Source organism: Pseudomonas paracarnis (genome assembly GCF_904063055.1).
GTDB lineage: Bacteria > Pseudomonadota > Gammaproteobacteria > Pseudomonadales > Pseudomonadaceae > Aquipseudomonas > Aquipseudomonas paracarnis.
The window spans coordinates 1-56,680 of sequence record NZ_CAJFCN010000014.1 but is presented as its reverse complement, the minus strand read 5'-3'; the positions used below and the strand labels follow the sequence as shown (position 1 = coordinate 56,680).

Sequence of the window (56,680 nt, the reverse complement as noted above, 5' to 3'; positions counted from 1 at the left end):
CAATTTGCTCTAAAGGCCCTACAGTTATTCCGGTCATCCCTTTCTATACTGCGACTTGAGGTCGCACATCTATCCAGACCTTTCAGGCCATTTGGCCCGTGGGCGCTCCGATGGGGGGCGATGGTAATAACGACAGGAGTGACTGGCATGATCCATCACGTCGTGGGGCTGTTTACCCATCCCGACCAGGAATGGCGGGAAATCCGTGGCGATAAAGAAGAAAGCATCAGCCACATGTACCTCACTCATACCCTGATTCTCGCGGCGATCCCCGCCATTTCCGCCTTTATTGGCACCACTCAGGTCGGCTGGGTCATCGGCAACCGCGCCCCGGTGATGCTGACCCAGGAAAGCGCGCTGTGGATGACCCTCATGTCCTACGCGGCCATGCTGTGCGGCGTGGCGGTGATGGGTGCATTCATTCATTGGATGGCCCGCACCTACGACGCCAGCCCAAGCATGGCCCGCTGCGTGGCGTTTGCCACTTATACCGCCACACCCTTGTTTATCGGCGGGCTGGCGGCGCTCTACCCGCATATGTGGCTGGGCATGGTCGTGGGCACGGCGGCGATCTGCTACACGGTGTACCTGCTGTATGTGGGGCTGCCGACCTTCATGAGTATCGACCCGGATGAAGGCTTCCTGTTTTCCAGCTCGGTATTGGCCGTCGGCCTGGTGGTGCTGGTGGCGATCATGGCCTTTACCGTGATCGTCTGGGGCCTGGGCGTCGGGCCGATCTACACCAGTTGAACGAAAAAACCCGCAGGCACGGCCACCGCAAGGTGGCTTTGTGCGTTCTGCATGACCATTCGGCGCCTGACAGATTCGGAAACACCCAGCTTTGCGGCATACTGGGCGTCTCTGGAGATATGTACAGCATGCCCGAGCAACTCAATACCCGCGTCGAAGATTGTTTCCTGCAAGCCGAATCCTTTTTCAAACGAAGCTTCAAACGCCCCCAGGTCAGCCTCAAGCTGCGGGGCCAGAAGGCCGGTGTCGCGCATTTGCACGAGAACCTGCTGCGCTTCAACCCTCAGTTGTACCGTGAAAACAGCCAACACTTTCTCAAGCAAACCGTGGCCCATGAAGTGGCGCACCTGATTGCCCACCAATTGTTTGGCGAGCGTATCCAGCCCCATGGCGAGGAATGGCAGTTGATCATGCGCGGGGTTTACGAGCTGCCGCCCGACCGTTGCCACACCTACGAGGTCAAGCGTCGGCAAGTGACTCGCTATATTTACCGCTGCCCGTGTGCGGACAGTGATTTTCCGTTTTCACCGCAGCGCCATGGGCTGGTGAACCAGGGGCGGCGGTATTTGTGTCGGCGGTGTCGGCAGACTCTGGTGTTCACTGGAGAAACTCGGGTGGAATGAGGGCCTCTTCGCAGGCAAGCCAGCTCCCACATTTTGATTGCGTTCACAGATCCAGATGTGGGAGCTGGCTTGCCTGCGAAAGCGCCCGCTCAGTCAACCTACAACCTTGGCCTGCCGCAATTGCTCTATCCGCTCAATACCGAACCCCAACTCCGCCAGCACCTCATCACTGTGCGCCCCCACCGCCACCCCAATATGCCTAGGCGCCGGCAACCCCTCGGAGAATTTCAGCGGGCAGGCCAATTGCGCTTGTGTCGAGCCGTCACCCCGGGGCACCTGGCTGACTAGCTCCCGCGCCTTCAACTGGGGATGCTCCGCCGCTTCGCTCAAACTCAACACTGGCTCAACACAGGCATCCACCCCGGCAAACAACTCACACAACTGGTCAAAACTGCGCTTCTCGAACTCCACCTGCAACGCCTGTTTGAGCACGGCCTGGCGTTCGGGCGTCACGCTGTGTGCCGCCAGTTCCGGGCGCCCCAAGGCCGCGCACAGCTGCTGCATAAACCCCGGTTCCAAACTGCCCACCGACATCCAGCGCCCATCGCGTGTACGGTAGTAGTCATAGAAACTCCCGCCATTGAGCACATGGTTCTCCCACCCAGGCTCGACCCCACAAGCCAGGTAGCCGGCCCCCGCCATGGCATTCAGACTGAACGAGCAATCGGTCATGCTCACATCCAGGTATTGCCCCACCCCGCTTTGCTGCCTGGCAATCACCGCCGCCAGCAAGCCCACCACGGCATGCAGTGAACCGCCCGCCACATCCGCCAGCTGTACGCCCAGGGGCAACGGGCCGGTGTCCTGGCGCCCGGTATGGCTGGCCACGCCGGCCAACGCCAGGTAGTTGATATCGTGCCCGGCGCGGTCCTTATAGGGGCCGGTCTGGCCGTAACCGGTGATCGACACATAGATCAGCCGCGGGTTGATCGCCTTCAGCGCATCATAGCCCAGGCCCAGGCGCTCCATGACACCGGGGCGGAACTGCTCGAGCAGGATGTCATGGCCCTTGACCAACTCACGCACAATCTCCAGCGCCTCGGCCTGCTTGAGGTCCAGGGCCAGGCTGCGCTTGTTGCGATTGAGGTAGGCGTGGCTGGCCGAGGTACCACGATCATGGGGCGGCAATACACGCAACAGGTCCATCCGTGTGGGCGATTCGATACGCAGCACCTCGGCGCCCATGTCCGCCAGCATCAGGGAGGCAAACGGGCCGGGCAGCAAGGTGGAAAAATCCAACACTTTAAGGGACGCCAAGGGACCTGACATGGGGACTCCAGTTGGGTTGCGAATACTCACAGACTAGGCAGCCGGGCAGCTGCCGGCAATCGTCAGAACGATCAACCACAGTGACCGTTTTGATCACGGCGGGCTTTTTCGCGGCGGCGGCTTTATCATTGGCCGACGTTTGTTGGCAGAGTCTTCCATGAAGTTCGCGATTGCACTGTATAGCGCCGCCCACGCGCCCTCCTCGCGCCGCGCCCTGTTGTTCGCCCAGGCGGCGCTGGCCGGCGGGCATGAGATCGTGCGGCTGTTTTTCTACCAGGACGGCGTGTACAGCGCGTCCAATAACATCGTCGCGCCCCAGGATGAGCAAGACATTGCGCGCCAATGGCGCGAGTTTGTCAGCCAGCACCAACTCGACGGCGTGGTGTGCATCGCCGCAGCCCTGCGCCGGGGTGTGCTTAATGCCGAGGAAGCTGCGCGTTACCAACGCAGCGCGGTCAACCTGGAAGCACCCTGGGCGTTGTCGGGCCTGGGGCAATTGCATGACGCGATCCAGGACGCCGACCGCCTGATCTGTTTTGGAGGGCCGTGACATGTCCAGATCCTTATTGGTGATCAGCCGCCAGGCACCATGGTCCGGGCCGAGTGCGCGGGAAGCACTGGATATCGTGCTGGCCGGCGGCGCGTTCGATCTGCCCATTGGCCTGCTGTTCCTGGATGACGGTGTGTTCCAACTGGCGCCGAACCAAGCGGCCAAGGCCGTGCAACAGAAAGACCTGAGTGCCAACCTGCAGGCCCTGGGCCTGTTCGGCATTGATGACGTGTTCGCGTGCAGCCATAGCCTGACCGCACGCGGGTTGCCGCCGCCTGCCCACGCGCAGGCGCTCGACAGCCAAGCCATTTCCCAGCTGATTGACCGTTACGACCAGGTGATTACCCTCTGATGTCGACTCTACATGTGGTGTCTCATTCCCCGTTTACCGACAGCCGCCTCGACAGCTGCCTGCGCATCTGTGGCACCGAGGACGCTATCCTCCTATGTGGTGACGGAGCCTACGGCCTGCACACGCCCGCCCTGCAAACCAAAGGCGTAAAGGTGTTTGTGCTGGCCGAAGACATGCAGGCGCGCAACCTGCCGCTGCCCGACTGGGCCGACAGCGTCGATTACCCAGGCTTCGTGCAACTGTCGATCGACTACGACAAGGTCAACACCTGGCTATGAACACCCTGACCGTCGGCGCACGCACCCTGGAACTGGATAAGGACGGCTACCTCGTCGACCTCAACGACTGGTCCGATGAAGTGGCGAATGCCCTGGCCGCTGCCGAAGCCTTGGAGCTGACGCCGGCACACTGGGAAATCCTCACCCTGCTGCGCCAGTTCTACACCGAATTCCAGCTATCCCCCGCCACGCGCCCGCTGATCAAGTACACCGCCTTGAAGCTGGGCCCGGAAAAGGGCAACAGCCTGCACCTCAACAAACTGTTCAACGGCACTCCCGCCAAACTCGCCGCCAAGCTGGCGGGCCTGCCCAGGCCGACGAATTGCTTATGACCGACTTTGCCCCCCTGACTCTCGTAACGCCCCAAGAGCATCCCTTTGCGCAGTTCGTGCGCATCCTCGGCAAAGGCAAGCGTGGCGCGCGCAACCTCACCCGCGAGGAAGCGCGGGAAGCCATGGGCATGCTGCTCGACGAAAAGGTCGAGGACACCCAGCTCGGCGCCTTCCTGATGCTGCTGCGCCACAAGGAAGAAAGCCCGGAAGAACTCGCCGGTTTCACCGAAGCCGTACGTGAGCGCCTGCACGCGCCAGCGCTGAACGTCGATATCGACTGGCCGACCTACGCCGGTAAAAAGCGCCACCTGCCGTGGTTCCTGCTGGCAGCCAAATGCCTGGCGCAGAACGGCGTGCGCATCCTGATGCACGGCGGCGGCGCCCACACTGCGGGGCGCTTGTACACCGAGCAATTGCTGGACGGCTTGCAGATCCCGCTGTGCCGCGACTGGCAACAGGTCCAGAGCACCTTCGCCCACGGCAACCTGGCATTTATCCCGCTGGGTGATTGGGCCCCACAGCTGCAACGCATGATCGACCTGCGCAACACCCTGGGCCTGCGCTCGCCTATCCACTCTCTGGCGCGCCTGCTCAACCCGCTGAATGCGCGTTGTGGCCTGCAAAGCATTTTCCACCCCGGTTACCAGGGCGTGCATCGCGATGCCAGTGGCTTGCTGGGTGACAACGTGATTGTGGTCAAGGGCGACGGCGGCGAGATCGAGATCAACCCCGACACCCTCAGTCACCTGTACGGCACCACCGGCGGCCAGAGCTGGGACGAAGAGTGGCCCGCCCTCTCAGACCAGCGCCACGTCAAGCCAGCAACGCTTGAGCCCGAGCACCTCAAAGCGCTGTGGCGCGGCGATGTTGAAGACAGCTACCCGCAACTGGCGTTGATCGCCACCATGGCGTTGGCCCTGCGCGGCCTTGGCCACCCACGGCAACAGGCGTTCGAGTTGGCCCAGCAGTACTGGGACGCACGGGATAAATCGATTTAATCGATCATTCACGCCGGTTCTTTGCGCTTTTAGTTCGAACTCATCCCTTTAGACTGGGCTCCAACGCTTATCAGCCAAGGAGCCAGTCATGGGTTTATTGATCGACGGACAGTGGAAAGACCAGTGGTACGAAAGTAGCGCCGATGGCGCTTTCCAACGGGAGCAGGCACAACGCCGCAACTGGGTGACCGCCGATGGCGCGCCAGGCCCGAATGGTGAAGGCGGCTTCAAGGCCGAGGCCGGTCGCTATCACCTCTATGTATCCCTCGCCTGCCCGTGGGCGCACCGCACCTTGATTCTGCGCAAGCTCAAGGGCCTGGAAAGCCTGATCGACGTCTCGGTGGTCAGTTGGCTGATGCTGGAAAACGGCTGGACCTTCGACAAGGCCCACGGCTCCAGCGGCGACAACCTCGACGGTTTCAACTTCATGCACCAACGCTACACCGCCGATACCGCCGACTATACCGGGCGCGTGACCGTGCCGGTGCTGTGGGACAAAAAGCTCAAGCGCATCGTCAGCAATGAATCGGCGGAGATCATCCGCATGTTCAACAGTGCGTTCAATGCGCTGACCGGCAATACCCGGGATTTCTACCCCCAAGCCCTACGCCCGACCATCGACGCCCTCAACGAACGCATCTACCCCGCCGTCAACAACGGCGTGTACCGCGCAGGCTTCGCCACCTCACAACAGGCGTATGAAAGCGCGTTTGATGATGTGTTTGCCGAATTGGATCATCTGGAACAGCACCTGGGCAGCCATCGTTATTTGGCCGGCGAGTACCTGACCGAAGCCGATGTGCGGCTGTTCACCACGCTGATTCGTTTTGATGCGGTGTATTACAGCCACTTCAAATGCAACCTGCGGCGAATTGCCGACTATGGGAATTTGTCGAACTGGCTGCGGGAGATGTATCAGTGGCCGGGGGTGGCCGAGACGGTGGATTTCGAGCATATCAAGGGGCATTACTATGCCAGCCATCGCACGATCAACCCGACGGGGATTGTGCCGAAGGGGCCGTTGCAGAGGTTTGATACGGAGCATGATCGGGTGCGGCTGCCGGGTAAAGGTGTCTTTGGCTGATCCGGATCATCGGTTGTAATGAGATGGCCTCATCGGGGGCAAGCCCCCTCCCACACTTGGAATGCATTCCAATGTGGGAGGGGGCTTGCCCCCGATGCTTTTGAGGTCAGACTTGGGACTGGGCGCCCTCGAACCACTTGAGCTTTTCACGCAGTACCACCACCTCACCCACGATCACCAGTGTCGGCGCATGCACTTCATGCTCCGCCACCATGCGCGGCAGGTCGGCCAGGGTGCCGGTGAACACGCGCTGGTTGGACGTGGTGCCCTGCTGGATCAGCGCCGCTGGGGTATCTGCGGAGCGCCCGTGCTTGATCAACTGCTCGCAAATGATCGGCAAGCCAATCAAGCCCATGTAGAACACCAGGGTCTGTGAGGGGCCGACCAGGTCTTGCCAAGGCAAGTCCGAGGTACCGTTCTTCAAGTGCCCGGTAATAAACCGTACCGACTGGGCATAATCGCGGTGAGTCAGCGGAATCCCGGCATAAGCCGCACAACCACTGGCTGCCGTGATACCCGGCACCACCTGGAAGGGGATGCCATGGGCCGCCAATTCCTCGATCTCTTCGCCACCACGACCAAAGATGAACGGGTCACCCCCTTTAAGGCGCAGCACGCGCTTGCCTTGCTTGGCCAGGTCGACCAGTTGCTGGTTGATCTGGTCCTGAGGCACCGCGTGATCGGCACGACGCTTGCCGACGTACACGCGCTCGGCATCACGACGGCACAGTTCCAAAATCGCCGGCGCAACCAAACGGTCGTACAGCACCACGTCGGCTTGCTGCATCAGGCGCAATGCGCGGAAGGTCAGCAAATCCGGGTCACCTGGGCCTGCACCCACCAGGTACACCTCACCGGGCGCGTAAGGCGGCGCGCCATTGACCTTTTCGATCAACAGGCGCTCGGCCTCCTCGCCCTGTCCGGCCAACTGGCGGTCGGCAATCGGGCCCTGGAACACTTCTTCCCAGAACGCCCGGCGCTGCTGCACATCCGGGTACAAACCTTTGACCTGAGCCCGAAAACGCGCGGCCAGCCCAGCCAATTGCCCGTAGGTGGAGGGAATCCAGGTTTCCAGCTTGGCGCGGATCAGCCGTGCCAATACCGGCGCGTCACCGCCGCTGGAGACGGCAATCACCAAGGGTGAACGGTCGACAATCGCCGGGAAGATCACGCTGCACAACGCTGGCGCGTCCACCACATTGACCGGCACGCAGCGACGCTTGGCATCACTGGACACTTGCGCATTCAGTGGCTCATCGTCGGTGGCCGCGATAATCAGGGTGCAACCGTCCAGGTCGGCCTCCTGATAACCGCGCAACATCAGTTCCCCGCCACTGCCCAGCACCAGCTCACGCAGCTGGCTTTCGATCTGGGGAGCAACCACCCGCAACACCGCGCCGGCATCGGCCAGCAGCCGGGATTTGCGCAAGGCAATCTCCCCACCACCGACGACCAACACACGACTGCCGCGCAGGTTATGAAACAGCGGCAGAAATTCCATTTAGCGGATGACCTCAACGCCCGCCATGTAAGGCTTGAGCACCTCAGGTACACGGATCGAACCGTCCGCCTGCTGGTAGTTTTCCAGCACGGCCACCAGGGTACGGCCTACGGCCAGGCCCGAACCGTTGAGGGTATGCACCAGTTCCGGCTTGCCGGTTTCCGGGTTGCGGAAACGCGCCTGCATGCGACGGGCCTGGAAGTCACCGCAGTTGGAGCACGACGAAATCTCGCGGTATTTGTCCTGGCTCGGCACCCACACTTCCAGGTCGTAGGTTTTCACGGCGCTGAAGCCCATGTCGCCCGTGCACAGGGCCAGTACGCGGTACGGCAGCTCCAGCAGCTGCAACACGCGCTCGGCGTTGGCAGTCAGGCCTTCCAGGGCTTGCATGGAGGTCGACGGTTCTACTACCTGGACCATTTCAACCTTGTCGAACTGATGCTGGCGGATCATGCCGCGGGTATCGCGACCCGATGCGCCGGCTTCGCTACGGAAGCACGGGCTGTGGGCAACCAGCTTCAACGGCAGTTGCTTGGCGTCGAGGATTTCGCCGGCGACGATATTGGTCAGCGACACTTCGGCCGTCGGGATCAGGTACAGGTCGGCTTCGCCGTCGCGGCTGATCTTGAACAGGTCTTCTTCGAATTTCGGCAGTTGGCTGGTGCCCATCAACGCCGGCGCCTGAACCAGGTACGGGGTGTAGGCCTCTTCGTAACCGTGTTCGCCGGTGTGCAGGTTGATCATGAACTGCGCCAGTGCACGGTGCATGCGCGCAATCGGGCCGCGCAGCAAGGCAAAGCGTGCGCCGGACATTTTTGCCGCGGTTTCAAAATCCAGGCCACCGGTCAATTCGCCCAGGGCGACGTGGTCCTTGATCTCGAAATCGAAGGCTTTCGGCGTGCCCCAGCGGCGCACTTCGACGTTGCCGTCTTCATCTTCGCCGACCGGTACGGATTCGTGGGGCAGGTTCGGAATGCCCAGCAGGATCGAATCCAACTGGGTCTGAATGCCTTCCAGCTCGATTTTGCCGTCGGACAGCTCAGTGCCCATGCGCTCGACATCCGCCATCAACGGCGCGATATCTTCGCCGCGCTGCTTGGCCTGGCCGATGGACTTGGAGCGCGCATTACGTTCAGCCTGCAGTGCTTCGGTGCGGGTCTGGACGGTCTTGCGCTGTTCTTCCAGCGCTTCGATGCGCGCAACATCCAAGGCAAAGCCACGGGATGCCAGGCGGTCCGCTACGTCCTGAAGGTTGCTACGTAACAGTTTGGAATCGAGCATGTCGGTCTCTCGTTATCAAAGTTTGGTCAAGGACAGGCCAGCCCAGGTGGCGAGCAGCCCGCCGAATACGCTGATGGCCGCATAGCCAATCGCCAGCGGCACTTGCCCGCTTTCCAGCAGGCGCACGGTATCCAGTGAAAAGGATGAAAAAGTCGTCAGGCCGCCAAGAAAGCCAACCATCAGGCCGGCACGTACCTCGACAGGCACTTCCGGGCGTAACAAAAACAGGCCGTATAACACGCCGATCAACAGGCAGCCCACGATATTAACGGCGAGCGTCGCCGTATAGAAGTGTTTCGGCCAATTGGCGTTGATCCAATTGCCGGTGGCGAAGCGCAACAGCGTCCCGGCAATCCCCCCCACCGAGACGGCGACCACCAAAGGAATCATGATTTTCTCCGCTGCCGGGGGCTCAGACGGTCGAGGGTGGCCAGGTGATTGAGCTTCTCACCGATCTTCAGCTCCAGGCCACGGGGCACGGGCTGGTAGAACGGCTGCGGCTCCAGCTCATCGGGGAAGTAGTCTTCGCCGGCCGCATAGGCGTCCGGCTCATCGTGGGCATAACGGTATTCGTCGCCATACCCCAGTTGCTTCATCAGCTTGGTCGGTGCGTTGCGCAGGTGCAGCGGCACTTCGAGGGAGCCGTGCTCGGCGGCCGCACGCAGGGCCGACTTGAAGCCCATATACACCGCGTTGCTTTTCGGCGCGCAGGCCAGGTAGGTGATGGCCTGGGCCACCGCCAGCTCGCCTTCCGGGCTGCCGAGGCGCTCCTGCACCTCCCAGGCGGCCAGGCACAGGCTCAGGGCCCGCGGGTCGGCGTTGCCGATGTCTTCGCTGGCCATGCGCACTACGCGGCGCGCCAGGTACAGCGGGTCGCACCCGCCATCGATCATGCGCGCAAACCAATACAGCGCGCCATCAGGGTTGGAGCCGCGTACGGATTTGTGCAGCGCGGAAATCTGGTCGTAGAAGGCTTCGCCGCCCTTGTCGAAACGTCGGCGCGTGTCACCCAGCAGGCTTTGCAACAGATCAACGCCAATCTCGCCGCCGTCTTCGGCCAGGTCGGAAGCATTCTCCAGCAGGTTGAGAAAGCGACGCCCGTCACCATCGGCGGCGGTCAGCAAAATCTTGAAGCCTTCATCGCTGAGGCTCAGCTGACGCTTGCCCAGGCCCTTGTCTTCGCTCAAGGCACGGTGCAGCAGCTTTTGCATCGCCGCTTCATCCAGGCTCTTGAGCACATAGACCCGCGCCCGTGACAACAAGGCGTTGTTCAATTCAAAGGAAGGGTTTTCGGTGGTGGCGCCGATAAAGATCAGCGTACCGTCCTCGACATAAGGCAGGAACGCATCCTGCTGCGACTTGTTGAAGCGATGCACTTCGTCGACGAACAGGATAGTGCGCTTGCCGTATTGCCCGGCCTGCTGCTTGGCCACTTCCACCGCCTGGCGGATCTCCTTCACCCCGGCGAGCACCGCCGAGACCGTTTCAAAGTGCGCGTCCGAGACTTTCGCCAGCAGCCGCGCCAGGGTGGTCTTGCCCACGCCCGGCGGCCCCCAGAAAATCATCGAATGCAGCGCACCCTGCTCCAAGGCTTCGCGCAAGGGTTTGCCGCGAGCGAGCAGGTGTTCCTGACCGACGTACTCATCCAGGTTGGTCGAACGCAAGCGCGCGGCCAGTGGCTGGGCAATCGGGTCACTTCGAAACAGATCCATGGGCAGCGTTTGAAACCTCTAGATTATTCCTGGATCACGTCGGCACCCTTGGGGATGTCGAACTTGAACTTGGACGCGGGCACCGGCTGGTTGGCCTTGACTCCGGAGAACAGGATATCGGTGCGCTGGCCGACGCTGTCGACCAGGCGCATGTTGTTGATCACGCCGTTGCCGAACGACAAGGACAGCGTGTCAAACAGCGTGTCCTTGGATTTTGGCTTGAGGGTGAATTCGATGACGTTGCTGGTCTGCTTGGAGGTGATGTCGAAGCTGTCGTTGATTTTCGACACATCACCCGACAGCAGCAGTGCCGGGGTCTGGTTCAGGCGTGGATCGAGCTTCTTGATGGTGGCTTGTTCCAGGTCCGGGTCCCACAGCGTGACTTTCTGGCCGTCGGAAACGATGGTCTGCTCAGCCTTGCCTTCGGTATGCCAGTAGAACAGCCCTGGGCGCTGCACGGCCATTTCACCGGCTGTTTCCTGCAACTGGGTGCCGCCGGCATCCAGGGTGAGCTGGGAGAAGCGCGCGGTGAGGGTCTGGGATTTGTCCAACAGGTTCTTCAGGCTGGCGACGGAAGCCGGGTCAGCGTGAGCCGAAACAGCGGTCAAGGCCAGGGCCGGCAACAACAGCATGCGGATAAAGCGCATGGGAGTCCTCATTGAGTAGTCAGGGCACGCCGCGTGTTGCCACGCGGCGCGGAATCAGTCGCGCATCTGCCCAGGGGCGATGACTTCACGCGAGCCATTGGTGTTCATTGCGGTCACGACGCCGGCCATTTCCATGGCTTCGATCATGCGGGCGGCGCGGTTGTAGCCGATTTTAAGCTTGCGCTGCACCGCCGAAATCGAGGCACGGCGGCTTTCCAGTACGAAGGCCACGGCCTCGTCGTAGAGCGCGTCGGTTTCAGCATCATCGTCGCCACCGCTGCTGCCACCGTCGAAGCCGCTGCCGGCCTCTTCCACGCCAGCGAGAATGTCGTCGTTATATTCCGGCGCGCCGCGCAGTTTCCAGGCTTCGACCACACGGTGGACTTCGTCATCGGAAACAAAGGCGCCGTGAACGCGAATCGGCAGGCTGGTCCCGGGCGGCATGTACAGCATGTCACCGTGGCCCAGCAGTTGCTCGGCGCCACCCTGGTCGATGATGGTACGCGAGTCGATCTTGCTGGAGACCTGGAACGCCATGCGCGTCGGAATGTTGGCCTTGATCAGGCCGGTGATCACGTCCACCGACGGCCGCTGGGTCGCGAGAATCAAGTGGATGCCCGCCGCCCGCGCCTTCTGGGCGATACGGGCGATCAGCTCTTCAACCTTCTTGCCGACGATCATCATCATGTCGGCAAATTCATCGACCACCACCACGATGGTCGGCAGCTTGGTCAGCAGCGGTGCTTCATCGTGAATGCTTTCGCGCTTGTACAGCGGGTCGGTCAGCGGTGTGCCGGCGTCCTGGGCTTCCTTGACCTTGGCATTGAAGCCCGACAGGTTACGCACGCCCATCTTCGCCATCAGCTTGTAGCGGCGCTCCATCTCGGCAACGCTCCAACGCAGGGCGTTGGCGGCGTCCTTCATGTCGGTAACCACCGGGCACAGCAGGTGCGGGATGCCTTCGTAGATCGACAGTTCCAGCATCTTCGGGTCGATCATGATCAGCTTGGCGTCATCCGGCCCGGACTTGAACAGGATCGACAGGATCATGGCGTTCACACCTACCGACTTACCGGAACCGGTGGTACCGGCTACCAGCAGGTGCGGCATTTTCGCCAGGTCGGTAATCACCGGCTTGCCGCCGATGTCATGGCCGAGCGCCAGGGTGACCGGCGATTTGAAGTTGTCGTATTCCGGGGTCGACAGCACTTCGGAGAAGCGCACGATCTGCCGGTCTTCGTTGGGGATCTCGATACCCACGGTGGTCTTGCCCGGGATCACTTCCACCACGCGCACGCTGGTGACGGCCAGGGAACGTGCCAAATCTTTGGCCAGGTTGGAAATACGGCTGACTTTTACCCCGGCGGCCGGTTGGATTTCGTAACGGGTAATCACCGGGCCCGGATGGATCGAGTCCACCGACACTTCGACGCCGAACTCCTTGAGCTTGATTTCCAGCAGGTGACCGACAGCCGCCAGGGATTCGGGGGAATAGTTGAGTTGTTTCTTTTCGGCCGGGTCCAGAATCGAGATCGGCGGCAAGGTGCCTTCGACAGCGCTGTCGATAAACAACGGTGCCTGCTTCTCTTTTTGCACGCGATGGCTGGGCTCCGGCGCCTTGGGCGGTGCCGGGGCGATCACGGGCGGCACCTGCTTTTCACGGTCCGACATGTGCTTGCTCAGGGCCTGCTCGCGCTCGATCAAGCGCTCCTTGACCTTGGCTTGCTCGCGTCGATCCGGCGTGCTTGGAGCCACCACCTCGTTGACACGGGTGTCAACCTCACGCAACTGCGCCACCATTTGCTTGCGCTCGACACGGGCGGCCCACCAGCGGTTGGCGGCGCCCTGGAACAATTCGAACAGGTCGAGGGTGATCTTGCCGGTCACGTCCATCACCTTGAACCATGACAGGTCGGTGAATACCGTCAGGCCGAACAGGAACAGCGCGATGAACATCAGGGTGCTGCCCTGGATATTCAGGGTACGGCGTGCCAGGTCGCCGAGGCTTTCGCCCAGAGCCCCGCCCGCGCCCGCCGGCAAGCCGGTCGGTGCATGGAAGTGGATATGCGCCAGCGCAGCGCCCGACAGCACCAGGAACACCAGGCCGATCAGGCGCCAGGAGAACAGCCAGCCGCTCCACTGCCACGGCTCGTGACGCTGGCGGAAGATCTGCCAGGTCTTGATCGCCAGCAACAGCGGGAAAATGTAGGCGAAGTAACCCAGGATCATGAAGAGGATATCGGCGCTGTAAGAACCTACAGGGCCGCCGAAATTCTGCACGTCATCGATCTTGCTGTTATGACTCCAGCCCGGATCGTCCTTGCCATAGGTGAGCAAGGCCATCATCAGGAACAGACACAGCGCACCGATGGCAATCAGTGCGCCTTCCTTGAGTCGGTAATGCAGGTGCTGGCGCCAGGCCGGTACGACTGCTGCTTTAGGTGCTGCGGCGGATTTCTTCAAAACGGGTCTATTCCTGCGCCTTTAGCGCGTCCATCTGTTAAATGACTACACGACTGCTCTATCCGGAGCAGCTGAAAAATGAACGAATGTTGCTGAATCTACTTTTAACATCCGGTGACGGATAGGTGAAATGGCGATAACGCCACAATGGCCGCATTGTACGGGTTTGCGTGCGCGATGCCACGCACTTGCCCTTCACCTGACTGCACGGACAATTTGAGCATGCATTGCCTTTGCTGACAAAGGCTTATGAGCTGTATTTAGCAATCCAGGCAAGCTTGGCAAATGGCCGGCATGCGCCAGACCCGATTACGACCACACCCTGTGTGCAGAGTTGCAGAAACACCCGCTCATGCTAATCCTCGTTAATAGCCTATTCGGGCTGGCCCCGTGGCGCCGGGTCGTCAATAATCAACACTTGCGGTGCAGGTACATGACCTGCCACTCCCCTCCCCTTCCGTAAGCCTGGATGCCATGCTGACCTGGTTACAACGCGACACCCTGACGTTCCCACCTTTGGCCAAGGCCATGCGCGAACCCAACGGCCTGCTCGCCGCCGGTGGCGACCTGTCGGCCGAACGACTGATCCAGGCCTACCGTCATGGCTGTTTTCCCTGGTTCTCCGAAGGCCAGCCTATCCTCTGGTGGTCACCCGACCCTCGCACAGTGATATTCCCTGACGAGCTGCATGTTTCCCGCAGCCTGGGCAAATTATTGCGCCAGCAGCGCTATACCGTGACCTTCGACCAGGATTTCGCCGCCGTCATACACGCCTGCGCCGCGCCCCGTGCCTATGCCGATGGCACCTGGATCACCGAAAGCATCCAGCAGGCCTATCTGGAGCTGCACCAGCGTGGCTACGCGCATTCCGTCGAGGTCTGGGACCAGGGCGAACTGGTAGGTGGCCTGTATGGCCTGGCGATGGGCCAGTTGTTTTTTGGCGAGTCCATGTTCAGCCGCGCCGACAACGCCTCCAAATTCGGCTTCGCCACATTGACCCGGCAACTGCAAGCCTGGGGATTTGTACTGATCGATTGCCAGATGCCCAATGATCACCTGCACAGCCTGGGTGCCCGCGGCATACCGCGCAGCGTCTTCGCTGACTTCCTGGACAAACATCTGGACCAACCCAACGCCGGGCCGTGGGTTTCCTAGGCGACTTTCGCGCACGTGGCTTACACTTATTTCAAAGCTTATCCCGAGGGTTGATCATGACCGAGCTGGCGCGCTTGAAGTTCTATGCCACTCAAGCCCACTCATGCAGCTATCTGCCCGACGAGCAGGCCACCACGCTGTTCCTCGATCCCAGCCAGCCCATGGACGTGCATGTGTATGCCGACCTGTCCGAGATGGGCTTCCGGCGCAGCGGCGATCACCTGTATCGCCCCCATTGCCAGAACTGTAATGCCTGCGTGCCCGCACGCATCCCGGTTGCGCAGTTTTCGCCCGACCGTAACCAGAAACGCATTCTCAAGCGCAACGCCGACCTGACCGTACACGCCACCAAACCCCAATACAGCGAAGAATATTTCGATCTCTACCAACGCTATATCGAGCAGCGTCATGCCGACGGCGATATGTATCCGCCCAGCCGCGACCAGTTTTCCACATTCCTGGTGCGTGACCTGCCCTTTTCGCGGTTCTACGAATTCCGCCTCGACGGCCGCCTGTTGGCCGTGGCGGTCACCGACCTACTGCCCAACGGCCTCTCGGCGGTGTACACCTTCTATGAACCGACCGAAGAACGGCGCAGCCTCGGGCGCTTCGCCATCCTGTGGCAGATAGGCGAAGCGCTGCGCCTGGAACTGGAAGCGGTGTACCTCGGATACTGGATCAAGAACTGCAAAAAGATGAACTACAAGACCCAATATCGGCCCATTGAGCTGCTGATTAATCAAAGATGGGTCACGCTTAACTAGAACCCCTTGGCTTGAACACCCTTTTTCGGGCACAATGCACGCCGCTTTTGCCTGGCGCAGTTGCACCGGGCCATTCACTGGATACCGAGGGCTTTACTGCATGTCGAAAGAAGACAGCTTCGAAATGGAAGGCACTGTCGTCGACACCCTGCCCAACACCATGTTTCGTGTGGAGTTGGAAAATGGGCACGTCGTAACCGCGCATATCTCCGGCAAGATGCGCAAGAACTACATTCGTATTCTTACCGGTGACAAAGTGCGCGTCGAGCTGACGCCCTATGACTTGAGCAAAGGGCGCATCACTTACCGCGCTCGCTAAGCAAGTCAATACAAAACGCCCGGTTATGCCGGGCGTTTTTGTGTGCGCAGGATTTAACAGTCGCCACTTGACCCTGTGGGAGCTGGCTTGCCTGCGATAGCGGTGGGCCAGTTAACGATGTGCGACTGAAGGACCGCCATCGCAGGCAACCCAGCTCCCACAGTTGATGGTCACAGCCTCGTAAATCGTATTTCAGGCAGCAAAAGGCGCCTTTCGGCGCCTTTTGCAATGTTGCAGCTAACGATCAGGCCATTTCCGCCGTGGTCTCGAACTCGAAGGTCAGCTCGCCGTCCTTCAGGTCGATGTGCACCACGCCACCATGGTCGGAGAGTTCGCCGAACAGGATCTCTTCGGCCAGTGGCCGCTTGATCTTGTCCTGGATCAGACGCGCCATCGGGCGTGCGCCCATTGCCGCATCGTAGCCGCCCTCTGCGATCCAACTGCGGGCCGCTTCCGTCACATCCAGCTGCACGCGCTTGTCTTCCAACTGCGCTTGAAGCTCGGTGAGGAACTTGTCCACCACGCTTTTGATGACCTCATGGCTGAGGCGACCAAACTGGATAATGGTGTCCAGGCGGTTGCGGAACTCCGGCGTGAAGCTCTTCTTGATCACTTCCATGGCATCGGAGGAGTGATCCTGATGCGTAAAGCCGATCGAAGCCCGCGCAGCCGTTTCGGCACCGGCGTTGGTGGTCATGATCACGATCACATTGCGGAAGTCCGCCTTGCGCCCGTTGTTATCGGTCAGGGTCCCGTGGTCCATGACCTGCAACAACAGGTTGAAGACTTCCGGGTGAGCCTTTTCGATTTCATCGAGCAGCAATACGCAATGTGGCTGCTTGGTGATCGCCTCGGTCAACAGGCCGCCCTGGTCGAAGCCGACATAGCCCGGAGGCGCACCGATCAAGCGCGACACAGTGTGGCGCTCCATGTACTCGGACATGTCGAAACGGACCAGCTCGATGCCCATGGCCTTGGCCAACTGGCGAGCCGCCTCGGTCTTGCCGACACCGGTCGGGCCTGCGAACAGGAACGAACCGACTGGCTTGTCCGGCGACTTGAGGCCCGCACGGGACAACTTGATCGCCGTGGACAGCGAGTCGATGGCCGCATCCTGGCCAAACACAGTGAGCTTGAGGTCGCGCTCCAGGTTACGCAGCAGCTCCTTGTCGGAACTGGTGACGTGTTTTGGCGGAATCCGCGCGATCTTGGCCACGATGTCCTCGACCTGAGGCACGTCGATGCGCTTCACGCGCTTCTCGACCGGCTGCAGGCGCTGGTAGGCACCCGCTTCGTCGATCACATCGATGGCCTTGTCAGGCATATGCCGGTCATTGATGTAGCGCGACGCCAGCTCAGCCGCCGCACGCAAGGCCTCATCGGTGTACTCGATGCCATGGTGCGCTTCAAAACGCCCCTTGAGCCCACGCAGGATGCCGATGGTATCTTCAACCGACGGCTCGGACACGTCGACTTTCTGGAAGCGACGCGCCAGGGCACGGTCTTTTTCGAAGATGCCGCGAAATTCCTGGAACGTGGTCGAACCAATGCAGCGGATATCACCGGAGGACAGCAGCGGCTTGAGCAGGTTGGAAGCGTCCATCACCCCACCGGAAGCCGCACCGGCGCCAATGATGGTATGGATCTCGTCGATGAACAGGATGGCCTGCGGGCGTTTTTTCAGCTCGCCGAGCAACGCCTTGAAGCGTTTCTCGAAATCGCCACGGTACTTGGTCCCGGCGAGCAACGCGCCCAGGTCAAGGGAATAGACGACACTGCTGGCCAGCAGGTCTGGCACCTGGTTATCGACAATGCGCTTGGCCAGGCCTTCGGCAATTGCGGTTTTACCCACGCCCGCCTCACCCACCAGCAACGGGTTGTTCTTGCGACGACGCGCAAGTATCTGCGCTACACGCTCTACCTCGTGCTCACGCCCCACCAGCGGATCGATCCGCCCTTGGCGCGCCATTTCATTGAGGTTGCTGGCATAGGCATCCAGCGGGTTGCTGGAAGAAGAAGATTCACCGCCCTCCTCGTCCTGCATATCCTGCTCGCCCTCGGAATGATCGCCGTGCCCAGGCACCTTGGAGATACCGTGGGCGATGTAATTGACTACATCAATACGGGCAACGCTCTGCTGCTTGAGCAGGAACACGGCCTGGCTTTCCTGTTCGCTGAAAATTGCCACCAGCACATTCGCGCCCGTGACTTCACGCTTACCGGAGCTCTGTACGTGGAACACAGCACGCTGCAATACCCGCTGGAACCCCAGGGTTGGCTGGGTTTCGCGGTCCTCGTCATGCACGGGGATCAGTGGCGTGGTGGAGTCGATAAACTCCTGCAGGTCATGCTTGAGCTTGTCGAGGTTGGCGCCGCACGCACGTAGAACGGTGGCGGCAGCTTCGTTATCCAAAAGTGCCAGCAAAAGGTGTTCGACGGTCATGAATTCATGACGCTTCGAACGAGCCTCTTTGAAGGCAAGATTGAGGGTGACTTCGAGCTCGCGGTTTAACATAGCTTCACCTCATACCCAAGTGGTCGGCGTTAACCGTCCTTCTCGATTTCACAGAGTAGCGGATGCTGGCTTTCCCTGGCGTACTGGTTGACCTGCATGGCCTTTGTCTCGGCGATGTCGCGGGTAAACACTCCACATACTGCCCGTCCTTCTGTGTGAACGGCCAGCATTACCTTGGTCGCCAACTCGCGGTTCAGGTTGAAAAACACCTCGAGCACTTCGACGACGAAATCCATCGGTGTGTAGTCATCATTAAACAAAACCACCTTGTACATCGGCGGCGCCTGTAAAGCAGGCTTGGCCTCCTGAACAGCAATGCCTGCAGAACCGTCGTCGTCATGTTCCTGATCCGGGCGATCCTGATTGAATGTTAGTCGAATCTGGCTGTTTGCATGCATGGGAAAGAAAGGTTCGTCAGTGGTTCAATTACAGTGGTGGGGGCGGCCTGTCAGAATTTCAACTCTGACCCTTTGGTCACCTTGACTATCGGCGAAACGGTGTTACAACGAATAGAGCCCACAGTGGGTAAAAAAGGTCCGCGCAGTCAACCTTATTTATTCGGGTTAGGACGGATAGACAGGATGATACTCCAGTGATGGAGTCTGGTGCAGAGGGATAAGGGAATGGCTAGTGGTAAGGTCAAGTGGTTCAACAATGTCAAGGGTTACGGCTTCGTCATTGAAGACGGCAAGACCGAGGACCTTTTTGCGCATTTCTCAGCGATCCAGATGGAAGGTTACAAAACGCTGAAAGCGGGTCAGCGTGTCAACTTTGAAATCATTCAAGGGCCAAAAGGCATGCATGCCGTAAATATTGTTGATGCGCCTGCCACTGCAGGCGTGAAAGAAACAAAGGTAGAAAAATCAGAGAAGCAGCGGGCCTGACCAGCCACTGAAATCAAGCACTCAAAGCAAACCGGCCGCCCCGACTCATCAGGGCGGCCGGTTTTCTCTGCCTGTTTACATATGCTTGATCAACGCATCACCAAACCCCGACGACGACACCAACGTAGCGCCATCCATCAGACGCTCGAAGTCATAGGTCACGGTCTTGGCCGAAATCGCGCCGTTGGTGCCCTTGATGATCAGATCCGCCGCCTCGACCCAGCCCATATGCCGCAGCATCATTTCCGCCGACAGGATCAATGAACCAGGGTTGACCTGATCCTTGCCCGCATATTTAGGCGCAGTACCGTGGGTGGCTTCAAACATTGCCACGGTGTCCGACAGGTTGGCCCCCGGCGCAATACCAATGCCGCCCACTTCCGCCGCCAGGGCGTCGGACAGGTAATCACCATTGAGGTTGAGGGTCGCGATCACGTCATATTCAGCCGGACGCAGCAGGATCTGCTGGAGCATGGCGTCGGCAATGGCATCCTTGACCACTACATTCTTACCGGTCTTGGGATTCTTGAACTGCATCCACGGCCCGCCGTCGAGCAGAGTCGCGCCGAACTCTTCAGCCGCCACCTCGTAGGCCCACTCCTTGAAGGCCCCTTCGGTGAACTTCATGATGTTGCCTTTGTGCACGATGGTCAGCGAGTCGCGGTCGTTATCCACCACATACTGCAAGGCCTTGCGCGCTAGGCGCTTGGTACCCTCTTTGGAGACCGGCTTGACGCCAATCCCGCAATCCTGGTCGAAACGGATCTTGGTAACACCCATTTCTTCCTTGAGGAACTTGATCACTTTGATCGCTTCCGGCGAACCGGCCTTCCACTCGATGCCCGCGTAAATATCCTCGGAGTTCTCACGGAAAATAGTCATGTCCACGTCGCCAGGCTTTTTCACCGGACTGGGCACGCCTTCGAACCAGCGCACCGGGCGCAGGCACACGTACAGGTCAAGTTGCTGGCGCAGCGCTACGTTCAGCGAGCGGATACCGCCACCCACCGGCGTTGTCAGCGGGCCCTTGATGGACACCACGTAATCCTTGACCGCGTCCAGGGTTTCCTGGGGCAGCCAGGTGTCCTGGTCGTAGACTTGAGTGGCTTTTTCGCCAGCGTACACCTCCATCCAGGAGATTTTGCGCTTGCCGCCGTAAGCCTTTTCAACAGCGGCGTCGACCACCTTGATCATCACCGGGCTGATGTCGACGCCAATACCGTCACCTTCGATGTAGGGGATGATCGGTTGGTCAGGAACATTGAGAGAATGGTCTGCATTGACGGTGATTTTGTCGCCGACTGCCGGAACCTGAATCTTCTTGTATCCCATGCTGAACTCCATCTATGGATTGAACATCTGGCTGCGTTCGAGCCTACTCCAGATAAATGGCGACTGAAACCTCACGCCATGCTCATTTGCATCGAAAACAGCATATTTGGTGGCCTACAAGCCTGAAAGCAAAGGGAAAAGCGCCAATCTTGAGCACATCCCACTACCCCACGCACCTGCGACCTTTAGACCAATGGACGAGCCCCCTTTTGTATGAAGGCTCAGCGTAAGCATAGCGACCTATGTATAATGCCGCCGCTGACCAAAGAGTCACGACGGCGGACCGCTCTAGAACGTAGCCTTTCGCCAGAAAGCCGGACTATTACCATAGCCCACCCGCTTGACGCTCGACTGATGCAAACCAACATCACCGCGAAGAAACCTCGACATTTCGCTCATGGATGACTTTGAACGAACGCGCTCTACCCGGCGCATCTCGAGTTTCTGCGCACGCTTTCAGCAAAGAAGAGAGTTAATCCGAATATGCCCACCCGCTCGAAGATCATCTACACCTTCACCGACGAAGCCCCAGCCCTCGCCACCTATTCACTGCTGCCTATCGTAGAGGCCTTCACCGCTTCCGCTGATATTGCCGTGGAAACCCGCGACATTTCCCTCGCCGGGCGCATCCTCGCAAGCTTCCCCGAGCAACTGGGCACCAAGGCCATCCCGGACCACCTCGCCGAACTGGGCGACCTGGCCGTTACGCCTGAAGCCAACATCATCAAGCTTCCCAACATCAGCGCCTCGACCCCGCAGCTGCAAGCCGCGATCAAGGAACTGCAGGCCCAGGGCTACGCCCTGCCGGACTACCCTGAAACCGTAACCACCGACGCGGAAAAAGAAACCCGTGCACGTTACGACAAGGTCAAGGGCAGCGCCGTGAACCCGGTACTGCGCGAAGGCAACTCCGACCGTCGCGCACCGCTGTCGGTCAAGAACTACGCACGCAAGCACCCGCACAAGATGGGCGCCTGGGCTGCCGACTCCAAGTCGCACATTGCCCACATGAACAACGGCGACTTCTACGGCAGCGAAAAAGCCGTGCAGATCGAAACCGCTGACGCGGTCAAAATTGCGCTGGTTGCGAAGGACGGCACCACCACCGTCCTGAAGGAAAAGACCAGCGTTCAGGCCGGCGAAATCATCGACACCGCCGTGCTGAGCAAGAAAGCCCTGCGCAGCTTCATCGCCGCTGAAATCGAAGACGCCAAGAAGCAAGGCGTGCTGCTGTCGGTTCACTTGAAAGCCACCATGATGAAGGTCTCCGACCCGATCATGTTCGGCCAGATCGTTGCCGAGTTCTATAAAGACGCCCTGGCCAAGCACGCGACCGTGCTGGAACAGATCGGCTTCAACCTGAACAACGGCATCGGCGACCTGTACGCCCGCATCAAGGCCCTGCCGGCCGACCAGCAGGCGCAGATCGAAGCCGACATCCAGGCGGTCTACGCCGTTCGCCCTGCCCTGGCGATGGTCAACTCCGACAAAGGCATCACCAACCTGCACGTGCCGAGCGACGTCATCGTCGACGCCTCGATGCCAGCGATGATCCGTGACTCCGGCAAGATGTGGGGCACCGACGGCCAACTGCACGACACCAAGGCTGTGATCCCGGATCGCTGCTACGCCACCATCTACCAGGCGGTCATCGAAGACTGCAAGGCCAATGGCGCCTTCGACCCCACCACCATGGGCAGCGTGCCAAACGTTGGCCTGATGGCGAAGAAAGCCGAAGAGTACGGCTCCCACGACAAGACCTTCCAGATCAAGGCTGACGGCGTTGTCCGCGTCACCGACAGCCAGGGCAACCTGCTGATGGAACAGAACGTCGAAGCTGGCGACATCTTCCGCATGTGCCAGACCAAAGACGCGCCGATCCAGGACTGGGTCAAGCTCGCCGTCAACCGTGCCCGCGCCAGCAACACCCCGGCCATTTTCTGGCTGGACCCTAAGCGCGCGCACGATGGCGTGGTGGTCGAGAAAGTTCAGACCTACCTGAAAGATCACAACACCGAAGGCCTGGACATCCGCATCATGGCCCCGGTCGATGCGATGAAGTTCACCCTGGAGCGCACCCGCAAGGGCCTGGACACCATCTCGGTGACCGGCAACGTACTGCGCGACTACCTGACCGACCTGTTCCCGATCATGGAACTGGGCACCAGCGCCAAGATGCTGTCGATCGTGCCGCTGATGAATGGCGGTGGCCTGTTCGAAACCGGTGCTGGCGGTTCGGCTCCAAAGCACGTGCAGCAACTGCTGGAAGAAAACTTCCTGCGCTGGGATTCCCTGGGCGAGTTCCTGGCCCTGGCCGCGTCCCTCGAGCATTTGGGTGTGACGTACAACAACCCGAAAGCGCTGGTACTGTCCAAGACCCTGGACCAGGCCACCGGCCAGTTCCTGGACAACAACAAGTCGCCATCGCGCAAGGTCGGCAACATCGACAACCGCGGCAGCCACTTCTACCTGGCGCTGTACTGGGCACAAGCCCTGGCGGCCCAGACCGAAGACACTGCACTGCAAGCGCAGTTTGGCGAATTGGCCAAAACCCTGGCCGAGAACGAAGCAACCATCGTTGCCGAACTCAACGCCGTACAGGGCAAGCCAGTGGACATCGGCGGCTACTACGCGCCGAACCCAGAGCTGACCAGCAAGGCCATGCGCCCGAGCAACACCCTCAATGCGGCGATTGCCAAGTTGAAGTAAGGTTGTAAGGATGCGAAGAAGCCCCGGCCCAGTGCCGGGGTTTCTGCTTGTAGGGACTTCATTGAAGAAACCCAATCCAATGTGGGAGCTGGCTTGCCTGCGATTGCAGTCTGTCAGTTCATACAGGCGTAGCTGACCCACCGCCATCGCAGGCAAGCCAGCTCCCACATTGAGCATGCCACCTTCCAGATACCGAGGTTCGCAATGACCTGGCTCCCCCACATCACCGTCGCCACCATCGTCGAAGACAACGGCCGCTTCCTGATGGTCGAAGAACTCAAGGGCGGCCGCGTCGTGCTCAACCAGCCCGCCGGCCATCTGGACCCGAACGAAACCCTGACCGAAGCTGCCGTGCGCGAAACGCTGGAAGAAACCGGCTGGGACGTGGAAGCTACCGGCATCGTCGGCATCTACCTGTACACCGCACCCAGCAATGGCGTCACCTATCAACGGGTCTGCTTTATCGCCAAGGCCCTGAGACACCGCCCGGACTATCAACTCGACGAAGGCATCCTGCGCGCCCGCTGGCTGACCCGTGACGAGCTGATGGCCGTGCGCGACGACTGGCGCAGCGAGCTGATTATCCGCTGCATCGATGATTATCTGGCCGGCCAATGCCACAGTCTCGAATTGATCCGCCCTTCTCTTTAGCCTTGCGGGCCCAGGCCTGCTAGAATCGCGTCCTTTTTCAAGACACCCGTTGAAACCCTATGCGTGATTCAGCCCCTTCTGACACACAAAAGAAGCGCGTCATCGTCGGCATGTCCGGCGGCGTGGACTCTTCCGTTTCCGCCGTTCTGCTCATGGAGCAGGGTTATGAGGTGGAAGGCCTGTTCATGAAGAACTGGGAAGAAGACGATGGAACCGAATACTGCACCGCCATGGACGACCTCGCGGACGCCCAGGCCGTGTGCGACAAGATCGGCATCAAGCTGCACACCGCCAACTTCGCCGCCGAGTACTGGGACAACGTGTTCGAGCACTTCCTGGCCGAATACAAGGCCGGCCGCACGCCGAACCCGGACATCCTGTGTAACCGCGAAATCAAGTTCAAGGCCTTCCTCGACTACGCCATGATGCTCGGCGCCGACCTGATAGCTACCGGCCACTACGTGCGCCGTCGCGATATCGATGGCCGCACCGAATTGCTCAAGGGCCTGGACCCGAACAAGGACCAGAGCTACTTCCTGCACGCCGTCGGTGGTGAGCAGATCGCCAAGACCCTGTTTCCGGTCGGCGAGCTGGAAAAGCCCGAAGTGCGCAAAATTGCCGAGAAACACGGCCTGGCCACCGCCAAGAAGAAAGATTCCACCGGTATCTGCTTTATCGGCGAGCGGCGCTTCAGTGATTTCCTCAAGCAATACCTGCCGGCGCAACCGGGCGAGATCAAGACCACCGAGGGTGAAGTGATCGGCCGCCACCACGGCCTGATGTACCACACCATCGGCCAGCGCCAGGGCCTGGGTATTGGCGGTTTGAAGGACGCCGGTGAAGAGCCGTGGTACGTGCTGGTCAAAGACCTGGAAAACAACGTGCTGGTGGTCGGCCAAGGCAACGAGCACCCGCTGCTGTTCTCCGGCGCCCTGCTCGCTTCCGAGATCTATTGGGTCAACCCTATCGACTTGAGCACCCCGCGCCGCCTGACCGCCAAAGTGCGTTATCGCCAGAGCGACCAGCCCTGCACCCTGGAAAAGACCGCCACCGGCTACCGTGCCACCTTCGATGACCCGCAGCGCGCGGTCACCCCTGGCCAGTCCGTGGTGTTCTATGACGGCGAAATCTGCCTGGGCGGCGGCGTGATTGAAGTCGCGCAAGCCTGGAGCAACCCGGCATGAGCCCGACCCAGGAGCAATTGACGGCCCTTGGCGGTGTCTTTCTCGCTGCGGTACTGGTGGACAAGATCGCCAAGACCGGCCAGGTCACTGAGGCCGGCCTGACCTGCATGCTCGGCAGCCTGCTGATCCGCGATCCCAAGGACACCCTTGAGGTTTACGGCGGTGACGACCTGGCCCTGCGTGAAGGCTATCGCGCCCTGATCGGCGCCTTGGAGCGCGACCCCAGCACTCTGCAGCGCGAACCGTTGCGCTATGCCCTGTCGATGCTCGGCCTTGAGCGCCAACTGGCCAAGCGCGACGACCTGCTGGACACCATCGGCAAGCGCCTGCCGCAGATCCAGTCCCAGGTAGAACACTTCGGCCCGGCCCACGAAAACGTGATCGCAGCCGTAGGTGCGCTGTACCAGGACACCTTGAGCACCCTGCGCCAGCGCATCCAGGTGCACGGCGACATGCGCAACCTGCAGCAACCCAACAACGCGTCGAAAATCCGCGCCCTGCTCCTGGCCGGTATTCGTTCGGCACGCTTGTGGCGCCAACTGGGCGGTCATCGCTGGCAGTTGGTGATCAGCCGACGCAAATTGCTCAAAGAGCTTTACCCGTTGATGCGCAACGAATAAGTCGCACCAGCAGGCTGTTTTCAAGCCATTACGCGTAATACGCCGGTCAGTTGGCGACGGACCGGCGGATTTTTTCATGTATGATACGCGCCCCATTTCGTTGCCCGACTGTCCGAGAACACCCCATGCAGCTCTCTTCGCTCACTGCGGTTTCCCCTGTTGACGGCCGCTACGCCGGCAAAACCCAGGCCCTGCGCCCTATTTTCAGCGAGTACGGCCTGATCCGTGCCCGTGTCCTGGTTGAAGTGCGCTGGCTCCAGCGCCTGGCCGCTCACCCCGCCATCAGCGAAGTGCCGGCGTTTTCCGCCGAAGCCAACGCTGTATTGAACACCCTGGCGGAAAACTTCTCCCTGGAGAACGCCGAGCGTGTCAAAGAGATCGAGCGCACCACCAACCACGACGTCAAAGCCATCGAATACCTGCTCAAAGAGCAAGCGGCCCAACTGCCGGAACTGGCCCAGGTCAGCGAGTTCATCCACTTTGCCTGCACCAGCGAGGACATCAACAACCTGTCCCACGCCCTGATGCTGCGCGAAGGCCGTGATGACGTGATGCTGCCGCTGATGCGCCAGACCGCCGAAGCCATCCGCGAGCTGGCGATCCGTTTCGCTGCCGTGCCGATGCTGTCGCGCACCCACGGCCAGCCGGCCTCGCCGACGACCCTGGGCAAAGAACTGGCCAACGTGGTGTACCGCCTGGAGCGCCAGATCGCCCAAGTCGCCGCCGTGCCATTGCTGGGCAAGATCAACGGCGCCGTAGGCAACTACAACGCCCACCTGTCGGCCTACCCTGAGATCGACTGGGAAGCCAACGCCCGCGCCTTCATCGAAGACGAATTGGGCCTGGGTTTCAACCCCTACACCACGCAGATCGAACCGCACGACTACATCGCCGAGCTGTTCGACGCGATTGCACGCTTCAACACCATCCTGATCGATTTCGATCGCGATATCTGGGGCTACATCTCCCTGGGCTACTTCAAGCAGCGCACTATTGCAGGCGAAATCGGTTCATCGACCATGCCGCACAAGGTCAACCCGATCGACTTCGAAAACTCCGAAGGCAACCTGGGTATCGCCAACGCCCTGTTCCAGCACCTGGCCAGCAAGTTGCCGATCTCTCGCTGGCAGCGCGACCTGACCGACTCCACCGTATTGCGCAACCTCGGTGTCGGCTTTGCCCACAGCGTGATCGCGTACGAAGCCAGCCTCAAAGGCATCAGCAAGCTGGAGCTCAACGAGCAGAAGATTGCCGCTGACCTGGACGCGTGCTGGGAAGTATTGGCCGAGCCGATCCAGACCGTGATGCGCCGCTACAACATCGAAAACCCCTACGAGAAGCTGAAAGAATTGACGCGCGGCAAGGGCATCAGCCCCGAAGCACTGCAAACTTTCATCGACGGCCTGGACATGCCAGCCGCGGCCAAGGCCGAGCTGAAGCTGCTCACCCCGGCCAACTACATCGGCAACGCTGTAGAGCAAGCCAAGCGCATCTGATCCAAGCAAGCTCCTTTGAGACGCCCGGCCGCGCCGGGCGTTTTTATTCCTGTCTTAAAAGTGCTTTTTTTCAATAGGTTACACATGAATCCTGATATCCCTCTTCAACTTCTGGGCGGCATCACGGCACGGGAATTCCTGCGCGACTACTGGCAGAAAAAACCGCTGCTGATCCGCCAGGCCATCCCTGACTTCGAAAGCCCGATCGACGCCGACGAACTGGCAGGCCTGGCCCTGGAAGAAGAAGTCGAGTCGCGCCTGGTGATCGAACACGGCGAGCGCCCGTGGGAACTGCGTCGCGGCCCGTTCGCCGAAGACGCTTTCAGCACCCTGCCCGAGCGCGAGTGGACCCTGCTGGTGCAGGCGGTCGACCAGTTCGTGCCGGAAGTGGCTGAGCTGCTGGAGCACTTCCGCTTCCTGCCGAGCTGGCGTATCGATGATGTGATGATCAGCTTCGCCGCGCCGGGTGGCAGCGTCGGTCCGCATTTCGATAACTACGATGTGTTCCTGCTGCAAGCCCAGGGCAAGCGCAACTGGAAGATCGGCCAGATGTGCAATTCCGAAAGCCCGTTGCTGCAACACGCCGACCTGCGCATCCTCGCAGAATTCGAAGAAAGCGCCGAATGGGTGCTGGAACCGGGCGACATGCTCTACCTGCCGCCGCGCCTGGCCCATTTCGGTATTGCTGAAGACGACTGCATGACCTATTCCGTGGGTTTCCGTGCACCGAGCGCCGCTGAAGTGCTGACCCACTTCACCGACTTCCTCAGCCAGTACCTGACCGACGAAGAGCGCTACACCGACGCAGACGCCCAGCCGGTCAGCGACCCGCACCAGATCCAGGGCGACGCACTGGACCGCCTCAAGGGCTTGCTCGCCGAGCACATGAGCGATGAGCGCATGCTGCTGACCTGGTTCGGCCAGTTCATGACCGAGCCACGCTACCCGGAACTGGTGGCCGGCGAAGAGTTGGGCGAAGAAGACTTCATCAACAGCCTGCAAGACGGCGCGATCCTGGTACGCAACCCGAGCGCACGCCTGGCCTGGTCCGAAGTGGACGACGATGTACTGTTGTTTGCCAGTGGCCAGAGCCGTTACCTGCCGGGCAAACTGCGTGAACTGTTGAAGCTGGTGTGCTCGGCCGATGCACTGCACAGCGAAAACCTGGGCGAGTGGCTGGCCGACGAAGACGGTCGCGACCTGCTGTGCGAACTGGTCAAGCAAGGCAGCCTGGGGTTCGCGGATGAATAGAATTCACGTAAGTGTCGCGGACTGGCGAAAGGATATCGACGAGATTCGGCGCATTCGTGAAGCGGTATTCATCGCTGAACAATCGGTCCCGCCTGAATTGGAGTGGGACGCGGACGATGCCAGCGCCATGCATTTTCTTGCATACGAAGGTGATTTCCCGATTGGCACCGCTCGATTGCTGCCCAGCGGCGAGATCGGTCGGGTATCAGTGCTCAAGGACTGGCGTGGGCTGAAAGTCGGCGACAAGCTGATGGAAGCGGTGATCGGCGAGGCGGTGAAACGCGGCCAGACCCGGCAATTCCTGAGTGCGCAGGTGTATGCGGCGCCGTTCTATGAGCGGCTGGGCTTCAAGATCGTCAGCGATGAGTTTCTTGAGGTCGGGATTCCGCATGTGGATATGGTGCGCGGGGACTGACCCGAGTCCGCGTCGCCTGCATCGCAGGCAAGCCAGCTCCCACACTGACCACATTCCAAAGGTTGTACTCGGTCAAGTGTGGGAGCTGGCTTGCCTGCGATAGCTATTTCAGCAACATCCTGAATGCCCTGCCTGCCAGGGCATTTTGCCGTCTACGATTCAACTTGCGCCCTGCCAGGCCGACAAACTGGCACTATCAAGCAAATGACTCGCAGAGATAACGGACATGTCCCTACGCACCCTGCTCACCGCCCTCGTGATGACCGTCAGCGCTTGCGCCATGGCCGCCACTGAAGTCGTCAACCTGAACAACCGCACCAGCGCCGACCTGCTGCCCGTGGCGCAGAACTTCATTGGCAAGGACGGCACCGTCAGCGCCTACGGCAACCAGCTTATCGTTAACGCTGAGCCCGCCAGGATCGAGGGCTTGCGCGCACTGCTCGGCCAATTGGATACACCGGCCAAACGTTTGCTGATCACCGTCGATACCAACGAGAACAACCAACAGAACAGTGGTGACAGCCAGACCCGCATCATCAGCTACGGCACTGCCAGCCGCGACGGTGGCGTGCAGCAGATCCAGGCCAGCGAAGGCGTGCCTGCGCTGATCCAGGTCGGCCAGAGCGTACCGCTGACCACCACGCAACAGGACAGCTACGGCCGTCTGCAAAACCAGACCCAGTATCGCAACGTCACCCAGGGCTTTTACGTGACCGCCAGCGTCACCGGCGAGACCGTACACCTGGCCATCAGTACCAACCGTGACCGCATGAGCCAGGAACGTCCCGATGTAGTGAACGTGCAAAGCACCGACACAACTGTCAGCGGCCGCCTGGGCGAATGGATTCCCCTGGCCGGCATCAATCGTGAAACCCAGGCGGACAAATCCTCTACAACCCGCAGCTACTCTACTCAGGGCCGCGATGACCTGACTTTACGGGTCAAGGTCGACACCCTGAACTGAAGCACCGAAAACTGACTGGCAAGTCGCATTAGACTAAAGATGTAGTGCCATAAAAAAAGCACTACAAAACATTTGACGAGCCAAAAAAGCATGGGCATGATGGCCTCGCTCCCGCTAATCAGGGGCCCTGGCAAGGGCCTTCGGATCGCCGCTCTAAGCTACCCACCTGAGCCGATTCGTGTCTGTACCGCCCACAAGGTGTGTTTGACGTTGGTTGCGACTGGAACGAAGTTGTCCCGAGGGACGGAAGCTAACCAGGTAACCCGGCTACACACTGATGGATCGTACAAAGGCCCACGACGCCCGAAGACCGTTCGCAGTTTGCCCTTACCTGCTCAACTCCCCCTTGAGCCCCATCGTTCATCCCGTCGCCTACCTCCGTCAGATTTGACTTGAACACCAAAGCTTCTGGTCAGCGAGCAATCCTACCCAGGCAACGAATGCCGGGCTGGCAAACGGATACTTCAAACAAGACGCGACGAGGTTTTTCCCCATGGCACTGACACGCGAACAGCAAATTGCAGCCCTTGAAAAAGACTGGGCTGAAAACCCACGCTGGAAAGGCGTGACCCGCGCTTATTCCGCTGCTGACGTCGTCCGCCTGCGTGGCTCGGTCCAACCTGAGCACACCTTTGCAAAACTCGGCGCCGAGAAGCTGTGGAACCTGGTCACTCAGGGTGCCAAGCCTTCTTTCCGTCCCGACAAAGATTTCGTCAACTGCATGGGCGCCCTCACTGGCGGCCAGGCAGTCCAGCAGGTAAAAGCCGGTATCCAGGCGATCTACCTGTCCGGTTGGCAAGTGGCAGCGGACAACAACTCCGCTGAATCCATGTACCCCGACCAATCGCTGTACCCGGTGGACTCGGTGCCAACCGTGGTCAAGCGCATCAACAACTCGTTCCGTCGTGCCGACCAGATCCAGTGGAAAGCCGGCAAGAACCCAGGCGATGAAGGCTACATCGACTACTTCGCGCCAATCGTGGCAGACGCCGAAGCCGGTTTCGGTGGCGTACTCAACGCCTACGAGCTGATGAAGAGCATGATCGAGGCAGGCGCTGCCGGCGTGCACTTCGAAGACCAGCTGGCTTCGGTGAAAAAATGCGGCCACATGGGTGGCAAGGTACTGGTACCGACCCAGGAAGCTGTACAGAAGCTGACCGCCGCTCGCCTGGCCGCTGACGTTGCCGGTACACCGACCATCATCCTGGCCCGTACCGACGCCAACGCGGCAGACTTGCTGACCTCGGACTGCGACCCGTACGACCAGCCGTTCGTGACTGGCGAACGCACCCAGGAAGGCTTCTATAAAGTGCGCGCCGGTCTGGACCAGGCGATCGCCCGTGGCCTGGCCTACGCGCCGTACGCCGATCTGATCTGGTGCGAAACCGCCAAGCCAGACCTGGACGAAGCACGCCGCTTTGCCGAAGCGATCAAGAAGGAGTACCCGGACCAACTGCTGTCCTACAACTGCTCGCCCTCCTTCAACTGGAAGAAGAACCTGGACGACGCGACCATCGCCAAGTTCCAGCGTGAGCTGTCGGCCATGGGCTACAAGCACCAGTTCATCACCCTGGCCGGTATCCACAACATGTGGCACAGCATGTTCAACCTGGCGCACGACTACGCCCGCAACGACATGACCGCCTACGTGAAGCTGCAGGAGCAGGAATTCGCAGACGCCGCCAAAGGCTACACCTTCGTGGCGCACCAGCAGGAAGTGGGCACCGGCTACTTCGACGACATGACCACCGTGATCCAGGGCGGCACCTCGTCCGTGACCGCGCTGACCGGTTCGACCGAAGAAGAGCAGTTCCACTAAGTACCGCGTACACGGCCACTGCGGCCCCACGGAAGACCTAACCGCAGTGCCGCGCAACAATCACGCCCCGACTGGTTCGGGGCGTTTTTTTTGCCTAGGAATCACCGAAAATCAAGGGTGGGAGCTGGCTTGCCTGCGATGGCGGTGGGTCAGAGGCAGGTGTTTCAGCTGATCAGCCGCCATCGCAGGCAAGCCAGCTCCTACATTGACCGCCCCCTATCCATAGTTTTTTGCTAAAAACATTGATCCAGAGCGGTATCCGCGCACATCCGATCGGTTAAAAGAACCGTTGCGACAACTAAGCGACACTCAAGCAAGTAACGGTAACTTCCCGCGCCACATGAGAAACACTCGCTTACACCCCACGCAAACAATATTCATTATCATTTAGCGCCTGAAAACTTCGTTACCGCTTAAACAAAACATAATTGATGAAAAGCCCGCTAATGCCCACGCCACAAGGGCTACAGCCCCAAGAAGGTGCACTATGTGCTTATTCCACCGAATAATTTCGCCCTGGGAATTTTACTTGCCCGGTGTTTAGCCATAAAATCACCGCGATTGATTGCAGTGCGACATATCGTCACTGCATCGTTACTTTTTCGAGCTCAGAGACCTTTGCTCTCTGTTAAGGATTTCCAGCATGACCGACGCGACAGGACTCATGGCCCACAACTGGGGCTTTGCCATTTTCCTTCTCGGTGTTGTAGGCCTCTGCGCCTTCATGCTTGGCGTCTCCAGCCTCCTCGGGTCAAAAGCCTGGGGCCGCAGCAAAAACGAACCGTTCGAATCCGGCATGCTACCTACAGGTGGCGCCCGCTTGCGGCTCTCAGCCAAATTCTATCTGGTCGCGATGCTCTTCGTGATCTTCGATATCGAAGCCCTCTTTCTCTTTGCATGGTCTGTGTCCGTCCGCGAAAGCGGCTGGACCGGATTCGTCGAAGCTCTCGTTTTCATAGCAATTCTGTTGGCAGGTCTTGTCTACCTGTTCCGAGTGGGCGCCCTTGACTGGGCTCCGGAAGCTCGTCGCAAGCGGCAAGCGAAGCTGAAACAATGAGGCTTTGGCAATGCAATACAATCTCACCAGGATCGACCCGGATGCTCCTAACGAGCAGTACCCCATCGGCGAACGGGAAACCGTCTCCGACCCGTTAGAAGACCAAGTCCACAAAAACATCTACATGGGCAAGCTGGAAGACGTGCTGAGTGGCGCGGTCAACTGGGGGCGTAAAAACTCCCTGTGGCCGTACAACTTCGGTCTTTCGTGCTGCTACGTGGAAATGACCACCGCCTTCACGGCGCCCCACGACATCGCGCGCTTTGGCGCCGAAGTGATCCGGGCCTCGCCGCGCCAGGCGGATTTCATGGTTATCGCCGGTACCTGCTTCATCAAGATGGCGCCGATCATCCAGCGCCTCTATGAGCAAATGCTCGAACCAAAGTGGGTTATCTCCATGGGTTCGTGCGCCAACTCCGGTGGCATGTACGACATCTACTCGGTCGTTCAAGGGGTGGACAAGTTCCTGCCCGTGGACGTCTACGTGCCTGGCTGCCCGCCCCGTCCCGAAGCGTTCCTGCAAGGCTTGATGCTGTTGCAGGAATCGATTGGCAAGGAGCGTCGCCCACTGTCCTGGGTGGTCGGTGATCAAGGCGTTTATCGCGCCGAGATGCCGTCTCAAAAGGAACAGCGCCGCGAACAGCGAATCGCAGTCACCAACCTGCGCAGCCCCGACGAAGTCTGATCCAGCCCGCTTCTTTTATAGAACGAAAACCTGGCTTCATTCTTTACGTTGACCGAAAGCGATAAAAAACCATGACTACAGGCAGTGCTCTGTACATCCCGCCTTATAAGGCAGACGACCAGGATGTGGTTGTCGAACTCAATAACCGTTTCGGCCCTGACGCCTTCACCGCCCAGGCCACACGCACCGGTATGCCGGTGCTGTGGGTGGCGCGTGCCAGGCTCGTCGAAGTCCTGACCTTCCTGCGCAACCTGCCCAAGCCGTACGTCATGCTCTATGACCTGCATGGCGTGGACGAGCGTCTGCGCACCAAGCGCCAGGGCCTGCCGAGCGGCGCCGATTTCACCGTGTTCTACCACCTGATGTCGCTGGAACGTAACAGCGACGTGATGATCAAGGTCGCCCTGAGCGAGAGCGACCTGAGCATCCCGACCGTGACCGGTATCTGGCCGAACGCCAGCTGGTACGAGCGTGAAGTCTGGGACATGTTCGGCATCGACTTCCCTGGCCACCCGCACCTGACGCGCATCATGATGCCGCCGACCTGGGAAGGTCACCCGCTGCGCAAGGACTTCCCTGCCCGCGCCACCGAATTCGACCCGTACAGCCTCAACCTCGCCAAGCAACAGCTTGAAGAAGAGGCGGCGCGCTTCCGCCCCGAAGACTGGGGCATGAAGCGCTCCGGCACCAACGAGGACTACATGTTCCTCAACCTGGGCCCGAACCACCCTTCGGCCCACGGTGCCTTCCGTATCATCCTGCAACTGGACGGCGAAGAAATCGTCGACTGCGTCCCGGACATCGGCTACCACCACCGTGGCGCCGAGAAGATGGCCGAGCGTCAGTCCTGGCACAGCTTCATCCCGTACACCGACCGTATCGACTACCTCGGCGGCGTGATGAACAACCTGCCGTACGTGCTCTCGGTCGAGAAGCTGGCCGGTATCAAGGTACCGGACCGCGTCGACACCATCCGCATCATGATGGCCGAGTTCTTCCGCATCACCAGCCACCTGCTGTTCCTGGGTACCTATATCCAGGACGTCGGCGCCATGACGCCGGTGTTCTTCACCTTCACCGACCGTCAGCGTGCCTACAAGGTCATCGAAGCCATCACCGGTTTCCGTCTGCACCCGGCCTGGTACCGCATCGGCGGCGTGGCCCACGACCTGCCGAACGGCTGGGAACGCCTGGTCAAGGAATTCATCGACTGGATGCCCAAGCGCCTGGACGAGTACCAGAAAGCCGCGCTGGACAACAGCATCCTCAAGGGCCGCACCATCGGCGTCGCGCAGTACAACACCAAAGAGGCCCTGGAATGGGGCGTCACCGGTGCCGGCCTGCGTTCCACCGGTTGCGACTTCGACCTGCGTAAAGCACGCCCGTACTCCGGCTACGAGAACTTCGAGTTCGAAGTACCGCTGGCGGCCAATGGCGATGCCTACGACCGTTGCATCGTGCGCGTCGAAGAAATGCGCCAGAGCCTGAAGATCATCGAGCAGTGCATGCGCAACATGCCGGCCGGCCCGTACAAGGCGGATCACCCGCTGACCACGCCGCCGCCCAAAGAGCGCACGCTGCAGCACATCGAAACCCTGATCACGCACTTCCTGCAGGTTTCGTGGGGCCCGGTCATGCCGGCCAACGAATCCTTCCAGATGATCGAAGCGACCAAGGGTATCAACAGTTATTACCTGACGAGCGATGGCGGCACCATGAGCTACCGCACCCGGATTCGTACCCCAAGTTTTGCCCACTTGCAGCAGATCCCTTCGGTGATCAAAGGCGAGATGGTCGCGGACTTGATTGCGTACCTGGGTAGTATCGATTTCGTTATGGCCGACGTGGACCGCTAAGCATGAACAGCACGCTTATCCAGACAGACCGTTTCACCTTGAGTGAAACCGAGCGCTCGGCCATCGAGCACGAGCTGCATCACTACGAAGACCCGCGCGCGGCGTCGATCGAAGCCCTGAAGATCGTCCAGAAGGAACGTGGCTGGGTGCCCGACGGCGCCCTCTACGCCATCGGCGAGATCCTCGGCATCCCCGCCAGCGACGTTGAAGGCGTGGCGACGTTCTACAGCCAGATCTTCCGCCAACCGGTGGGCCGCCACATCATTCGTGTGTGCGACAGCATGGTCTGCTACATCGGTGGCCATGAGTCCGTGGTCAGCGAAATCCAGGCCAAGCTGGGCATCGGCCTCGGCCAGACCACCGCCGACGGCCGCTTCACGCTGCTGCCGGTGTGCTGCCTGGGCAACTGCGACAAGGCGCCGGCGTTGATGATCGACGACGACACATTCGGTGACGTACAGCCTGCTGGCGTGACCCAATTGCTCGAGGGCTACCCATGACCCTGACCTCTTTCGGCCCGGCCAACCTGATCAAGCGTTCGGCCGAGACCCACCCGCTGACCTGGCGCTTGCGTGACGACGGCGAGCCGGTATGGCTCGACGAATACCAGGCCAAGAACGGCTACGCCGCTGCGCGCAAAGCTTTCGCCGACATGGCCCAGGACGATATCGTCCAGACCGTGAAAGACGCCGGTCTCAAGGGCCGCGGCGGCGCAGGCTTCCCCACTGGCGTGAAGTGGGGCCTGATGCCCAAGGACGAATCCATCAACATCCGCTACCTGCTGTGCAACGCGGATGAAATGGAGCCCAACACCTGGAAAGACCGCATGCTGATGGAGCAACTGCCCCATCTGCTGATCGAAGGCATGTTGATCAGTGCCCGTGCGCTCAAGACCTACCGTGGCTATATCTTCCTGCGTGGCGAGTACACCACCGCCGCCAAGCACCTCAACCGTGCAGTGGCAGAAGCCAAGGCCGCTGGCCTGTTGGGCAAGAATATCCTCGGTTCCGGTTTTGACTTCGAACTGTTCGTGCACACCGGCGCCGGGCGTTATATCTGCGGTGAAGAGACCGCACTGATCAACTCCCTCGAAGGCCGCCGCGCCAACCCGCGTTCCAAGCCGCCCTTCCCCGCCGCCGTGGGCGTGTGGGGCAAGCCGACGTGCGTGAACAACGTCGAGACCCTGTGCAACGTGCCGGCGATCATCGCCGACGGCGTGGACTGGTACAAATCCCTGGCCCGCGAAGGCAGCGAAGACATGGGCACCAAGCTCATGGGCTTCTCCGGAAAGGTCAAGAACCCTGGCCTGTGGGAACTGCCATTCGGCGTGACCGCACGCGAGCTGTTCGAGGACTACGCCGGCGGTATGCGCGACGGCTACACCTTGAAAGCCTGGCAGCCAGGCGGCGCCGGCACCGGTTTCCTGCTGCCCGAGCACCTGGATGCACAAATGTATGCCGGCGGTATCGGCAAGGTGGGCACCCGGATGGGTACCGGCCTGGCGATGGCGGTCGACAACACCGTGAACATGGTCTCGTTGCTGCGCAACATGGAGCAGTTTTTTGCCCGCGAATCCTGCGGCTTCTGCACCCCATGCCGCGACGGCCTGCCTTGGAGCGTCAAGCTGCTGATGGCCCTGGAAAATGGCGAAGGCCGCGAGGGCGACATCGAAACCCTGCTGGGTCTGGTCGGTTTCCTCGGCCCAGGCAAGACTTTCTGTGCTCACGCACCAGGCGCCGTGGAGCCATTGGGCAGCGCAATCAAATACTTCCGCTCGGAGTTCGAAGCCGGCATCGCGCCCACCAGCGCCGCCGTCCCGCCTCTGGCGAAGCCGATCGTAGTCGGCGCGTAACGCTTAAACAGGCGAAGGGTCCGTGCCCTTCGCCTGCTCATGTGCTGACGCCGTAAAGGCTGTGTAGATGCACATGAATAACAAGATTCCATTAGCCACGCCCGCTGACAACGGGCCAACGAAGAACTTTGAACCATGGCCACTATCCACGTAGACGGCAAAGCGCTCGAAGTCGATGGGGCGGACAACCTGTTACAGGCGTGTCTGTCACTCGGCCTCGACATCCCGTATTTCTGCTGGCACCCCGCGCTTGGTAGCGTCGGTGCCTGTCGCCAGTGTGCGGTCAAGCAATACACCGACGAGAACGACACCCGTGGTCGTATCGTCATGTCCTGCATGACCCCAGCCACCGACAACACCTGGATCTCCATCGACGATGAAGAATCCAAGGCGTTCCGCGCCAGCGTTGTCGAATGGCTGATGACCAACCACCCCCACGACTGCCCGGTCTGTGAGGAAGGCGGTCACTGCCACCTGCAAGACATGACGGTGATGACCGGCCACAACGAGCGCCGTTATCGCTTCACCAAGCGTACCCACCAGAACCAGGACCTCGGCCCGTTCATTTCCCACGAAATGAACCGCTGCATCGCCTGCTACCGCTGCGTGCGCTTCTATAAAGACTACGCCGGCGGCACCGACCTCGGCGTGTTCGGCGCCCACGACAACGTGTACTTCGGTCGCGTTGAAGACGGCGTGCTGGAGAGCGAGTTCTCCGGCAACCTCACCGAGGTCTGCCCGACCGGTGTGTTCACCGACAAGACCCACTCCGAGCGCTACAACCGTAAGTGGGACATGCAATTTGCGCCGAGCATCTGCCATGGCTGCTCCAGCGGTTGCAACATCTCCCCGGGCGAGCGCTACGGTGAGCTGCGTCGTATCGAAAACCGCTTCAACGGTTCGGTCAACCAGTACTTCCTGTGCGACCGTGGCCGTTTCGGCTATGGCTACGTCAACCGCGAAGACCGCCCACGCCAGCCCCAGCTGGCCGATGGCGCCAAGCTGAGCCTGGACGCAGCGCTGGATAAGGCTGCCGACCTGTTGCGCGGGCGCAATATCGTGGGTATCGGTTCGCCACGCGCCAGCCTCGAAAGCAACTTCGCGTTGCGCGAGCTGGTAGGTGCCGAACACTTCTACTGCGGTATCGAAGCCGACGAGCTGGAGCGCATCCGCCTGGTCCTGCAAGTGCTGAACGACAGCCCGCTGCCGGTACCGAACATGCGCGACATCGAAGACCACGATGCGATCTTCGTACTCGGTGAAGACCTGACCCAGACCGCTGCACGCATCGCGCTGTCGCTGCGTCAGTCGGTCAAAGGCAAGGCCGAAGAAATGGCCGACGCCATGCGCGTACAGCCTTGGCTCGACGCCGCCGTGAAGAACATCGGCCAGCACGCGCTGAACCCGCTGTTTATCGCCTCCCTGGCTGAAACCAAGCTCGACGACATCGCCGAAGAGTGCGTGCACGCCGCGCCGGACGACCTGGCCCGCCTCGGTTTCGCCGTGGCCCACGCCCTCGACGCCAGCGCACCCGCCGTTGAAGGCCTGGACGCTGAAGCTGCCGAGTTGGCCCAGCGCATTGCCGACGCCCTGCTGGCGGCCAAGCGTCCGCTGATCATTGCCGGTACCTCGTTGGGTTCCAAAGCGCTGATCGAAGCCGCCGCCAACATCGCCAAGGCCCTGAAGCTGCGCGACAAGAACGGTTCCATCAGCCTGGTGGTGCCGGAAGCCAACAGCCTGGGCCTGGCCATGCTCGGTGGCGAGTCCGTGGACGCAGCGCTGCAAGCCGTGACCGACGGCCGTGCCGACGCCATCGTGGTGCTGGAAAACGACCTGTACACCCGCACCGCTGCGGCCAAGGTTGACGCGGCACTGGACGCGGCCAAAGTGCTGATCGTCGCCGACCACCAGAAGACCGCCACCAGCGACCGCGCCGATCTGGTGCTGCCAGCCGCCACCTTCGCCGAAGGCGACGGTACCTTGGTCAGCCAGGAAGGCCGCGCCCAGCGCTTCTTCCAGGTGTTCGATCCGAAGTACATGGACGCCAGCATCCTGGTGCACGAAGGCTGGCGCTGGCTGCATGCCCTGCGCGCCACCCTGCTGAACCAGCCGATCGACTGGACCCAGCTCGACCACGTGACCGCTGCCACCGCCGCCAGCGCGCCGCAGCTTGCTCGTATCGTCGATGCCGCGCCGTCCGCCGCGTTCCGCATCAAGGGCCTGAAACTGGCACGTGAGCCGCTGCGCTACTCCGGGCGCACCGCCATGCGTGCTGACATCAGCGTGCACGAGCCGCGTACCCCGCAAGACAACGACACCGCGTTTGCCTTCTCCATGGAAGGTTACTCGGGTTCGGCCGAACCGCGTCAGCAGGTGCCATTTGCCTGGTCGCCGGGCTGGAACTCGCCGCAGGCCTGGAACAAGTTCCAGGACGAAGTCGGTGGTCATATCCGCGCTGGCGACCCAGGCACTCGCCTGATCGAAAGCAGCGGTGACTCGCTGAACTGGTTCGCTGCGGTACCGCGTCCGTTCAACCCGGCGCCGGGCACCTGGCAGGTCGTGCCGTTCTTCCACCTGTTCGGCAGCGAAGAGACCTCTTCCAAGGCCGCGCCGGTTCAAGAGCGCATTCCTGCCGCCTATGTGTCCGTGGCCAAGTCCGAAGCCGACCGCCTGGGTGTCAACGACGGCGCGCTACTCAGCCTCAACGTCGCCGGCCAGACCTTGCGTCTGCCGCTGCGTATCAATGACGAGCTGGGTGCCGGCCTGGTTGCACTGCCTAAAGGCATCGCCGGTATTCCGCCTGCCATTTTCGGCAAAACCGTTGACGGTCTGCAGGAGGCAGCGCAATGACTTGGTTCACGCCGGAAGTAATTGACGTGATCATCTCGGTGGTCAAGGCCATCGTGATCCTGTTGGCCGTGGTCGTCGCTGGCGCCCTGCTCAGCTTCGTCGAACGTCGCCTGCTGGGCTGGTGGCAGGACCGTTACGGTCCGAACCGCGTTGGCCCGTTCGGCATGTTCCAGATCGCTGCCGACATGCTGAAAATGTTCTTCAAGGAAGACTGGACCCCGCCGTTTGCCGACAAGGTGATCTTCACCCTGGCACCGGTGGTCGCCATGAGCGCCTTGCTGATTGCGTTTGCGATCATCCCGATCACCCCGACCTGGGGCGTGGCGGACCTGAACATCGGCTTGCTGTTCTTCTTCGCCATGGCCGGTTTGTCGGTATACGCGGTGCTGTTCGCCGGTTGGTCGAGCAACAACAAGTTCGCCCTGCTGGGCAGCTTGCGTGCCTCGGCGCAAACCGTATCCTATGAAGTGTTCATGGGGTTGGCACTGATGGGCATCGTGGTGCAGGTTGGCTCGTTCAACATGCGCGACATCGTCGAGTACCAGGCACAGAACCTGTGGTTCATCATTCCGCAGTTCTTCGGCTTCTGCACCTTCTTCATCGCTGGCGTGGCCGTGACTCACCGTCACCCCTTCGACCAGCCGGAAGCGGAACAGGAACTGGCCGACGGTTACCACATTGAATATGCCGGCATGAAGTGGGGCATGTTCTTCGTCGGTGAGTACATCGGCATCATCTTGATCTCGGCCCTGCTGGTCACGCTGTTCTTCGGCGGCTGGCACGGTCCGTTTGGCATCCTGCCGCAGTTGGCCTTCTTCTGGTTCTTCCTGAAGACCGCGTTCTTCATCATGCTGTTCATCCTGCTGCGCGCCTCGATTCCGCGCCCGCGTTATGACCAGGTGATGGATTTCAGCTGGAGATTCTGCCTGCCGCTGACCCTGATCAATTTGCTGGTGACGGCTGCCGTCGTGTTGTTGAACACGCCAGCTGCCGCGGTTCAGTGAGGATTTGACCCATGTTCAAATATATTGGCGACATCGTTAAGGGTACCGGTACCCAGTTGCGAAGCCTGGTGATGGTGTTCGGTCACGGCTTTCGCAAACGCGACACCCTGCAATACCCCGAAGAAGCGGTGTACCTGCCGCCGCGCTATCGCGGCCGCATCGTACTGACCCGCGACCCCGACGGCGAAGAGCGTTGCGTAGCCTGCAACCTGTGCGCCGTGGCGTGCCCGGTGGGTTGCATCTCCCTGCAGAAAGCTGAAACCGAAGACGGTCGCTGGTACCCGGACTTCTTCCGCATCAACTTCTCGCGCTGCATTTTCTGCGGCCTCTGCGAGGAAGCTTGCCCGACCACCGCGATCCAGCTCACACCGGATTTCGAGATGGCCGAGTTCAAACGTCAGGACCTGGTGTACGAGAAAGAAGATCTTTTGATCGCAGGTACCGGTAAAAACCCTGATTACAACTTCTATCGTGTTGCAGGTATGGCCGTTGCCGGTAAGCCAAAAGGCGCCGCACAAAACGAAGCCGAGCCGATCAACGTGAAGAGCTTGCTGCCTTAAGGAAGAAAGATGGAATTCGCTTTCTATTTCGCATCGGGTATTGCAGTGGTGTCCACGCTTCGCGTGATCACCAACACTAACCCCGTGCACGCCCTGCTCTACCTGATCATTTCACTGATCGCCGTGGCCATGACCTTTTTCAGCCTCGGCGCACCGTTCGCCGGTGTGCTGGAAGTGATCGCCTACGCCGGCGCCATCATGGTGCTGTTCGTGTTTGTGGTGATGATGCTCAACCTGGGGCCGGCTTCGGTCGCCCAGGAGCGCGTCTGGCTCAAGCCCGGCATCTGGCTCGGCCCGGTTGTCCTCGCCGCCTTGCTGCTGGGTGAACTGCTGTATGTGCTGTTCGCTCACCAGAGCGGCCAGGCCATCGGCCACACCACCGTAGACGCGAAAGCCGTGGGCATCAGCCTGTTCGGCCCGTACCTGCTGGTGGTCGAACTGGCTTCGATGCTGCTGCTCGCCGCAGCCATCACTGCCTTCCACTTGGGCCGCAACGAAGCCAAGGAGCAATGACGATGCCTGCTATCCCTTTGGAGCATGGTCTGGCGGTCGCCGGCATCCTGTTCTGCCTTGGCCTGGTCGGCCTGATGGTTCGCCGTAACATTCTGTTCGTGTTGATGAGCCTGGAAATCATGATGAACGCCGCGGCACTGGCGTTCATTGTGGCAGGCGCACGTTGGGGCCAGCCGGATGGGCAAGTGATGTTCATCCTGGTGATCAGCCTGGCAGCCGCCGAAGCCAGTATTGGCCTGGCGATCCTGCTGCAGCTGTATCGTCGCTTCCACACGCTTGATATCGACGCTGCCAGTGAGATGCGCGGATGAACATGATCTTTCTGACTTTCGTATTCCCCCTGATCGGTTTCCTGCTGCTGTCGTTCTCTCGCGGGCGCTGGTCGGAAAACCTCTCGGCCCTGATCGGCGTGGGCTCCATCGGCCTGTCGGCCATCGTGGCCGCCTACGTCATCTGGCAATTCAACGTGGCACCGCCTGAAGGCGGTCACTACACCCTGGTGCTGTGGCAGTGGATGGCGGTCGAGGGCTTCAAGCCCAACTTCGCCCTCTACATCGACGGCCTGTCGATCACCATGCTCGGCGTGGTGGTGGGTGTGGGCTTCCTGATCCACCTGTTCGCATCCTGGTACATGCGCGGTGAAGCGGGTTACTCGCGCTTCTTCTCGTACACCAACCTTTTTATCGCCAGCATGCTGTTCCTGGTGCTGGGCGATAACCTGTTGTTCCTGTATTTCGGCTGGGAAGGCGTGGGCCTGTGCTCGTACCTGTTGATCGGTTTCTACTACAGCAACCGCAACAACGGTAACGCGGCACTCAAGGCATTTATCGTCACCCGCATCGGCGACGTGTTCATGGCCATAGGCCTGTTCATCCTGTTCCAACAGGTGGGCACGCTGAACATCCAGGAACTGCTGGTGCTGGCACCGCAGAAATTCCAGGTCGGCGACTTCTGGATCACTCTTGCCACCCTGATGCTGCTGGGCGGCGCCGTGGGTAAATCTGCGCAGCTGCCACTGCAAACCTGGCTGGCGGATGCGATGGCCGGCCCTACCCCGGTGTCGGCACTGATCCACGCCGCCACCATGGTGACCGCCGGTGTCTACCTGATCGCCCGTACCCACGGCCTGTTCACCCTGGCGCCGGACATCCTGCACCTGGTGGGCATCGTCGGCGGCGTGACCTTGGTACTGGCCGGCTTCGCCGCGCTGGTGCAGACCGACATCAAACGTATCCTCGCCTACTCGACCATGAGCCAGATCGGCTACATGTTCCTGGCCCTGGGCGTTGGCGCCTGGGACGCGGCGATCTTCCACCTGATGACCCACGCGTTCTTCAAGGCGTTGCTGTTCCTCGCCTCCGGTGCGGTGATCGTCGCCTGCCACCACGAGCAGAACATCTTCAAGATGGGCGGCCTGTGGAAGAAACTGCCACTGGCCTACGCCAGCTTCATCGTCGGTGGTGCCGCCCTGGCCGCCCTGCCGTTGGTGACCGCCGGTTTCTACTCCAAGGACGAGATCCTCTGGGAAGCCTTTGCCAGCGGTAACCAGAACCTGCTGTACGCAGGCCTGGTGGGTGCGTTCATGACCTCGCTGTACACCTTCCGCCTGATCTTCATCACCTTCCACGGTGAAGCCAAGACCGAAGCGCACGCAGGCCACGGCATCTCCCATTGGTTGCCACTGTCGGTGCTGATCATCCTGTCGACCTTCGTCGGTGCGATGATCACCCCGCCACTGCACGGTGTATTGCCACAAAGCGTCGGCCATGCCGGCGGCGAAGCCCAGCACAGCCTGGAAATCGCCTCGGGCGCCATCGCCATCGCCGGTATCCTGCTGGCGGCCCTGCTGTTCCTCGGCAAGCGTCGCTTCGTGACTGCCGTGGCCAACAGTGGCATTGGTCGCTTCCTGTCGGCCTGGTGGTTCGCTGCCTGGGGCTTCGACTGGATCTACGACAAACTGTTCGTCAAACCTTACCTTGCGATCAGCCACGTGCTGCGCAAAGACCCGCTCGACCAGACCATCGGTTTGATCCCGCGTGCCGCCAAGGCCGGTCACACCGCCCTGAGCCGCAGCGAGACCGGCCAATTGCGTTGGTATGCAGCGTCCATGGCGGCCGGTGCCGTGCTGGTGATCGGCGCCATCGTCGTGGTAGCGGTCTGACTATGTTTAAGTGCACTGCGTACTTTGCAAACTTGCGAAAGGAAACGAGCCCGTCATGATTCTGCCCTGGCTAATCCTGATCCCCTTTATCGGCGGCCTGCTCTGCTGGATGGGTGAACGCTTCGGCGCCACCCTCCCCCGCTGGATTGCGTTGCTGACCATGTCCCTGGAACTCGCGCTCGGCCTCTGGCTGTGGGCCCACGGTGACTATTCATTCGCTCCGGCACCGGGTGTCGATCCCACCTTCGCGCTTGAATTCAAGCACGTGTGGATCCAGCGCTTCGGCATCAACGTGCACCTGGCCCTCGACGGCCTGTCGCTGTTGATGATCCTGCTGACCGGCCTGCTGGGTATCCTCTCGGTACTCTGCTCCTGGAAAGAGATCCAGCGTCACGTGGGCTTCTTCCACCTGAACCTGATGTGGATCCTGGGCGGCGTTGTCGGCGTGTTCCTCGCCCTCGACCTGTTCATGTTCTTCTTCTTCTGGGAAATGATGCTGGTGCCGATGTACTTCCTCATCGCGCTCTGGGGTCACAGTTCTTCGGACGGCAAGAAAACCCGGATCTACGCAGCGACCAAGTTCTTCATCTTTACCCAGGCTTCCGGCCTGATCATGTTGGTGGCGATCCTGGGTCTGGTCCTGGTCAACTTCAACAACACCGGCGTGATTACCTTCAACTACGCCGACCTGTTGAAAACCAAGATGTCGCTGACCACCGAGTACGTGCTGATGCTGGGCTTCTTCATCGCCTTCGCGGTGAAGCTGCCGGTGGTGCCGTTCCACTCCTGGTTGCCTGACGCCCACGCCCAGGCGCCGACTGCCGGCTCTGTGGACCTCGCCGGTATCCTGTTGAAGACCGCTGCCTACGGCCTGCTGCGTTTCGCCCTGCCGCTGTTCCCGAATGCCTCGGCCGAGTTCGCGCCGATTGCCATGACCCTGGGTCTGATCGGGATCTTCTACGGTGCGTTCCTGGCCTTCGCCCAAACCGACATCAAGCGCCTGATTGCCTTCTCGTCCGTTTCCCACATGGGTTTCGTACTGATCGGCATCTACTCCGGCAGCCAGCTGGCGTTGCAAGGCGCAGTGATCCAGATGTTGGCCCACGGTGTTTCGGCCGCTGCCCTCTTTATCCTCAGTGGCCAGCTGTACGAACGCCTGCACACCCGTGACATGCGTGAGATGGGTGGCGTGTGGTCGCGCATCGCATACCTGCCGGCGATCAGCCTGTTCTTCGCCGCCGCATCCCTGGGCTTGCCGGGTACCGGTAACTTCATCGGCGAGTTCCTGATCCTGATGGGTGCCTTTGTGCAGACGCCGTGGATCAGTGCCATTGCTACCTCCGGCCTGGTGTTCGGTTCGGTCTACTCGCTGATCATGATCCACCGCGCCTACTTCGGCCCGGCCAAGTCCGACACCGTCCTGCAAGGCATGGACGCGCGCGAACTGATCATGGTGCTCGGCCTTGCGGTACTGCTGATCTTCATCGGCGTGTACCCGCAACCGTTCCTGGACACTTCTGCCGCAACGATGCATGGCGTGCAGCAGTGGTTCGGCACCGCCTTCTCCCAACTCGCTTCGGCCCGGTAAGAGCGCTATGGAATTCACGATCCAACACTTTATCGCGCTTGCGCCGCTGCTGATTACCAGCCTCACCATCGTGGTGGTGATGCTGGCAATCGCCTGGCGCCGCAATCACTCGCAAACGTTCCTGCTGTCCTGCGCCGGGTTGAACCTGGCCCTGCTGTCGATCATCCCGGCCCTCAAGGTCGCGCCACTGGCAGTCACGCCATTGATGATGGTCGATGACTTCGCGCTGCTGTACATCGCCCTGATCCTGGTGGCGACCCTGGCCTGCGTCACCCTCGCCCACGCCTACCTCGGCGAAGGCGGCACCGGCTACCCTGGCAACCGCGAAGAGCTGTACCTGCTGATCCTGCTGGCTGCGGCCGGCGGTATCGTGCTGGTCAGCGCGCAGCACCTGGCTGGCTTGTTCATCGGCCTGGAACTGCTGTCGATCCCGACCTACGGCCTGGTGGCCTATGCCTTCTTCAATAAACGCTCCCTGGAAGCCGGCATCAAGTACATGGTGCTGTCGGCCGCCGGTTCCGCGTTCCTGTTGTTCGGTATGGCCCTGCTCTACGCCGAAGCCGGCAGCCTGAGCTTCACCGGTATCGGCCACGCGCTGGCCGCCACCAACAGCCCGGCGCCGATTGCCCAGTTGGGCCTGGCGATGATGCTGATCGGCCTGGCGTTCAAGCTGTCGCTGGTGCCGTTCCACCTGTGGACCCCGGACGTGTACGAAGGCGCCCCGGCGCCGGTGGCCGCGTTCCTGGCGACCGCGTCGAAAGTGGCCGTGTTTGCAGTGATGGTGCGTCTGTTCCAGATCTCCCCTGCCGCCAACACCGGCGTGCTGAGCAACGTGCTGACCGTGATCGCCATTGCGTCGATCCTGTTCGGTAACCTGCTGGCGCTGACCCAGAACAACCTCAAGCGTCTGCTGGGTTATTCGTCCATCGCCCACTTCGGCTACCTGCTGATCGCCTTGGTGGCGAGCAAAGGCCTGGCCGTGGAAGCCATCGGCGTGTACCTGGTCACCTACGTGATCACCAGCCTTGGCGCATTCGGCGTGATCACGCTGATGTCGTCGCCTTATAAAGGCCGTGACGCCGACGCCCTGTACGAATACCGCGGCCTGTTCTGGCGCCGTCCGTACCTGACCGCCGTACTCACCGTAATGATGCTGTCCCTGGCCGGTATTCCGCTGACGGCGGGCTTTATCGGCAAGTTCTACATCGTCGCGACCGGTGTTGAAGCCCACGAGTGGTGGTTGGTAGCGTCCCTGGTACTGGGCAGCGCCATCGGCGTGTTCTACTACCTGCGCGTGATGGTCACCCTGTACCTGATCGAGCCAAACCTGCGCCGTGTGGATGCCGAGCTGCACTGGGAACAGAAAGCCGGTGGCGTCATGCTGCTGGCCATCGCCCTGCTCGCGTTCTTCCTGGGCGTGTACCCACAACCGTTGCTCACCCTGGTGCAGCACGCGGTGCTGGGCGTTTGATCGCTTAGATTGATGCAGTAAACAGAACGGCGCCTTTGGGCGCCGTTTTGCATTTCCCAGAAACTTGCTTTTCCCTCCTCGACTCGCTGAATTGTCCTCCTCGATCTACCTCTTCATCTGGCATCTACCCGCTGAAGCCGGCCGTATGGTGTCTGCGTTTTAAGAAAGTTCCCACAGCAAGGTCACTTGACCCAACGCGGGTGGGCCACCAAACTCTACGCAGGCAACGTACAGAACATGGATGCTCTATTTATCGAACTGCCGGCATTCGAGCGGTATCGCAAAGACTATCTGAGTGACGAGCTTTTCCAGGGTTTTCAACAGGAGTTAATGAAAAACCCCGAAGCAGGAGACGTGATCGAAGGGACGGGCGGGTTGAGGAAGGTTCGCTTCATCGATGAACGACGAAACAAAGGCAAGCGCGGTGGCCTGCGGGTCATTTATTACTGGTGGTCAGGCGGTACGCAATTCTGGTTATTCACCTTGTACGGCAAACACGAACAAAACGACCTGGCACCGCAACACAAGAAAGCCCTTAAACACATGCTGGTCAGGGAAATCAAAGCGAGAATGCACAATGAAACGTGACATCTTTTCCGAACTGGTCGAAGGCTTCGACGCTTTGGCCGATGAACGCCAGGGTAAAATCACCCTGCGCAACCACAAAGTGCACCTCAACAAGCTGGCGCCGCTTACCGCAGACGAGGTGATCGCTGTGCGCCAGCAACTCAACCTCTCCCGGTCGGTATTCGCCATGTATCTGCGTACCAACACCCGCACCCTGGAGAACTGGGAACAAGGCCGGGCCAAACCCAACGCCCAGGCCGTCACCCTGATCCGCCTGGTGGCGCGCTTTCCGGAAACCGTGGCGCAACTGGCCGCACTGGGCTGACCCGCAAGCCAAAAAAAAACGCCCCGGCAGTTCGGGGCGTTTTTTCAGTGCAACAGCGTCAGAACGCGATACCCACCTTGAAACCATACTCATCACGCTTGAGCTTGGTGTTATCGGCCACATAGGAGTCGTCGTCGAGCTTGTACTCGGTACGGGTGTAGTACAGGCCCGCCATCACTGGCAGGTCGCCCTTCTGGTTCATCAGCAGGCTGACTTCGGCATAAGGGTTGGTGCGGTCCTTGAGGTCCACGCTGTCGCTGCCAACGCCGTCCACCTTGAGTTTGGCGCGGCCGTCGATGGTGTGACGGGCGCCGGCTTCAACGCGCAGGGTCATGTCATCGAACTGGTGGTTGTAGCCCAGAGCGGCCTTGGCAAACGGCGACTTGTTGGTGAGCTTCATGTCGTAGCCATTGGTGTCCGGCTCGTAGCGGGTCCAGGTGTAACCACCACCCACGATCACGTCGACGAAGTTGCGCGCATCCAGCGCGGCACGCCAGCCGAGGTCGAGGTCGGCCTGGCCTTCCTTGAGTTTGTTATCGCTTTTTTCGCCGTACTTGGCTTCGATACCGGCCTGGTAGATAAAGCCCGACTCGGCGGTGAGCTTGTTGCCGAAGTTGTAGAACAGGCCGGCTTCGGGCATGTGCTCCTTGTCGCTTTCGCTACCGCCTTCAAGTTTGAAGTCGTTGTAGCTGCCCATGATTCCGAACGTGGAAATCGGGTCGGTGGAGGGTGCAGCAAACACCACGCCGGGCGCAGCTACCAGGGCCAGCAGCGAGGTGCTCTTGATGAATTTTCCGAATAGTTTGGACATCGTTTTACATCTCCATTTTAAGGTGGGCAAAGTATTCAGGAATCGGTTCGAACCCTCGCGTTTGCGAAAAGTTCGAACTGATTTGCACCAAAATGGAGAAAAAACGGTTCAGCGAAGGCTCTATCTCAATATTCTTCAGGATTCATGCGAATAAGGCGTTCGACGGCTTCGCGCAGTTGAGGCTGATCCGGCAGCCGAATGCCGAAGGTGTCGCGCAAGAGCCCCAGCAGTTCATCGGCACTCTCAAGCGTGCGCTTTTCGCTGGGTCGATCCAGGTAATGAAGCGCATAGCGGGCGTTGGCCAAAGTATGACGTTGGCCGGGAGCCAGTAGCGCCGCTTTCAACTGCCCCACGAACGGTGACCCCGGGTGCGTTGAGACATACCAGTTGCCGATTTCGTAGTCGATATCGGCCTGCACTTGCAGGTCGAACACATACAAGCCACGCCACTCCTCACCGACCTGGGCCCACAACGTGTAGCTGCCCTGATGGTGTGTCAGGCGAAAAGGCTCATGGGCCGTGGTCTGGGGCGCTTCGTTGTCCAGTTGCAACGGGCTGCTGGGGACCATGCCACCGAAGCCCACATCGGTGATATAGCGCACGCCATCAACGGTCACCAGGCTCAGACGGTGAGTACGCCCGGTGTGGGCGTCCGGTGGCCCGCCAATCACCACACGACCGGTGATGCCACGGGCGTCAAAACCGAGCGCCTGCAACAGCGCCAGGAACAGCTGGTTCAACTCATAGCAATAGCCGCCGCGTCCCTGGTGCAACACCTTCTGCGCGACGCTTGGCAGGTCAATTGGCACCGGCACCTGCATCAGGGTCGACAGGCTTTCAAAGGCGAAGGTGCACACATGGCGCAGTTGCAAGTCCCGCAGGGTCTGCAAGGTCGGCGCCGGTGGCGAGGCATAGCCCAGGCGTTGCAGGTACAGGCGGCTATCCGTGGGTGTGAGCATGGCGCGATCCTCGGGCGCAGGGCAAGAGCGTCACTATGCCGCGCCTCTGCGTACGTTGTCATTTTGAATGAACCTTTTAGAACGACGGCCTATCCATCTATAACAAGACAGGGAGGCAACATGAGTACCGCAAAAATCTACACCATCCACTATCAGCTACACGGTAAACCCAAGTCTTTCGTGGTGCGCGCCGAGGTGATGAACAACGCTGAAGCTTGGCACTGGGCGGCCGTTGATGCCGACATTGCGCATGTCAGCCGCATCGGTCGCGTTGGTCACGAGCAAGTGAAAAAAACTACCCGGCCCTGGGCGGAAAAATACGGTATCAGCGACGTCAGCTGGAACCCGCCCAAATAAACAAAGCCCCGCACAACGGCGGGGCTCGGTTCACTTCTTCAAGTCGCCCAACGGATCGTAGGGCGGCTTTTTCTCAGATGACTTTTTCTCATCCAGCGGTGCAATAGCCGGGCCTACCGGGTCAACCTGCGGGTCGGCCACATCGGGCGAGTCCGGGTCAAAACCCAGCTCATCCTTACCACTGGCGTGCTCGTTGGAGTGGGGACCATCGGTACGTTTGTTCATCACATGCTCCTGCTAAAGCGGGCGCGCTTTGTCGTGGAGGTTTTCCAAGTCTTCTTCGACGCGCTCCACATCGTTGTCGGGGCCACGCTCTTTGGGATCGTTGGGACGCAGTGCATCGTTGTCGCGCTCCTCTTCACCCGGCGTGCGGTTAGGATCCGGTGTACCCGGCGGTGGCTGCTTGTGTTCAGACATGACGGCATACCTCATGGGGGCTTCACAGGTTAGAGAAACCGTGCGCAGCCATCGTTCAACTTCATTGTTGCAAGCATGAGAAGATAAGCGCCCTTTCTGGAGACCTGAACCGGATGTTCGAGCTCAAACCCTGCGACCCCGTCACCTACCGTCAACAAACCCGCCGCAGCACGCTGATCGTGGCCGTGCTATTCCTGGCCCTGGCCATGCTGCTGTCGAGCCTGGCGGTGATGCTGTTCGGCGAACCTGGCGGTGACAACTTTCGCTTCAATGTCGGCGGTGTATTTGCCGCTGTGTTGATCGTCTTGGCGCTGGTGCGTGGTCCGTTCTGGAGCCAGGCCTGGTTGGCGCCAGCGGTGTATGGCTGGCAGCTCAAGCGCAGCCTGATGAGCGTGACCAACGTGATGCACAAGGTCACCGAGCGGGTACAAGCTAACGACCCCACCGCCATCAAGCTGTTGCGTTTCTATCACTTGGGGCTGACGCAGATGCATGAGCTGGACGCCAACTCCAGCGCCCAGGCGCAACTGGTCGGCGAGATTGACGCACACAAGGCGAAGATGCACGCGATGGGGATCGATACCGAACAAACCCGGCTCGATCCCGCGTGGCTGGAAACGCTCAAAAGCGCTTGAGGCGTACCTCAGGACGCAGGCAAAAAGCGGTTAAAAAACCAGACTCAGGTCCAGGCGCCCTTCCCTCACCGGCGGGCACCAGTAATAGCCACCGGTCAGCGGCTTGCTGATGCGATACAGGCCATCGACGATCCCGTCCTCCAACCCGCTCATACGCCGAAGCTGGGCCTCAAACGCATCGAAGGAATGCCCGAAGGCGAGAAACATCAACCCCGCTTGGCCATTCTCGGCCCAGGGCATCGAACGACGTACCACGAAGGCTTCCGGGGTAAAGCTCTCCTGGGCCGTGCGTTTGGTATGGGCCGATTCCGGGGCGTCGTCGAGTTCTTCGTTGTCGCCATGGCGACGGCCGATAATGTGATCACGCTCCTGGGCAGGCAATGCGGCGAAACCGTCGAGATCGTGCTGCCATTGCTGGATCGCGGCAAAGCTGGCGCCGCTGTCGGTCAACGCCGCTTCCACGGCGGCATCGTCGTGAGGGTTCTCTGTGCCGTCTTCGTAGTCGGTCAGGTCAAAACCGGTCTTGTAGCGGAAGCCTTCAATCGATTGCACCAGGGCAAACGCCGGGGCCAGGGCTTTTTCGACGGCCCGGCTGCGCAGCAGCAACTCACCGCGATCCACCCCATGCAGCCATACCCACAACGCCTGCTGGGTGGACGGGTTGTGCGCGCCAGGGGCGCTTACTGAGGGAAATGCGCGCAGCCCTTCAATCTCGGCGCCCAGTGCCTTTACCAGCGGCTCACCGAAACCGACCACCGCCTGCGCATCCGTCAGTTGCACCAGCGCGTCCAATGCTGCGGGCACGGCTTGCAGGGAATCGAGGGCGAAAAACAGATGGCGGGCCTGCAAAGGCACCGGTGCGGCAAGAATGCCCGGCTGGTACTGACTCATGTGAACTCCTTCTGAAAAGCCGCGCAGTTTACCCGGCGCGCACCGCGCTGCGAACAACAATGCGCGTAAGCCTTGCCTTAGAGCCGTCAGTTGGGTGACTCTCTAGTCATGTTTTGCAACTATTCCAGGGGTAGCGACATGACCACCAGCAACCTGCTCGCCCAGCTGTTTCCCACTTCCGTCTCCCAGATTCCCGAGCAATTTCGCCTGGCGGCGCCCATTGAACAGCGCGACTACCTGGTCGATGGCCAACTGCGGGTGTGGAACGGCCCGCTTGCGCGCGTGCAAAGCCCGGTGCAGTTGGGCGATGAACGCGTGCACATCGGCAGCACGCCGCTGCTGGACGCCGAGACCGCCCTAACCGCGCTGGATGCGGCGGTGCGTGCTTATGACCGTGGCCAGGGTGAGTGGCCGACGATGCGCGTTGTTGAGCGCATCCAGCACGTCGAGGCGTTTTTGCGGCGTATGCGCGAACAGCGCGACGCGGTGGTGAAACTGCTCATGTGGGAAATCGGCAAGAACCTTAAGGACTCGCAGAAAGAATTCGACCGCACCTGCGACTACATCACCGACACCATCAATGCCCTCAAGGAGCTTGACCGCCGCAGTAGCCGCTTCGAACTGGAGCAGGACACCCTCGGACAAATCCGCCGCGTGCCCCTGGGCGTGGCGCTGTGCATGGGGCCTTACAACTACCCCTTGAACGAGACCTTCACCACGCTGATCCCAGCCTTGATCATGGGCAATACCGTGGTGTTCAAGCCGGCCAAGCTCGGTGTGCTGTTGATCCGCCCGTTGCTGGAGGCGTTCCGCGACAGCTTCCCGGCCGGGGTGATCAACGTGATCTACGGCAGCGGCCGCGAGACCGTGAGCGCGCTGATGGCCAGTGGCAAGATCGATATCTTTGCATTTATCGGCACCAACAAGGCCGCCAGTGATTTGAAAAAACTGCACCCCAAGCCACACCGTTTGCGTGCTGCGCTGGGCCTGGATGCCAAAAACCCAGGGATCGTGCTGCCCGAAGTGGACTTGGACAACGCGGTGAACGAAGCCGTCACCGGCTCGCTGTCGTTCAACGGCCAGCGTTGCACCGCGCTGAAGATCCTGTTCGTGCATGAAGACGTGGTCGAGCGCTTTATCGAGAAATTCAACGCCAAGCTGGCGACGCTCAAGCCCGGCATGCCGTGGGAGGATGGCGTGGCGCTGACGCCACTGCCAGAAGTGGGCAAGGTCGATTACCTCAGCGAACTGGTGGCCGATGCGGCGCGCCATGGCGCCAAGGTCATGAACCCCGAGGGCGGCAGCAGCCGTGGTTCGTTCTTCTACCCGGCGGTGCTGTACCCGGCGAACCCGCAGATGCGCGTCTACCACGAAGAGCAATTCGGCCCCGTGGTGCCGATCGTGCCCTATCGCGACCTGGAGACCGTGATCGACTACGTGCTGGACTCGGACTTCGGCCAGCAGTTGAGCCTCTTCGGCACCGACCCCGTGGCAGTCGGACGCCTGGTGGACACCTTCGCCAACCAGGTGGGCCGTATCAATATCAACGCCCAATGCCAGCGCGGGCCGGACACATTCCCCTTCAACGGGCGCAAGAACTCGGCCGAGGGCACGTTGTCGGTGCATGACGCCTTGCGCGTGTTCTCGATCCGAACTTTGGTGGCGACCAAGTTCCAGGAGAGTAACAAGGCGTTGGTCAGCGATATTTTGCGCAACCGCGATTCGAGCTTCCTGACCACCGACTACATCTTCTGAAGCCAACCCCGTTCCAATGTGCAGACAGGTCAGTGTGGGAGCTGGCTTGCCTGCGATGCCAGCTCCTCGGTCTTTCAGTCAGGTCGCGGTGATGCTATCGCAGGCAAGCCAGCTCCCACATTTGATCAAGCACATTCATACATTTGAGGCCATTTTAAGACTGATGAACCTGCCCTTCTTTGCCCGGCGCCTGCTGCGCCCCTTGCTCGACCCCTACCGCCGCTTTCGCCATGCCAAGCTGATCCACGCCGCGCGCGTATCGGTGGGTTTGCTGGCAACCATCCTGCTGACCACCGGCCTCAACCTGCCTCACGGGGAATGGGCGTCGGTGACCATGCTGATCGTCATCGGCGGGTTGCAGCACCACGGCAATATCGGCAAAAAAGCCGTCGAGCGCGCCTACGGCACCTTGATCGGCGCCAGCGTCGGCTTGCTGCTGGTGGTGCAGCAGGCTTACTTCGGCCTGCCGTTGCTCACCTACCTGTTGATGTCGGTGGTGTGCGGGTTCTTTTCCTATCACGCCATCGGCAAAGGCGGCTATATCGCACTGCTGTCGGCGATCACGGTGTTTATCGTCGCCGGCCACGGCGATAACCCTATCTCCGATGGACTGTGGCGCACCGTCGATATCCTGATCGGCATTGTGCTGGCCCTGGCGTTTTCCTTTGCCTTGCCGTTGTACGCCGTGTATTCGTGGCGCTACAACCTGGCCAGCGCCCTGCGTGACTGCGCGCAGATTTATAGCCGGATCATCAATGGCCAATCGGTAACTGACGATGAACACCTCAAGCTGCTCAACCGCTTGAACGGGGCGATGGTGCAACTGCGCTCGTTGATGCCGTCGGTGTCCAAGGAAGTGCGGATTTCCATGACTGAACTGGATGCGATCCAGCGGCACCTGCGCCTGTGCATCAGCACCCTGGAGATTCTGGGCAATACCCGGCCGGACCCGCGTGATGAGCAGGCCACGGCTCGGATGCGGGTGATGCTGAAGGCCGAGCATCGGCAGATTCGGGTGCAGTTGGTGGGGATGGCGCGGGCATTGAAGTCGGGGGTGACGGAGCGGTTGGAGCAATCGGGCAGTGTCACGTCGAACGTCACGCTGCTGGAGGTCCCGGTACACAACGGGCTGGACGCCTACCGGCTGTTGACGCTGCAACTGACCGCGAATGTCGACAGGATGCGTGAGCGGCTCTTCAAAAGTTCGGCGCGCTGGAAGATCTGATATCACAGCAAAAACGGAACAGATCCATCTTGAATAGATCTGTTCCGTTTTTAATTAGGACTGACCCATAAATAAAATAGATCCACCCCTTTTTATTGCGCGTTACCTCTTATTCTCATTTTTCATTTAATCGAGGCGATATACGCCTATGTAGTAGACGTGAAAATCATTGCCCCCTTGAGAGCCTGAACCGCCCCCTATATCTTGATAGTTATGAAGCACAACCGAAGCTGGCCCGTTAGCCGCCGGTATGAAGGACAAATTTTGTTGGCCTTCAAGAGAGCCGGAATTTGGAGCTGTAAATTTCGGTATAGCAACCTGCGAGCCCACGAGAACAGCCGTGATGGGCGGGACGCCACCGTGCGGACTGACGTTCGCGATGGAATAACTGATGCTATAGCGATGCACTCTATTAAAGTTAAAGGTTCTTGAGATCACTGCGCCAGCATTAGAGGGATTGGGCGTATCCACAAACAAACCAAGTCTACCAAACGTAGCGCCCAGACCGCCTCTTCCTAAAGTCCATCCGCCTAAATTTCCAGTGTTAAAGTAATGGCCGACATCTGTCCAAGGGTCTGCCTTAATATATTGAGCGCTTTTAAAAATAACGGATTTTGACTTATCATTACTGCCGTCAAACGTTACCTCACAGGTTATCGTTATTTGTGTGCCATTAGCTATGCGCTTCAGCCAACTACGCAGTACTGCCTTGTTTGCTAGTCCATTAACAGCCTCTGTTGCGGTGATTGCCACACCATTGAGAACAGTTAGCGGGGTTACGCCTGCACCGCTGCAAATCAACCAGACCCGTTGCCCTGGGTGACTCAACGACCATTTGGGCACTGCAGCCGTGGCGCTACCCGCGAAATTGTTGACATCCAGCGTACCGCCAGAAGCAATGTTGTTGATCCGTGGCTGCGGCAAACTGGCAGCAGGAATGGCATTGACCATCACCGTCTGCACCTGTGACGGAATCGGGTCCGTCACACCCGGCCGTTCTACCGAATACTTCAAGCACACGGTACTGTTCACACTGCGGTGCAAGACCTTGACCGAGGTCAGGTTGAACACCACCGTGCCCCCATCCAACCCATTCTCGACCGCCGTATGGTGGGTACCATCGGCAAAAATCCATTCAAACGTTATGCGATCCCGATTGCTCATACCGGTGTAGCGAACAGTGACCGTCGTATTGTGCTCAATCGGCAGCGGGTCCACCGTCA

The 56,680-nt window shown here is 60.2% G+C and carries 55 protein-coding genes and 1 pseudogene; 40 read left to right on the top strand and 16 right to left on the bottom strand.

Going from position 1 to position 56,680, the window contains the following annotated elements; genetic code table 11:
* Positions 1 to 147 precede the first annotated feature (147 nt).
* Positions 148 to 750, top strand: a complete 603-nt coding sequence (locus JMV15_RS23680; RefSeq protein ID WP_014718889.1) for a Yip1 family protein — start codon at positions 148 to 150, stop codon at positions 748 to 750.
* Positions 751 to 878: 128 nt separating this feature from the next.
* Positions 879 to 1,373 (top strand): SprT family zinc-dependent metalloprotease, encoded by a 495-nt coding sequence (locus JMV15_RS23675; RefSeq protein ID WP_003192067.1) that lies wholly within the window; start codon positions 879 to 881, stop codon positions 1,371 to 1,373.
* A 93-nt stretch (positions 1,374 to 1,466) separates the two neighbouring features.
* Here JMV15_RS23675 and JMV15_RS23670 read toward each other — a convergent pair whose 3' ends face one another.
* Positions 1,467 to 2,642, bottom strand: a complete 1,176-nt coding sequence (locus JMV15_RS23670; protein ID WP_014718890.1) for a CaiB/BaiF CoA transferase family protein — start codon at positions 2,640 to 2,642, stop codon at positions 1,467 to 1,469.
* 157 nt (positions 2,643 to 2,799) lie between these two features.
* Here JMV15_RS23670 and tusD point away from each other — a divergent pair, with 157 nt between their 5' ends.
* From tusD to JMV15_RS23640, 6 genes are all read left to right on the top strand, one after another.
* Positions 2,800 to 3,192: a sulfurtransferase complex subunit TusD gene (gene tusD / locus JMV15_RS23665; RefSeq protein ID WP_003192069.1), complete on the top strand. Its 393-nt coding sequence runs from the start codon at positions 2,800 to 2,802 to the stop codon at positions 3,190 to 3,192.
* Between the two features lies 1 nt (position 3,193).
* Entirely contained in the window at positions 3,194 to 3,544 is a 351-nt protein-coding gene (tusC, locus tag JMV15_RS23660) for a sulfurtransferase complex subunit TusC (RefSeq protein WP_014718891.1), read from the top strand.
* Positions 3,544 to 3,822 carry a sulfurtransferase complex subunit TusB gene (tusB, locus tag JMV15_RS23655; protein WP_014718892.1) on the top strand — a complete coding sequence of 93 codons (279 nt, stop codon included), beginning with the start codon at positions 3,544 to 3,546 and terminating at the stop codon, positions 3,820 to 3,822. Before tusC ends, tusB begins: the two co-directional genes overlap by 1 nt.
* On the top strand, positions 3,819 to 4,154 hold the full coding sequence (locus JMV15_RS23650) for a TusE/DsrC/DsvC family sulfur relay protein (protein WP_014718893.1): 336 nt from the start codon (positions 3,819 to 3,821) through the stop codon (positions 4,152 to 4,154). The genes tusB and JMV15_RS23650 overlap by 4 nt, the downstream gene beginning before the upstream one ends.
* Positions 4,151 to 5,152: a glycosyl transferase family protein gene (locus tag JMV15_RS23645; RefSeq protein WP_014718894.1), complete on the top strand. Its 1,002-nt coding sequence runs from the start codon at positions 4,151 to 4,153 to the stop codon at positions 5,150 to 5,152. The genes JMV15_RS23650 and JMV15_RS23645 overlap by 4 nt, the downstream gene beginning before the upstream one ends.
* An 88-nt stretch (positions 5,153 to 5,240) precedes the next feature.
* Positions 5,241 to 6,236, top strand: coding sequence for a glutathione S-transferase family protein (locus JMV15_RS23640; protein WP_038450514.1), 996 nt, complete (start codon positions 5,241 to 5,243; stop codon positions 6,234 to 6,236).
* Between the two features lie 106 nt (positions 6,237 to 6,342).
* Here the strand turns inward: JMV15_RS23640 and cysG are convergent, their stop codons facing one another.
* From cysG to ftsK, 6 genes are read right to left on the bottom strand one after another with little or no spacing between them, the layout of a single operon-like run.
* Positions 6,343 to 7,737 carry a siroheme synthase CysG gene (gene cysG, locus JMV15_RS23635; RefSeq protein WP_014718896.1) on the bottom strand — a complete coding sequence of 465 codons (1,395 nt, stop codon included), beginning with the start codon at positions 7,735 to 7,737 and terminating at the stop codon, positions 6,343 to 6,345.
* Positions 7,738 to 9,018, bottom strand: coding sequence for a serine--tRNA ligase (gene serS, locus JMV15_RS23630; protein ID WP_019816715.1), 1,281 nt, complete (start codon positions 9,016 to 9,018; stop codon positions 7,738 to 7,740).
* A 15-nt stretch (positions 9,019 to 9,033) separates the two neighbouring features.
* On the bottom strand, positions 9,034 to 9,408 hold the full coding sequence (gene crcB, locus JMV15_RS23625; protein ID WP_014718898.1) for a fluoride efflux transporter CrcB: 375 nt from the start codon (positions 9,406 to 9,408) through the stop codon (positions 9,034 to 9,036).
* The gene (locus tag JMV15_RS23620) at positions 9,405 to 10,730 is read right to left on the bottom strand and encodes a replication-associated recombination protein A (protein ID WP_014718899.1); all 1,326 of its coding nucleotides are present in this window, start codon (positions 10,728 to 10,730) and stop codon (positions 9,405 to 9,407) included. The genes crcB and JMV15_RS23620 overlap by 4 nt, the downstream gene beginning before the upstream one ends.
* A 23-nt stretch (positions 10,731 to 10,753) precedes the next feature.
* Entirely contained in the window at positions 10,754 to 11,377 is a 624-nt protein-coding gene (gene lolA, locus JMV15_RS23615) for an outer membrane lipoprotein chaperone LolA (RefSeq protein WP_003174700.1), read from the bottom strand.
* Positions 11,378 to 11,431: 54 nt separating this feature from the next.
* A complete protein-coding gene (gene ftsK, locus JMV15_RS23610; protein ID WP_003192084.1) occupies positions 11,432 to 13,840 on the bottom strand; it encodes a DNA translocase FtsK in 2,409 nt (802 codons plus the stop codon).
* Between the two features lie 474 nt (positions 13,841 to 14,314).
* Here ftsK and aat point away from each other — a divergent pair, with 474 nt between their 5' ends.
* The 3 genes from aat to infA all read left to right on the top strand — a co-directional run bounded on the left by aat (position 14,315) and on the right by infA (position 16,078).
* Positions 14,315 to 14,995, top strand: a complete 681-nt coding sequence (gene aat / locus JMV15_RS23605) for a leucyl/phenylalanyl-tRNA--protein transferase (protein WP_014718900.1) — start codon at positions 14,315 to 14,317, stop codon at positions 14,993 to 14,995.
* Positions 14,996 to 15,051: 56 nt separating this feature from the next.
* Positions 15,052 to 15,759: an arginyltransferase gene (locus tag JMV15_RS23600; protein ID WP_003192088.1), complete on the top strand. Its 708-nt coding sequence runs from the start codon at positions 15,052 to 15,054 to the stop codon at positions 15,757 to 15,759.
* 100 nt (positions 15,760 to 15,859) lie between these two features.
* On the top strand, positions 15,860 to 16,078 hold the full coding sequence (infA, locus tag JMV15_RS23595) for a translation initiation factor IF-1 (RefSeq protein ID WP_002553999.1): 219 nt from the start codon (positions 15,860 to 15,862) through the stop codon (positions 16,076 to 16,078).
* 244 nt (positions 16,079 to 16,322) lie between these two features.
* Here the strand turns inward: infA and clpA are convergent, their stop codons facing one another.
* On the bottom strand, positions 16,323 to 18,593 hold the full coding sequence (clpA, locus tag JMV15_RS23590; RefSeq protein WP_003192090.1) for an ATP-dependent Clp protease ATP-binding subunit ClpA: 2,271 nt from the start codon (positions 18,591 to 18,593) through the stop codon (positions 16,323 to 16,325).
* 29 nt (positions 18,594 to 18,622) lie between these two features.
* A complete protein-coding gene (gene clpS, locus JMV15_RS23585; protein ID WP_005789091.1) occupies positions 18,623 to 18,991 on the bottom strand; it encodes an ATP-dependent Clp protease adapter ClpS in 369 nt (122 codons plus the stop codon).
* A 225-nt stretch (positions 18,992 to 19,216) separates the two neighbouring features.
* Here clpS and cspD point away from each other — a divergent pair, with 225 nt between their 5' ends.
* On the top strand, positions 19,217 to 19,477 hold the full coding sequence (gene cspD / locus JMV15_RS23580) for a cold shock domain-containing protein CspD (protein WP_014718902.1): 261 nt from the start codon (positions 19,217 to 19,219) through the stop codon (positions 19,475 to 19,477).
* A gap of 75 nt (positions 19,478 to 19,552) precedes the next feature.
* On the opposite strand, the gene icd is transcribed toward cspD, so the two are convergent.
* Positions 19,553 to 20,809, bottom strand: a complete 1,257-nt coding sequence (gene icd / locus JMV15_RS23575) for an NADP-dependent isocitrate dehydrogenase (protein WP_005789095.1) — start codon at positions 20,807 to 20,809, stop codon at positions 19,553 to 19,555.
* Positions 20,810 to 21,292: 483 nt separating this feature from the next.
* On the opposite strand from icd, the gene JMV15_RS23570 reads away from it, so the two are divergent.
* The 24 genes from JMV15_RS23570 (at position 21,293) to JMV15_RS23455 (ending at position 48,407) form a co-directional block, all read left to right on the top strand.
* Positions 21,293 to 23,518: an NADP-dependent isocitrate dehydrogenase gene (locus JMV15_RS23570; protein ID WP_014718903.1), complete on the top strand. Its 2,226-nt coding sequence runs from the start codon at positions 21,293 to 21,295 to the stop codon at positions 23,516 to 23,518.
* A 204-nt stretch (positions 23,519 to 23,722) separates the two neighbouring features.
* Entirely contained in the window at positions 23,723 to 24,169 is a 447-nt protein-coding gene (locus JMV15_RS23565) for an NUDIX hydrolase (protein WP_201491932.1), read from the top strand.
* A 59-nt stretch (positions 24,170 to 24,228) separates the two neighbouring features.
* On the top strand, positions 24,229 to 25,353 hold the full coding sequence (mnmA, locus tag JMV15_RS23560) for a tRNA 2-thiouridine(34) synthase MnmA (RefSeq protein WP_014718905.1): 1,125 nt from the start codon (positions 24,229 to 24,231) through the stop codon (positions 25,351 to 25,353).
* Positions 25,350 to 25,973, top strand: coding sequence for a high frequency lysogenization protein HflD (hflD, locus tag JMV15_RS23555; protein WP_019816713.1), 624 nt, complete (start codon positions 25,350 to 25,352; stop codon positions 25,971 to 25,973). The genes mnmA and hflD overlap by 4 nt, the downstream gene beginning before the upstream one ends.
* 125 nt (positions 25,974 to 26,098) lie before the next feature.
* Positions 26,099 to 27,469 carry an adenylosuccinate lyase gene (gene purB, locus JMV15_RS23550; RefSeq protein WP_019816712.1) on the top strand — a complete coding sequence of 457 codons (1,371 nt, stop codon included), beginning with the start codon at positions 26,099 to 26,101 and terminating at the stop codon, positions 27,467 to 27,469.
* Positions 27,470 to 27,553: 84 nt separating this feature from the next.
* Positions 27,554 to 28,720 carry a ribosomal protein uL16 3-hydroxylase gene (locus tag JMV15_RS23545; protein WP_014718907.1) on the top strand — a complete coding sequence of 389 codons (1,167 nt, stop codon included), beginning with the start codon at positions 27,554 to 27,556 and terminating at the stop codon, positions 28,718 to 28,720.
* The gene (locus tag JMV15_RS23540; protein WP_019816711.1) at positions 28,713 to 29,135 is read left to right on the top strand and encodes a GNAT family N-acetyltransferase; all 423 of its coding nucleotides are present in this window, start codon (positions 28,713 to 28,715) and stop codon (positions 29,133 to 29,135) included. Before JMV15_RS23545 ends, JMV15_RS23540 begins: the two co-directional genes overlap by 8 nt.
* 226 nt (positions 29,136 to 29,361) lie before the next feature.
* On the top strand, positions 29,362 to 30,099 hold the full coding sequence (locus JMV15_RS23535; protein ID WP_014718909.1) for a secretin N-terminal domain-containing protein: 738 nt from the start codon (positions 29,362 to 29,364) through the stop codon (positions 30,097 to 30,099).
* Positions 30,100 to 30,592: 493 nt separating this feature from the next.
* Positions 30,593 to 31,918, top strand: coding sequence for an isocitrate lyase (gene aceA / locus JMV15_RS23530; protein ID WP_003174717.1), 1,326 nt, complete (start codon positions 30,593 to 30,595; stop codon positions 31,916 to 31,918).
* Between the two features lie 643 nt (positions 31,919 to 32,561).
* On the top strand, positions 32,562 to 32,975 hold the full coding sequence (locus tag JMV15_RS23525) for an NADH-quinone oxidoreductase subunit A (protein WP_003192109.1): 414 nt from the start codon (positions 32,562 to 32,564) through the stop codon (positions 32,973 to 32,975).
* A gap of 10 nt (positions 32,976 to 32,985) precedes the next feature.
* Complete coding sequence (locus JMV15_RS23520; RefSeq protein WP_003174719.1) at positions 32,986 to 33,660, top strand: NuoB/complex I 20 kDa subunit family protein; 675 nt, start codon at positions 32,986 to 32,988, stop codon at positions 33,658 to 33,660.
* Positions 33,661 to 33,731: 71 nt separating this feature from the next.
* Positions 33,732 to 35,516, top strand: a complete 1,785-nt coding sequence (nuoC, locus tag JMV15_RS23515) for an NADH-quinone oxidoreductase subunit C/D (RefSeq protein WP_005789116.1) — start codon at positions 33,732 to 33,734, stop codon at positions 35,514 to 35,516.
* A gap of 2 nt (positions 35,517 to 35,518) precedes the next feature.
* Positions 35,519 to 36,016 carry an NADH-quinone oxidoreductase subunit NuoE gene (gene nuoE / locus JMV15_RS23510; RefSeq protein WP_003232080.1) on the top strand — a complete coding sequence of 166 codons (498 nt, stop codon included), beginning with the start codon at positions 35,519 to 35,521 and terminating at the stop codon, positions 36,014 to 36,016.
* A complete protein-coding gene (gene nuoF / locus JMV15_RS23505) occupies positions 36,013 to 37,368 on the top strand; it encodes an NADH-quinone oxidoreductase subunit NuoF (protein WP_005789119.1) in 1,356 nt (451 codons plus the stop codon). Before nuoE ends, nuoF begins: the two co-directional genes overlap by 4 nt.
* A gap of 135 nt (positions 37,369 to 37,503) precedes the next feature.
* A complete protein-coding gene (gene nuoG / locus JMV15_RS23500; protein ID WP_014718910.1) occupies positions 37,504 to 40,218 on the top strand; it encodes an NADH-quinone oxidoreductase subunit NuoG in 2,715 nt (904 codons plus the stop codon).
* Positions 40,215 to 41,222, top strand: coding sequence for an NADH-quinone oxidoreductase subunit NuoH (gene nuoH / locus JMV15_RS23495; RefSeq protein ID WP_003174724.1), 1,008 nt, complete (start codon positions 40,215 to 40,217; stop codon positions 41,220 to 41,222). Before nuoG ends, nuoH begins: the two co-directional genes overlap by 4 nt.
* An 11-nt stretch (positions 41,223 to 41,233) precedes the next feature.
* Positions 41,234 to 41,782, top strand: coding sequence for an NADH-quinone oxidoreductase subunit NuoI (gene nuoI / locus JMV15_RS23490; protein WP_014718911.1), 549 nt, complete (start codon positions 41,234 to 41,236; stop codon positions 41,780 to 41,782).
* 9 nt (positions 41,783 to 41,791) lie between these two features.
* Positions 41,792 to 42,295, top strand: coding sequence for an NADH-quinone oxidoreductase subunit J (nuoJ, locus tag JMV15_RS23485; RefSeq protein ID WP_003174726.1), 504 nt, complete (start codon positions 41,792 to 41,794; stop codon positions 42,293 to 42,295).
* Between the two features lie 2 nt (positions 42,296 to 42,297).
* Positions 42,298 to 42,606 carry an NADH-quinone oxidoreductase subunit NuoK gene (nuoK, locus tag JMV15_RS23480; protein WP_003174727.1) on the top strand — a complete coding sequence of 103 codons (309 nt, stop codon included), beginning with the start codon at positions 42,298 to 42,300 and terminating at the stop codon, positions 42,604 to 42,606.
* Entirely contained in the window at positions 42,603 to 44,456 is a 1,854-nt protein-coding gene (gene nuoL, locus JMV15_RS23475) for an NADH-quinone oxidoreductase subunit L (protein WP_014718912.1), read from the top strand. Before nuoK ends, nuoL begins: the two co-directional genes overlap by 4 nt.
* A gap of 55 nt (positions 44,457 to 44,511) precedes the next feature.
* On the top strand, positions 44,512 to 46,044 hold the full coding sequence (gene nuoM / locus JMV15_RS23470; RefSeq protein ID WP_014718913.1) for an NADH-quinone oxidoreductase subunit M: 1,533 nt from the start codon (positions 44,512 to 44,514) through the stop codon (positions 46,042 to 46,044).
* A gap of 7 nt (positions 46,045 to 46,051) precedes the next feature.
* The gene (gene nuoN, locus JMV15_RS23465; protein ID WP_003174731.1) at positions 46,052 to 47,515 is read left to right on the top strand and encodes an NADH-quinone oxidoreductase subunit NuoN; all 1,464 of its coding nucleotides are present in this window, start codon (positions 46,052 to 46,054) and stop codon (positions 47,513 to 47,515) included.
* Positions 47,516 to 47,752: 237 nt separating this feature from the next.
* A complete protein-coding gene (locus JMV15_RS23460) occupies positions 47,753 to 48,103 on the top strand; it encodes a type II toxin-antitoxin system RelE/ParE family toxin (protein WP_038450524.1) in 351 nt (116 codons plus the stop codon).
* Positions 48,093 to 48,407 carry a helix-turn-helix domain-containing protein gene (locus tag JMV15_RS23455; protein WP_014718915.1) on the top strand — a complete coding sequence of 105 codons (315 nt, stop codon included), beginning with the start codon at positions 48,093 to 48,095 and terminating at the stop codon, positions 48,405 to 48,407. Before JMV15_RS23460 ends, JMV15_RS23455 begins: the two co-directional genes overlap by 11 nt.
* A gap of 58 nt (positions 48,408 to 48,465) precedes the next feature.
* On the opposite strand, the gene JMV15_RS23450 is transcribed toward JMV15_RS23455, so the two are convergent.
* Both JMV15_RS23450 and JMV15_RS23445 read right to left on the bottom strand, forming a co-directional pair.
* Positions 48,466 to 49,218 (bottom strand): outer membrane beta-barrel protein, encoded by a 753-nt coding sequence (locus JMV15_RS23450; protein ID WP_038450526.1) that lies wholly within the window; start codon positions 49,216 to 49,218, stop codon positions 48,466 to 48,468.
* A 125-nt stretch (positions 49,219 to 49,343) separates the two neighbouring features.
* Complete coding sequence (locus JMV15_RS23445; protein WP_038450528.1) at positions 49,344 to 50,177, bottom strand: arylamine N-acetyltransferase family protein; 834 nt, start codon at positions 50,175 to 50,177, stop codon at positions 49,344 to 49,346.
* Between the two features lie 120 nt (positions 50,178 to 50,297).
* Here JMV15_RS23445 and JMV15_RS23440 point away from each other — a divergent pair, with 120 nt between their 5' ends.
* Positions 50,298 to 50,534 (top strand): DUF6555 family protein, encoded by a 237-nt coding sequence (locus JMV15_RS23440; RefSeq protein ID WP_014718918.1) that lies wholly within the window; start codon positions 50,298 to 50,300, stop codon positions 50,532 to 50,534.
* A 30-nt stretch (positions 50,535 to 50,564) separates the two neighbouring features.
* Here JMV15_RS23440 and JMV15_RS23435 read toward each other — a convergent pair whose 3' ends face one another.
* Positions 50,565 to 50,759 (bottom strand): DUF6021 family protein, encoded by a 195-nt coding sequence (locus tag JMV15_RS23435; protein WP_005789138.1) that lies wholly within the window; start codon positions 50,757 to 50,759, stop codon positions 50,565 to 50,567.
* A 12-nt stretch (positions 50,760 to 50,771) separates the two neighbouring features.
* A complete protein-coding gene (locus JMV15_RS23430) occupies positions 50,772 to 50,951 on the bottom strand; it encodes a hypothetical protein (RefSeq protein ID WP_014718919.1) in 180 nt (59 codons plus the stop codon).
* Positions 50,952 to 51,064: 113 nt separating this feature from the next.
* On the opposite strand from JMV15_RS23430, the gene JMV15_RS23425 reads away from it, so the two are divergent.
* On the top strand, positions 51,065 to 51,586 hold the full coding sequence (locus JMV15_RS23425; RefSeq protein WP_014718920.1) for a DUF3087 family protein: 522 nt from the start codon (positions 51,065 to 51,067) through the stop codon (positions 51,584 to 51,586).
* A gap of 30 nt (positions 51,587 to 51,616) precedes the next feature.
* Here JMV15_RS23425 and JMV15_RS23420 read toward each other — a convergent pair whose 3' ends face one another.
* Complete coding sequence (locus JMV15_RS23420) at positions 51,617 to 52,477, bottom strand: Dyp-type peroxidase (RefSeq protein WP_020302316.1); 861 nt, start codon at positions 52,475 to 52,477, stop codon at positions 51,617 to 51,619.
* A gap of 138 nt (positions 52,478 to 52,615) precedes the next feature.
* On the opposite strand from JMV15_RS23420, the gene JMV15_RS23415 reads away from it, so the two are divergent.
* Both JMV15_RS23415 and JMV15_RS23410 read left to right on the top strand, forming a co-directional pair.
* The gene (locus tag JMV15_RS23415) at positions 52,616 to 54,232 is read left to right on the top strand and encodes an NADP-dependent glyceraldehyde-3-phosphate dehydrogenase (RefSeq protein WP_038450530.1); all 1,617 of its coding nucleotides are present in this window, start codon (positions 52,616 to 52,618) and stop codon (positions 54,230 to 54,232) included.
* A gap of 163 nt (positions 54,233 to 54,395) precedes the next feature.
* Positions 54,396 to 55,457: an FUSC family protein gene (locus JMV15_RS23410; RefSeq protein ID WP_038450532.1), complete on the top strand. Its 1,062-nt coding sequence runs from the start codon at positions 54,396 to 54,398 to the stop codon at positions 55,455 to 55,457.
* Positions 55,458 to 55,583: 126 nt separating this feature from the next.
* Here the strand turns inward: JMV15_RS23410 and JMV15_RS23405 are convergent.
* Positions 55,584 to 56,680 (bottom strand): annotated as a pseudogene (locus JMV15_RS23405) (hypothetical protein); the annotation flags it as partial.

Coding starts and splice junctions, on each gene's coding strand:
- JMV15_RS23520 (WP_003174719.1), top strand. CDS start 32,986: ATGCAATACAATCTCACCAGGATCGACCCGGATGCTCCTAACGAGCAG.
- JMV15_RS23620 (WP_014718899.1), bottom strand. CDS start 10,730: ATGGATCTGTTTCGAAGTGACCCGATTGCCCAGCCACTGGCCGCGCGC.
- JMV15_RS23420 (WP_020302316.1), bottom strand. CDS start 52,477: ATGAGTCAGTACCAGCCGGGCATTCTTGCCGCACCGGTGCCTTTGCAG.
- aat (WP_014718900.1), top strand. CDS start 14,315: ATGCTGACCTGGTTACAACGCGACACCCTGACGTTCCCACCTTTGGCC.
- JMV15_RS23650 (WP_014718893.1), top strand. CDS start 3,819: ATGAACACCCTGACCGTCGGCGCACGCACCCTGGAACTGGATAAGGAC.
- JMV15_RS23680 (WP_014718889.1), top strand. CDS start 148: ATGATCCATCACGTCGTGGGGCTGTTTACCCATCCCGACCAGGAATGG.
- lolA (WP_003174700.1), bottom strand. CDS start 11,377: ATGCGCTTTATCCGCATGCTGTTGTTGCCGGCCCTGGCCTTGACCGCT.
- nuoL (WP_014718912.1), top strand. CDS start 42,603: ATGAACATGATCTTTCTGACTTTCGTATTCCCCCTGATCGGTTTCCTG.
- JMV15_RS23525 (WP_003192109.1), top strand. CDS start 32,562: ATGACCGACGCGACAGGACTCATGGCCCACAACTGGGGCTTTGCCATT.
- JMV15_RS23600 (WP_003192088.1), top strand. CDS start 15,052: ATGACCGAGCTGGCGCGCTTGAAGTTCTATGCCACTCAAGCCCACTCA.
- nuoJ (WP_003174726.1), top strand. CDS start 41,792: ATGGAATTCGCTTTCTATTTCGCATCGGGTATTGCAGTGGTGTCCACG.
- JMV15_RS23435 (WP_005789138.1), bottom strand. CDS start 50,759: ATGAACAAACGTACCGATGGTCCCCACTCCAACGAGCACGCCAGTGGT.
- cysG (WP_014718896.1), bottom strand. CDS start 7,737: ATGGAATTTCTGCCGCTGTTTCATAACCTGCGCGGCAGTCGTGTGTTG.
- JMV15_RS23540 (WP_019816711.1), top strand. CDS start 28,713: ATGAATAGAATTCACGTAAGTGTCGCGGACTGGCGAAAGGATATCGAC.
- JMV15_RS23430 (WP_014718919.1), bottom strand. CDS start 50,951: ATGTCTGAACACAAGCAGCCACCGCCGGGTACACCGGATCCTAACCGC.
- nuoE (WP_003232080.1), top strand. CDS start 35,519: ATGAACAGCACGCTTATCCAGACAGACCGTTTCACCTTGAGTGAAACC.
- JMV15_RS23640 (WP_038450514.1), top strand. CDS start 5,241: ATGGGTTTATTGATCGACGGACAGTGGAAAGACCAGTGGTACGAAAGT.
- JMV15_RS23565 (WP_201491932.1), top strand. CDS start 23,723: ATGACCTGGCTCCCCCACATCACCGTCGCCACCATCGTCGAAGACAAC.
- nuoH (WP_003174724.1), top strand. CDS start 40,215: ATGACTTGGTTCACGCCGGAAGTAATTGACGTGATCATCTCGGTGGTC.
- JMV15_RS23440 (WP_014718918.1), top strand. CDS start 50,298: ATGAGTACCGCAAAAATCTACACCATCCACTATCAGCTACACGGTAAA.
- aceA (WP_003174717.1), top strand. CDS start 30,593: ATGGCACTGACACGCGAACAGCAAATTGCAGCCCTTGAAAAAGACTGG.
- hflD (WP_019816713.1), top strand. CDS start 25,350: ATGAGCCCGACCCAGGAGCAATTGACGGCCCTTGGCGGTGTCTTTCTC.
- JMV15_RS23445 (WP_038450528.1), bottom strand. CDS start 50,177: ATGCTCACACCCACGGATAGCCGCCTGTACCTGCAACGCCTGGGCTAT.
- tusC (WP_014718891.1), top strand. CDS start 3,194: ATGTCCAGATCCTTATTGGTGATCAGCCGCCAGGCACCATGGTCCGGG.
- nuoG (WP_014718910.1), top strand. CDS start 37,504: ATGGCCACTATCCACGTAGACGGCAAAGCGCTCGAAGTCGATGGGGCG.
- clpS (WP_005789091.1), bottom strand. CDS start 18,991: ATGCATGCAAACAGCCAGATTCGACTAACATTCAATCAGGATCGCCCG.
- nuoI (WP_014718911.1), top strand. CDS start 41,234: ATGTTCAAATATATTGGCGACATCGTTAAGGGTACCGGTACCCAGTTG.
- crcB (WP_014718898.1), bottom strand. CDS start 9,408: ATGATTCCTTTGGTGGTCGCCGTCTCGGTGGGGGGGATTGCCGGGACG.
- JMV15_RS23460 (WP_038450524.1), top strand. CDS start 47,753: ATGGATGCTCTATTTATCGAACTGCCGGCATTCGAGCGGTATCGCAAA.
- JMV15_RS23670 (WP_014718890.1), bottom strand. CDS start 2,642: ATGTCAGGTCCCTTGGCGTCCCTTAAAGTGTTGGATTTTTCCACCTTG.
- JMV15_RS23570 (WP_014718903.1), top strand. CDS start 21,293: ATGCCCACCCGCTCGAAGATCATCTACACCTTCACCGACGAAGCCCCA.
- JMV15_RS23455 (WP_014718915.1), top strand. CDS start 48,093: ATGAAACGTGACATCTTTTCCGAACTGGTCGAAGGCTTCGACGCTTTG.
- purB (WP_019816712.1), top strand. CDS start 26,099: ATGCAGCTCTCTTCGCTCACTGCGGTTTCCCCTGTTGACGGCCGCTAC.
- cspD (WP_014718902.1), top strand. CDS start 19,217: ATGGCTAGTGGTAAGGTCAAGTGGTTCAACAATGTCAAGGGTTACGGC.
- clpA (WP_003192090.1), bottom strand. CDS start 18,593: ATGTTAAACCGCGAGCTCGAAGTCACCCTCAATCTTGCCTTCAAAGAG.
- mnmA (WP_014718905.1), top strand. CDS start 24,229: ATGCGTGATTCAGCCCCTTCTGACACACAAAAGAAGCGCGTCATCGTC.
- JMV15_RS23645 (WP_014718894.1), top strand. CDS start 4,151: ATGACCGACTTTGCCCCCCTGACTCTCGTAACGCCCCAAGAGCATCCC.
- nuoF (WP_005789119.1), top strand. CDS start 36,013: ATGACCCTGACCTCTTTCGGCCCGGCCAACCTGATCAAGCGTTCGGCC.
- JMV15_RS23535 (WP_014718909.1), top strand. CDS start 29,362: ATGTCCCTACGCACCCTGCTCACCGCCCTCGTGATGACCGTCAGCGCT.
- tusD (WP_003192069.1), top strand. CDS start 2,800: ATGAAGTTCGCGATTGCACTGTATAGCGCCGCCCACGCGCCCTCCTCG.
- JMV15_RS23410 (WP_038450532.1), top strand. CDS start 54,396: ATGAACCTGCCCTTCTTTGCCCGGCGCCTGCTGCGCCCCTTGCTCGAC.
- nuoN (WP_003174731.1), top strand. CDS start 46,052: ATGGAATTCACGATCCAACACTTTATCGCGCTTGCGCCGCTGCTGATT.
- nuoK (WP_003174727.1), top strand. CDS start 42,298: ATGCCTGCTATCCCTTTGGAGCATGGTCTGGCGGTCGCCGGCATCCTG.
- JMV15_RS23545 (WP_014718907.1), top strand. CDS start 27,554: ATGAATCCTGATATCCCTCTTCAACTTCTGGGCGGCATCACGGCACGG.
- JMV15_RS23450 (WP_038450526.1), bottom strand. CDS start 49,218: ATGTCCAAACTATTCGGAAAATTCATCAAGAGCACCTCGCTGCTGGCC.
- nuoM (WP_014718913.1), top strand. CDS start 44,512: ATGATTCTGCCCTGGCTAATCCTGATCCCCTTTATCGGCGGCCTGCTC.
- infA (WP_002553999.1), top strand. CDS start 15,860: ATGTCGAAAGAAGACAGCTTCGAAATGGAAGGCACTGTCGTCGACACC.
- JMV15_RS23675 (WP_003192067.1), top strand. CDS start 879: ATGCCCGAGCAACTCAATACCCGCGTCGAAGATTGTTTCCTGCAAGCC.
- tusB (WP_014718892.1), top strand. CDS start 3,544: ATGTCGACTCTACATGTGGTGTCTCATTCCCCGTTTACCGACAGCCGC.
- JMV15_RS23425 (WP_014718920.1), top strand. CDS start 51,065: ATGTTCGAGCTCAAACCCTGCGACCCCGTCACCTACCGTCAACAAACC.
- serS (WP_019816715.1), bottom strand. CDS start 9,018: ATGCTCGATTCCAAACTGTTACGTAGCAACCTTCAGGACGTAGCGGAC.
- JMV15_RS23415 (WP_038450530.1), top strand. CDS start 52,616: ATGACCACCAGCAACCTGCTCGCCCAGCTGTTTCCCACTTCCGTCTCC.
- nuoC (WP_005789116.1), top strand. CDS start 33,732: ATGACTACAGGCAGTGCTCTGTACATCCCGCCTTATAAGGCAGACGAC.
- icd (WP_005789095.1), bottom strand. CDS start 20,809: ATGGGATACAAGAAGATTCAGGTTCCGGCAGTCGGCGACAAAATCACC.